We start from the raw sequence: 55,458 nt of genomic DNA, 5'->3' as shown, positions 1-55,458 counted from the left end.
ACGACAAGGCCGAGCACGGCTACCCCAAGGAGCTCGACCTGCTGGCCGCGCTGCTCGATGGCATGAACGCTGGCTCGCCGGACGCCATTGGCGCCACCTCGGCGAGCAAGCGCGGCGCGGCGAAATCCCTGGAAGAGGGCGTGAAGAACGGCGGCAACCTGTCGGCGCTGCTCGGCGTGATGGAGCTGTGCTGGGGCGACGTCGGCCTGCTGCTGGCGATGCCGCGCCAGGGCCTGGGCAACGCGGCCATCGCCGCGGTGGCCAATGACGAGCAGCTGCAGCGTTTCAGCGGTACCTGGGCGGCCATGGCCATTACGGAACCGGGCACCGGCTCCGACTCGGCGGCCATCCGCACGACGGCGCGCAAGGACGGCGATCACTATGTGCTCAATGGCGAGAAGATCTTCGTCACCTCCGGTGAGCGTGCTGATTCGGTGGTGGTCTGGGCCACCCTCGACAAAGCCTTGGGCCGGGCGGCGATCAAGTCCTTTGTGGTCGAGCATGGCACCCCGGGGATGAGCGTCACCCGCCTGGAAAAGAAACTCGGTATCAAGGCTTCCGACACCGCCTCCATCAGCTTCAGCGACTGCCGGGTGCCGGCCGCCAACCTACTGGGCAACCCGGAAGTGGATGTACAAAAGGGCTTTGCCGGGGTGATGGAAACCTTCGACAACACCCGGCCGCTGGTGGCCGGTATGGCCATCGGTGTGGCCAAGGCTTCGCTCGACCGCACCCGCGAACTGCTCAAGGACAGCTTTCGTTTTGACTACGCCAAGCCCTTATTGGCCGTCAGCCATGCCGAAGCCACGCTGTATCGCCTGGAGGCCGAATGGGAAGCGGCGCGCCTGCTGACCCTGAAGGCCGCGTGGATGGCGGACAACAAACTGCCCAACTCCAAGGAAGCCTCCATCGCCAAAGCCAAGGCGGGCAGGGTGGCCAATGAAGTGACGCTCAAGTGTGTGGAGTTGGCGGGGGCGTTGGGTTATGGCGAGGATGAGCTGCTGGAGAAGTGGGCGCGGGATTCGAAGATTCTCGACATCTTCGAAGGTACCCAGCAGATCCAGTTGTTGATCGTGGCGCGGCGGCTGTTGGGTAAAAGTTCGAGCGAGTTGAAATAGATCACATGCATCGCGGCTAAAGCCGCTCCTACGGACCGCACGTCCTTGTAGGAGCGGCTTTAGCCGCGGTGCTTTTTGGTCTAGCTACACGCCACTTTTGCCTGGGGCTTTTTTGCCTCCAGTCCCTGCTGGGCCACCCAGTCTTTCCAGCGAATCCGTTCTTCCTTCACCAGCCACCCTTCCTGCGGCGCAAAGCTTTCCGCCAGCCAGATGCCACGGGTGCTCGCCGGCACCAGCGCGCCTTGCTTGAGGGTCAGCAGGTCGGCGCAGGGTTTGCCCTGGTGCAGCGGAATCAGGTACAGGTCCGGCCGGCGTCGATCCAGGCGCGCGACCAATTTGTCTTCTTCGAGCTTTTCATCGACATGAAACAGGCTGAGCTGGCGCGTGTCTTTGGGCAGTTCCAGGCGCAGGTCGTAGACCAGCTGCAAAGACGACGTGGGCACATGCACATAGGCCCGTGGCCGTTCGATCAGGGTTAGGTTGCCGCAGCGGATCGGCCGCGCCGCGCCGGACAGCGGGCTGAGGCTGAAACTCGCCGATTGCCGGTAGCGCAGGGCATTCTGGTAGGGAGTCGGCAGCCAGGTGTCGCCAAAGCGCCCGCCCAGCCAACCTTCCGGGGTTTCCAGCAGGCACTCTTCGGCCACTTCCTGAATGGCGGTCAGCAGCGGCAGGTTCAGTTCATGGGCCGGCACATAACCGGAGATCAGCTTGAGCACCACATCGCCGCGGTCGGCGCGGCGTTGGCGCACCAGCACCCAATAGTCGCGGCCTTGCCAGCTGAGGGTCAGGCGTACCGAGACGCCGAGGTTGGCCAATTCAACCTGGAAGGTTTCGCTTTCGCTAAGGGGCAGGGGCTGGCGACGGTCCAGCACCTGGCCAAAATTCAGTGGCGGGCCGATGCCTTCATAACTCAGGCCACTGGCGTTGGCTTCGACGTTGAGGGCAAGGGTCTTGAAGTCGCTGGGGGCTTTTCGAGTCAGTGTCTTTGGCATTTCGGCTCCTTCGTCGTGGGCTTCAGGTCTGAAGCCTCCATGGCTGGCGTAGGCCGTATTTATTCTGTTTTAGCCAGCGCGCAGCTCACGAATAACGTCGGCGGCGGTGGCGACATTGTGTGACAGGTGCAGCGGATTGATGGTTCCGACAATAGCGCTGGCCACCGCCGGGTGAGCGAAGGCCAACTCGAAGCTGGCACGTACCGGGTCGACGCCCGGTTCCAGGCACACGTGACCGCTGGCCAGGGCCTTCTTCAGCAGAATGCCTTTGCCGTGTTGCCAAGCGTAGTCGAGCACCGGGCGTTCGCCCTGTTCATTGAGGTTGTAGGTGACCATGGCGCAGTCGCCGTGCTCCAGGGCCAGCAGGCCGCCTTCCACGGTCTTGCCGGAAAAACCGTAAGCGCCGATCTTGCCTTCGGCCTTGAGGGCCGCGAGGGTCTGATACACCTCGTGCTGTTGCAGGACATGCAGGTCGTTGCCGTCGGAATGCACCAGCATCAGGTCGATCTGCTCGGTCTCCAGGCGCTTGAGGCTGCGCTCCACCGACAGGCGGGTGTGGGCGGCGGAGAAGTCGTGGTGCGACAGACCGTCGGTGAACTCCTCGCCCACCTTGCTGACGATCACCCACTGGTCACGCTGGCCGCGCAGCAGCGGGCCCAGGCGTTCTTCGCTGCGGCCGTAGGCCGGCGCGGTATCGATCAGGTTGATGCCCAGCTCCTGGGCCAGGTCCAGCAGCAGACGCGCGTCGGTGTCATCGGGAATTTGAAAGCCGTTGGGGTATTTCACGCCTTGGTCGCGGCCCAGTTTTACCGTGCCCAGGCCCAGGGGCGACACCAACAGCCCGGTGCTGCCTAACGGGCGGTGCAGGTCGTGCAGGGTTTTCTGACTCATGGCAGCAGGGTGTCCCAGGCGGTGGGCGCCACTTGCGGGCGCGGCAGTTCCGGTAGCGGCGCGTGCTGTCCAGGCTGCACGTTATCGCGCTGCAAAGCAGCCAATACGCGGTCTGCCAGATCGGGCGCGAGGGCCAGCTTGGTTGGCCAGCCGATCAGCAGGCGCTTGTGCTCGGCCAGGAAGGCGTTGTCCGGGCGTACCAGGCCGCTCTGCGCCGGTTCGGCACGATCAACCCGCAGGGTGGCCCAATGCGCCTGGCTGAAATCCACCCAGGGCAGCAGGTTGCTCAGCTCTTTCTGCGCCGCGGCGATCTGCGCCTGGCCGTCGCGGGCCACGCCGTCGGCTTCGGCCAGGTCGCCGCCCAGGTACCAGAGCCACTGGCCATCGGCGGTCGGGTGGCTGGTGACGGTGACGCGTGGCTTCGGTCCGCCGCCCAGGCAGTGGGCATACAACGGCTTCAGGGTCGGGCCCTTGACCATCACCATGTGCAGCGGCCGGCGTTGCATCAGTGGCTGGCTCTGGCCCAGGGCGGTCAGCAGGGCGGCATTGCCGGCGCCGGCGCTGAGCACCACGCGCTGGGCGCGAATCTCGCGGCCATCCACCACCAGGCCAGCCAGCTCGCCATCTTCGAGCAACGGCGTGATGGCTTCGCCGCTGAGCAGGCTGTCACCGGCCAGCTCGGCCAGGCGCTGGATCAGGCTCGGTACATCGAGCACCAGCTCATTGAGGCGGTAGACCTTGCCTTTGAATTTGGGGTCTTGCAGCGCCGGCGGCAGGTCGCTGCCTTTGACCTGATCGACGCGGGTGCGCACCGCCTTGCTGGCAAAGAAGCTGGTGAGGTTGCCGGCCAGGGTGCCGGGCGACCATAGATAGTGGGCTTGGGACAGCACCCTGGCGCCACGCAGGTCCAGCTCGCCGCTGCCCTCCAGCGCTTCGCGCCAGCGCCGGGGCATATCGGCGATGGCTTCCGAAGCACCGGTTAGAGCGCCATGCAGAGCGTACTTGGCGCCGCCATGGATGATCCCCTGCGACTTCACACTCTGGCCGCCGCCGAGGCTGGCGCTTTCCACCAGCACCGTGGCAAAGCCTTGCTGGCGCAGGCGCGCGTTCAGCCACAGGCCGGCGATACCGCCGCCGACGATCAGAATGTCAGTGTTAAGGGCTTGGGACATGGAGCAGGCTGCCTCACAGGAAAAACCGGCGGGCAGTATAACGCTCGATGTTCTAGGTGGGGATTTGCGTTGGGGCCGGCCCTCTCCCCCCGCCCTCTCCCGATTGCGGGAAAGGGCGGGGGGAGAGGGCTGCCGGCGACATCAATGACCGGTAGTACTCGAAAACAACTGAATCACCACCACCCCCGCCACAATCATCGCCATCCCCAGCATGGCGGGTAGGTCGAGCTTCTGGCTGTAAATGATCCCCGCCGCAATGCTCACCAGCACAATCCCCAACCCGGCCCACACGGCGTAGGCCACGCCGACCGGAATGGTGCGCACCACCAGGGTCAGCATCCAGAAGGAAATGGCGTAGCCGACGATCACCAGGGCCAGCGGCAGCGGCTTGTTGAGGCCGTCGATGGCTTTCATCGAGGTGGTGGCAATCACTTCCGAGGCAATGGCGATGCCTAAATACAGGTAACCGGACATGGCAGGGCTCCTTCGTTCGATTCTGTGTGTCGATGGCGGAGGATTCTAAGCGCTGGCGCGATGGGATAAAGTCATTACCTATCTGGATTGGAGATAGGGCGGCAGCCATGCAATGGAATTTCGAGCAGTTGCGCTTGTTCGTCAGCGTGGCGGAAAGCCAGTCGTTTTCTGCGGTGGCGCGGCGTTTGAACCGCGCGCAGTCAGCGGTGAGCACGGCAATTGCCATGTTGGAGACGGATCTGGGCATGTTGCTGTTCGACCGCAGCAGCGGCCGCCAGCCGCGCCTGACCGAAGCGGGGCTGGTGCTGTTGGAAGACGCACGGGAAATCCTGCGTCAGTGCGAGCGCCTGGAGGGCCGGGCCATGGGGCTGGTACGAGGCGAGGAAGCCTGTCTGCGTCTGGCCCAGGACGAAGCCATGCCGTATCAGCCGGTGCTCGACAGCCTGGAAGCGTTGGCGCGGCAGTTCCCGCGTCTGGAGGTGCAGCTGTCCAGCGGCGCCCAGGGCGATGTGGCGCGCAAGCTGCTGGAGCGGCGTGCCGACCTCGGCCTGCTGTTTCACCATGAAGACATGCCGCGCGCTCTGGAACGTCAGCGCCTGGGCACTATCGAGATGGTCACCGTCTGCGCCGCCGGCCATGCGCTGGCCAAGGCGCAATACGTTGACCGCCACGCCCTGGCCCAGCACCGCCAGTTGCTGATGACCCCGCAGGACAGCCAGTACCCCGGCGGCGAGCAGATCAGCCCGGCGGTGTGGCGCACCGACAGCTTCTATTCGATGGCCGAATTGGTGATGCGGAACCTCGGTTGGGCCTGGCTTCCGCGCCACGTGGCGCAGTACCCGACCTACCTCAATCAACTGGTGGAACTGCGCAGCGACTGGGCGCCGCCGCCGTTGGTGGTGGAGCTGGTGTGCCGGCGCGACGAAGCCCTGGGGCCGGCGGCGGTATGGCTGGCCGACTGTTTTGCCGAGCACCTGCAGGCAATCGGTTGAGCGCCGCTGCCAAGTCAGTAAACTGCCCGGCATGAATCGAGCCCTGTATACCCTGCTGTTTCACCTCGGCCTGCCGCTGATTGCGCTGCGCCTGTTCCTTCGTGGTCGCAAGGCACCGGCCTACCGGCAGCGTATCGGCGAGCGTTTTGCCTTCGGGCTGCCCGCGCTGCAACCAGGCGGCATATGGGTGCATGCAGTGTCGGTGGGCGAAAGCATCGCTGCGGCGCCGATGATTCGCGCGCTGCGGGCGCGTTATCCACAGCTGCCGATCACCGTCACCTGCATGACGCCCACCGGTTCCGAGCGTATTCAGGCGCTGTTTGCCGGGGACGCGTTGATCCAGCACTGCTACCTGCCCTATGACCTGCCCTGGGCGGCTGCACGTTTCCTTGATCGCGTGCGGCCCAAGCTGGCGGTGATCATGGAAACCGAGCTGTGGCCCAACCATATCCATCAATGCGCCAAACGCGGCATTCCGGTGGCGCTGGCCAATGGTCGGTTGTCCGAGCGTTCCGCCCGGGGTTATGGCCGCTTCGCCAAATTGACCGCGCCAATGCTGGCGGAAATGAGCCTGCTGGCGGTGCAGACCGACGCCGAAGCCGAGCGTTTCCGCCGCCTGGGTGCGCGTGCTGAATGTGTCACGGTGACCGGCTCGATCAAGTTCGACCTGACCATCGACCCCGAGCTGTTGCAACGCGCCGAAACCCTGCGCACCGAGTGGCAAGCCGTCGCGCGGCCGGTGTGGATCGCTGCCAGCACCCATGCCGGTGAGGACGAAATCATCCTCGCCGCCCACCAGCAACTATTGGCTCGCCATCCCGAGGCTTTGCTGATCCTGGTGCCGCGCCATCCCGAGCGTTTCAATAGCGTGTTCGAGCTGTGCGGCAAAGTAGGCCTGAACACCGTGCGCCGCTCTACCGCGGCGCCGGTCAACGACACCACGCAAGTGCTGCTCGGCGACACCATGGGCGAGCTGCTGTTTCTCTATGCCCTGGCCGATATCGCCCTGGTCGGCGGCAGCCTGGTGGCCAATGGCGGGCATAACCTGCTGGAGCCGGCGGCGCTGGGTAAGCCGGTATTGAGTGGCCCGCACCTGTTCAACTTCCTCGATATCGCCGCGCAGTTGCGCGAGGCGGGGGCGTTGCGCGAAGTGGGCGATGCGCAGCAGGTGGCGAATGTGGTGAGCGAGCTGTGGCGCAAGCCCGAAGAGGCTGAGCAGATGCGTGCAGCGGGGCAGGCGGTGATGCAGCGCAACCAAGGTGCGTTGGCACGGTTGCTCGCAGGGTTGGGTAAGTTGCTCAACTGAGCTGATGGCCCAGCTATCGCAATCGCGGCTGAAGCCGCTCCTACTGACCGCACTTTCCTGTAGGAGCCGGTACGGCGCTCCGATTAGCCGCGATGCTTTTGCGCGAGAAAAGACATAAAAAAACCGCTCAATTGAGCGGTTTTTTTATGGGGCTTAGAAGCGAAACACTTCCGTCTGTTGCCGTACCGGCGCCGCCTTCGGAATCTGCGGTGGCTCGGGGGTCTTGGCCGGTGCTGGCGCTGCCGCCGGCTTGCGGGTTTCTTCGGCTATCGGTTGTTCTGACAACGGCTTGATCGCCGTGGCCAACTGTTCGGCCAGGCGCCGCAGGATCACGCTCTGCGCGCGGACCTGGTCGGCCGAGCCGCCTTGATGCGGCTCTTCGATATGAATCAGGCGGCTGTCACGCAGTTGCCCACGGCGGTCGAGCAGGCGCCATTGGGCATCGAGCACGGCCGGTTGTTGCGGGCCGGAATCCATGCGGCTGATGGTCAGTTCCACTTGCACGTCCGGGATAAAACCGGCGGCGCCAGGGGCCATGACCAAGCGTTGGGTGTCCAGGCGCGAGGCCAGTTGGCGCAGCAGCACCTGGTCGATATCTGCGCCCAGGGTGCCGGCCCAGCGGGCTTCGGTGGCGGGGGTCAGGCTGCCATCCTGCTGGCGTTGCAGCAGGGTTTGCTGTTGCAGGTAGTCGGCGATCGACACCGGGCCCAGCAGCACGGCCACGCCTTTGTTGGCGACCGGCATTTTCGGGTTGCCGCTGTCGAGCTGGTACAGGGTTACTGGCTGCTGAGCAACGCAACCGACCATGCTCAATAGGCTGGTCAGCAACAGCAGCGAGGGAATTCGCAACGAAATCATCTATCTCATCCAGGCAGCGGCGTGCAGCCGCTTGCAGTAAATCACTGGGTCAGGCCGGCTATCATCCGACAAAGCTGCCGATGACTCCAGCCTCGCGAGCGTTACGGCGTGCGTCGAAGCCACACGGCAGAGCGTCCGCAGCGGGCGACACGGTCGGATCTGGCCGCGAACGGCGCGCATCAAGCGGTAGTGCGCGCCGTTCGTGCGGTTTAGCCTTCGACCAGCAAACCATCCACGCGTTGGAAACCACGCGGCAGTTTGTTGCCACGCCGACCGCGTTCGCCTTTGTAGTGCTCCAGGTCATCCGCTTTCAGCGACAGGGTGCGTTTGCCGGCTTGCAGCACCAGGGTCGCGCCGGCTGGCAACACCGCCAGGCCAGTGACGAACTCTTCGCGGCTGGCCACCCGGTCACCCGGCACGCCGATGATCTTGTTGCCTTTACCTTTGCCCAGTTGCGGCAAGTCGCTGACCTTGAACAGCAGCAGACGACCTTCGGTGGTCACGGCCGCCAGCCAATCTTCTTCGCGGTTGGCCACGGCTTGCGGGAGCAATACCTTGGCACCGTTCGGCAGGCTGAGCAGGGCCTTGCCGGCTTTGTTCTTGGCTTGCAGGTCTTCACCTTTGACCACGAAACCGTAACCGGCGTCCGAGGCGATCACGAACAGCGCGTCATCGTCGGGCAGCAGTACGCACTCGAAGGTGGCGCCTGGCGGTGGGGTCAGGCGGCCGGTCAGCGGCTCGCCCTGGCCACGGGCCGAGGGCAGCGAGTGCGCCGCCAGCGAGTAGCTGCGCCCGGTGGAGTCAATAAACACGGCGTACTGGTTGGAGCGCCCCGGTGCCGAGGCTTTGAACTCGTCGCCGGCTTTGTAGGAAAGGCCGGTGGCGTCGATGTCGTGGCCCTTGGCGCAGCGCACCCAGCCTTTTTCCGAGACCACCACCGTGACCGGTTCGGTCGGCATCAGCTCGGTTTCCGACAGTGCCTTGGCTTCCGCACGCGCGACGATTGGCGAGCGACGGTCGTCGCCATAGGTTTCGGCGTCGGCGATCAGCTCGGTACGCACCAGCTTGCGCAGTTTGCTTTCGCTGCCCAGCAGGGCTTGCAGCTTGGCTTGTTCCTTGGCGAGCTCTTCCTGCTCACCACGGATTTTCATTTCTTCCAGGCGGGCCAACTGACGCAGGCGGGTGTCGAGAATGTAATCGGCCTGGGTATCGGTGAGGGCAAAACGCTCCATCAGCACCGACTTGGGGTGGTCCTCGGTGCGGATGATATGGATCACTTCATCCAGGTTGAGGAAGGCGATCAGCAAACCGTCCAACAGGTGCAGGCGGCGCTCGACCTTGTCCAGGCGGAACTGCAGGCGGCGGCGCACGGTGCCGATGCGGAACACCAGCCATTCGCTGAGCAGCTGGCGCAGGTTCTTCACCTGCGGTTTGCCGTCCAGGCCAATGATGTTGATGTTCACCCGGTAGCTGGATTCCAGCTCCGTGGTGGCGAACAGGTGGGCCATCAGCTCATCGGCGTCCACGCGGTTGGAGCGCGGAATAATCACGATGCGGCATGGGTGTTCATGGTCCGACTCATCACGCAGGTCGGCGACCATGGGCAGCTTTTTCGCCTGCATCTGGCCGGCGATCTGTTCCAGCACTTTGGCACCGGAAACCTGGTGGGGCAGGGCGGTAACGACGATATCGCCATCTTCCACGCGGTACACAGCGCGCATGCGCACCGAGCCTTTGCCGGTTTCGTAGATTTTCAGCAGGTCGGCGCGCGGGGTGATGACTTCGGCTTCGGTCGGGTAGTCCGGGCCGAGTACGTGTTCACACAGCTCTTCGACCGTGGCTTTCGGCTCGTCCAGCAGGCGCACGCAGGCGCTGGCAACTTCGCGCAGGTTGTGCGGCGGCACGTCGGTGGCCATGCCCACGGCGATGCCGGTGGTGCCGTTGAGCAGCAGGTTGGGCAGGCGCGCCGGCAAAACGGCAGGCTCATCCAGGGTGCCGTCGAAGTTCGGCACCCAGTCCGCGGTGCCTTGGCCCAGTTCGGTCAGCAGCACTTCCGAGTAACGCGACAGGCGCGCTTCGGTGTACCGCATGGCGGCGAAGGATTTCGGATCATCCGGCGCCCCCCAGTTACCCTGGCCGTCGACCAGGGTGTAGCGGTAGCTGAACGGCTGGGCCATCAGCACCATGGCTTCGTAGCAGGCCGAGTCGCCGTGGGGGTGGAACTTACCCAGCACGTCACCGACGGTACGCGCCGATTTCTTGTGCTTGGAATCGGCGTCCAGGCCCAGCTCGCTCATGGCGTAGATGATGCGCCGCTGTACCGGCTTGAGGCCGTCACCAATGTGCGGCAAGGCGCGGTCCATGATTACGTACATGGAGTAGTTGAGGTAGGCCTGCTCGGTGAAGTCGGCCAGGGAGCGTCGCTCCACGCCGTCCAGGCTCAGGTCTAGAGAGTCGCTCATGCGTGCCTCATTGTGTGGTCGTCTGGCGCAGCACCAAGGTGCCGTCGCGCTGGGTGAATTCCAGTTGTTTGAGTGCGCTCATGCCAAGCAGCACTTCCTCGCCCTGCATGCCGGGCGTGACGATGCCACGCACGTTATGCAGAACGATCTCGCCCACTTGCAGGCTGTCGATACGGGTACGGTAACCGGTGCTCATGCCGTTGGCGGTGCTCAGGGTGACCGGTGCGCCGCGCTCCAATTTCAGCGTGTCAGCGAGGCCGGCCGGCACGGCGACATCGGTGGCGCCGGTGTCGAGCATGAATAGCACGGTGTTGCCGTTGATGGCGCCGGTGGAGACGAAGTGGCCCTGACCGTTGCCGGCCAGACGCACTTCGATAAAGCCCTGACCGTGGGAGGACGTCGGCACCTGGTTGGGGTTGTGCTTTTTATCTTCCCACTGGCCGAAGAAATGCGTGGCCAGGGCCAGACCGGCGCCCCAGAACAGCACCCACATCACGCGCCCGGCGCGTTTACCGACGGTCTGCTGGCTCACGGTTTGGCGCTCCAGCCGGCCGCTGGTGCGGCAAAGCGCCAGACGATAGGGCGGTCTTCGCCATCGCCGCGGGCCTTGTTACCGTTGTCGACGCCGATCCACGCGCCTTTTTCGTCGATGGTCAGGGCTTCAGCCATGCCCCAGGGCTCGTCGTACTTGCGCGCGTCGGTCAGCGCTTCGTTGGCGAACGACCAGCAATGCTCGGCTTCGCCGGTATCGGCGGCACGGCGACAGATGCGGTGGGCCAGGCGTTCGAGGGTGTACAGGTGGTTCTTGTACAGCGCCACATCGCTGAAATCCTTGGGCATGGGCTTGGTGCCCATCTGTGGCGGAGGCAGTTCATCGCCGCCCTCGCTCATCAGCACGCAGCCACCGGCGCATTTCCAGCTGCCGTTGATTTTGTGCAGCACCAGTAAACCACGGCGTTCACGTTCGGCGGCCAGCCACAGGCGTTCGCCCTTGGCGTCGATGGCCAGGCCTTCGAACAACGCATTGAAGTGCAGCAACATGCCGCGAGCGCGGGCCTGGTTGACCAGACTGACCGGCAGGTTAAGCCACTCGCCGCTGCCAGCCGGCGGAATCATCAGCACCGCCGACGTGGCTTCGCTGACCAGGTAGCGGTTGCCCTTGGCGTCGCAGGTGAGGCCTTCGAAATCGAGGTCACCGCCACGGGTAATGCCGGACAGCCAGTTGCGTACCCGCACGCCCCAGGGCAGCGGGCTTTGTGGCGGTGGCGGGGCCTGGAATACTTCGACGTCGGCATTCAGCACCGCGCCATTGGCGGTGAGGCGGTAAATACGGTCGTCATCGCGGTCCGACACCGTCCACAGCGCATCGCCGCACCAAGCCAGGCCGGACAAGTTACCGGTGGGCATGCCTTCCACCGCCTGTTCGCTGAGCAGTTTCAGCTCCTCGAACGGCGGCTGTGGCACCGGCGCTTGCTCGGGTTCGGCGGCGTCCATGGCGGCCACCGGTTGCGGCTTGCTCGGAGTCACCGTGCTCGAGGCCGCCGCTCCCGGAGCGGTCGGCGCAGAGTGGGCGAAGGCTGGAGCAGCTATCAGCAGCAGGGCCGCGAACAGCTGGCGCATCAAGTCAGAACCTCGGCCAGGTCCCCTTTGGATTCCAGCCAGGTTTTACGATCGCCCGCGCGTTTCTTCGCCAGCAGCATGTCCATCAGCTCCTGGGTCATCTCGAAGTCTTCGAGGGTGAGTTGCACCAGGCGGCGGGTGTTGGGGTCCATGGTGGTTTCGCGCAGCTGCGGCGGGTTCATTTCACCCAGACCTTTAAAGCGCGTGACCTGCGGCTTGCCGCGTTTTTTCTCGGCCACCAGACGGTCGAGAATGCCGTCGCGTTCGCCTTCATCGAGGGCGTAGTAAATCTCTTTGCCCAGGTCGATGCGGTACAGCGGCGGCATGGCCACATACACGTGACCGGCATCCACCAGTGCGCGGAAGTGGCGTACAAACAGCGCGCACAGCAGGGTGGCAATGTGCAGACCGTCGGAGTCGGCGTCGGCGAGGATGCAGACCTTGCCGTAACGCAGCTGGCTGAGGTCGGCGGCGCCGGGGTCGACGCCAATGGCCACGGCAATGTTGTGCACTTCCTGGCTGGCCAGCACTTCGCCGCCATCGACTTCCCAGGTGTTCAGAATCTTGCCACGCAGCGGCAGGATGGCTTGGAACTCTTTGTCCCGTGCTTGCTTGGCGGAGCCGCCGGCGGAGTCACCTTCGACCAGGAACAGCTCGGAGCGCATCGGGTCCTGGCCGGCACAGTCGGCCAACTTGCCCGGCAGGGCCGGGCCCTGGGTGATGCGTTTGCGTTCAACTTTCTTACCGGCTTTGAGGCGGCGACCGGCGTTGCTGATGGCCAGTTCGGCCAGTTGCAGGCCCAGCTCCGGATGTTGGTTCAGCCACAGGCTAAAGGCGTCTTTGACCACGCCAGAAACGAAGGCCGAGGCTTCACGCGAGGACAGACGTTCTTTGGTCTGCCCGGAGAATTGTGGCTCCTGCATCTTCATCGACAGCACGAAGGCGATGCGTTCCCACACGTCTTCCGGCGCCAGCTTCACACCGCGCGGCAGCAGGCTACGGAATTCACAGAACTCGCGCATGGCATCCAGCAGGCCCTGACGCAGGCCGTTGACGTGGGTGCCGCCTTGCGCGGTGGGGATCAGGTTGACGTAGCTTTCCTGCACGCTTTCGCCGCCCTCGGGCAACCACAGCAGCGCCCAGTCCACGGCTTCTTTATTACCGGCCAGGCTGCCGCAGAACGGTTCATTCGGCAGACGCTCGACCTCGGCTACCGAGTCGGCGAGATACGAGCGCAGGCCGTCTTCGTAGTACCACTCGACTTTCTCGCCGCTGGCTTTGTCTTCAAAACTTACCGACAGGCCCGGGCACAGAACGGCCTTGGCCTTGAGCACGTGCTTGAGACGGCTGACAGAGAATTTGTGTGAGTCGAAATACTTGGCGTCAGGCCAGAAGTGCACGCTGGTGCCGGTGTTGCGCTTGCCGACGGTGCCGATTACTTCCAGGTCGCTGGCTTTGTAGCCGTCGGCGAAGGTCATGCGGTATTCGTTGCCGTCACGTTTGACCCGCACTTCCACGCTGGTGGACAGGGCGTTGACGACCGAAATACCCACACCGTGCAAACCGCCGGAGAACTGGTAGTTCTTGTTCGAGAACTTGCCGCCCGCGTGCAGCTTGGTAAGGATCAGCTCAACGCCCGGCACGCCTTCTTCGGGGTGGATATCCACCGGCATGCCACGGCCGTCGTCGCAGACTTCCAGGGAGTTGTCTTCGTGCAGGATCACCTGCACCGCTTTGGCGTGGCCGGCCAGGGCTTCGTCGACGCTGTTGTCGATGACTTCCTGGGCCAGGTGGTTGGGACGGCTGGTGTCGGTGTACATGCCCGGGCGCTTGCGCACCGGATCGAGGCCGGAGAGGACTTCGATGGCGTCTGCGTTGTAAGAGCTAGAACCTTGCTGGGCCATGGGGTCTCGTTCGTCAGTCGTTAAATGTCGGAAAAATCGAAATCGCGCCAGGTGCTTGAAGCAAACCCGGCAAATGCCAGCAGGGCCGGCAGGCGCTCGGCAAAACCCTGGAAGCCGTGGTCACCACCGGCCTGGATACGCAGCGCGCAGCCCCGGTAGAAGGTCTGGGCATGGCGATAATCAAGGGTTTCGTCGGCGGTCTGCAACCATACCTGATAGCGCGCGGGGTCGGCCGGGGCCGGCACTTCCAACTCGCTCAGGGCGGTGACGTGGTCTGTGGTCAGTTCCCAGGTTTCGCCGGTGTAATGGTTGGTCTGGGTGCCCAGGTGGCCGGCAAACAGCCGGTGTGGGTTGACCGCCGGGTTGATCACCAGCGCCTTCAGGCCATGGCGCTCGGCCAGGTGGGTGGCATAGTAGCCGCCAAGGGAGCTGCCGACCAGCACCGGGCTGCCGAGCTCAATGATCGCCGCTTCCAGCTGGGCAATGGCCTGGCGCGGGTGGTGGTGCAGGGCGGGCATGCGCACCTGCTCGGCCCAGCCCAGGCGTTGCATGACAGCGCTCAACTGGCTGGCTTTTTGCGACGCCGGCGAGCTGTTGAGGCCGTGTATATAAAGTAGGGTGGGGGTATCGGTCGGCACGCAGGCGACTCCAAAATCCGTAGCAGCGCACTCTACCAAAGCCGTTGAGGCCTTTGGGGGTTAGTAGCCTTTGATGCTGTAATCGACCACGAAGTGAATGCCGGTCACGCGCGACACGCCGGTCTCCAGGCGTCCATCGTCATGCAGGCGCAACCAGCGGTAGCCGGGGGCGGTGTCGTCGACCTGGAATTCTTCACTGCCGGGGGCGAACTGCACGCAGGTGGAAGGCGAGGCCAGCAGGCGCACACCGTTGCGCAACTGGTCGAATTCCTGATGGATATGGCCCCAGAGCACCGCGCGAACCTGTGGGAAACGGTCGAGCACGGCGAACAGTTGATCCGGGTTGCGCAGGCCGATCGGTTCCATCCAGCGGCAACCGATGGACACCGGGTGGTGGTGGAAACACACCAGGTGGTGACGCTCCGGCGCTTCGCTGAGGGCATTCACCAGCAGGTTCAACTGCGCTTCTTCGAGGTAACCGGGCACGGCGCCGGGAATCGATGAGTCGAGTACGGTGATGCGCCAGTTGCCCAGGTCCAGCACCGGTGCCAACAGCTCGGTACCCGCGCAGGCTTGCTGCATCACTGGCACTTCATCGTGGTTGCCGGGGAACCAGCGTGCGGCGCCTGGCAGCACGGCGGTCATGTCACGGAAGCGATTGTAGGATTCCAGCGTGCCGTCTTGCGAGAGGTCGCCAGTGGCGAGCATCAGGTCGATCTGCGGCTGCTCGCGCTGCACCCGCTCGATGACCTTTTCCAGGCTGTCGCGGGTGTCCATGCCCAGCAGCTTGCCGTCCGCTTCTGCAAACAAATGGCTGTCGGACAGCTGCACCAGCAGCACCGACGAATCAGCAGAGGGAATGGACGAGCTCGGCAAGGCCGTCTCCTTGAGCGGTTTGGTGAGAATTATGGTTGTTTAGGTCGCTGCCGGTAAAGGCGCGATATGGGCATGGGTCACAGTTAGGGGGCGCGATTGGCGATTTTCCTAACGTACAGGCTCCAGTTCGTGGCCGCAGGCTAAACAGTGGCTCAGCCATTCGCCGAGGAAAAGATTTAGCTGCGTCTTCTCGTCCGGCTGATGCATGGCGGCATTCGGGTACGGATAAATACTGCGAAAGCGCCGGGCATTTTCCGCGCTGACCACCTCGGCCATGCGTGCATCGTGGTACACCCGCACTTCCAGCTGCGGTACCGGCAACCAGGGCAGGCTGTGTTCCTGGCGCACCTTCAAGGTGGTGGTGTACGGGCAGGCTTCGACTACATCCAGGGCCAGCACACCGAGCAACCGTTCGCCCTGGCTCAGGGCCACACGCCGCGAGCCACGCTCATCGCGCATGGCCGGCAGCAGCCGCATCAGCCGTGCATAGTTGGCCTCGCAGGCTGCTTGCAGCTCGATCAGGTCGACGCGGTAACGCTCGCGCAGCAGGGTTACGCCCACAGTCCCCTCACTTCGGCACGGTTGAGTGCCAGCCATTGAATGGCAATGATGCTTGCCGCGTTGCAGATGCGCCCGTCGCGAACCGCCGCCAGGGCGTCTTCGAAAGGCAGCACGTGGACGCGAATGTCTTCGCCTTCTTCTTCCAGGCCATGTACGCCGCCGGCGCCGGTGCTGTCACAGCGGCCGACATAGAGATACACCTGCTCGTCCGAGCCTCCGGGGGAGGGGAAGTAGCTGGGCAATGGCCACAGGGCGCCGAGTTGCAGATTGGCTTCTTCCACCGCTTCACGGCGGGCGACTTCTTCGGGTTGTTCGTCCTTGTCGATCAGCCCGGCCACCAGTTCCAGCAGCCAAGGGTTGATGCCTTTGGTCATGGCGCCGACGCGAAATTGTTCAATCAGCACCACGTTGTCGTGCTTGGGGTCGTAAGGCAACACACACACCGCATCGTGGCGCACGAACAGTTCGCGGCGGATCTCCGGGCCCATCTCGCCCGAGAACTGGCGGTGGCGCAGGTGCAGGCGGTCAACTTTGTAGAAACCCTTGAAGCAGTTTTCCCGCTCAATGATCTGTACATCGTCCGGGCCTGGGGTGAAGGTCTTGGTCATCGGTTACCCATTCGTTGCTGAAACGTCGATTGCTGTCATCCTAGCTTGCCTCGGCCAGCGCCGCAGCCACTTTCAAGAATGCCGACGGGCTGCGAGGATAGCCGCCCGGAGAAATCCCAGAAAGCCCGAACTCATGCTTGCAACGGCAGTCGAAGGCCGACACGCGCTGTATTGGCGCCGTTACAAAATCTGCTCGCCAAGGAATGCCATGTCTGTGTTGAAAGCCTGTACACCACTCGCTCTGACCCTGTTGTTGGGTGGCTGCGCCAGCCTGTTCCAACCCGATTTCAGCGACAAACTCGAGGTCAAACGTACCGCCTGGGAACACACCCAGCCCGGTTGCCAGGGCAGCGACTGCCCGTTGGTCAATATCGACACCGTGAGCTTCGCCGACGAGCCACAACTGACCGCACTGATCGATCAGCGCCTGCGACAGATGACCGTCAACAGCCCGGACGCCAGCTTGCCCGCGACCCTGCAAAGCTATGAAAAAAGCTTTTTGCAAAGCGCAGAGCCCGGCTGGTCGAGTTACTTGCAGGCCAAGGTACGTGAGCAGCATGACGGCCTGGTGATCATCGAGTTGTCGAGCTACCTGTTCACCGGCGGCACCCACGGCATGCCGGGCCGCCAACTGATCAACTACGACCGCAAACTGCACAAAGTGCTGACCCTGCAGGACATGCTGGTGCCTGGCCAGGAAGCGGCCTTCTGGCAGGCGGCCGAGTTGGCGCACAAGGGCTGGATCATGGCCAACAAACTCGACGAGGACCCCGAGTTCACCACTACCTGGCCGTTCCAGCGCACCGACAACATCGGCCTGACCTTTGGCGCCGTGACATTGATGTACGACGTGTACAGCATCGCGCCTTACTCGTCGGGGCATCCGGAGTTGAAGATCCCGTATCCGCGGCTGAACGGCATCATCAAACCTCAATACTTCCCAGGCCGCGGTTGATCTTTAAAAGCTCGCGGCTGAAGCCCCTCCCACACTGATCGAGTTTTTTGTGGGAGGGGCTTCAGCCGCGATGTTGTTGATCTTGGCTTAGGCCTGAGCAGCAATAGACTTGGCGCCAAGGCTCCCCAACCCAAACTGCAACACCCCCGCCAGAATCAACGCCGGCAAGGTCGCGCCCAGTTCCGGGTAGAAGTTGGCCAGCAGGTGATAGGTCACCACACCGCCTGCCCACGCGGCCAATGCCGACCAGCGCAGGGCATGGTGCATCACCACGCTGGCGCGCTTACGCAGGATGAAGTGGTCCACCAGCACCACGCCGAACAGCGGGGCGAACACCGAGCCGATCAGCAGCAGGAAGTTCTGGTACTGCGCCAGCGGCGCGACGCAGGCGATCAGCGTGCAAACTGCGCCGATGGCCAAGGCCAGGTGTTCTACTTTCAGCTTCAGCAGGGTGCCGCTGGAAACCGCTGCCGAGTGAATGTCGGCAAAGGCGTTTTCCGATTCATCCAGCAGAATCAGCAGCAGCGGAATCCCCAGGCCGGCGCCGGCCAGGGCCAGCAGCAAGGCATTCACTTCGCCACTTGGCGCGAATGCCAGGGTGTAGGCCACGCCCAAGCCCATCAGCCACAGGTTGCCAATAAAGAAGCCCAGTGCGGTGCCGGTGAATACGCTGCCAGCGCGTTTGCCGAAGCGCGAGTAGTCGGCAATCAGCGGCAGCCAGGACAGCGGCATGGCGATGGCGATATCAAAACCCAGAGCGAACGGCAGAGAACCGTCGCCGCGTTGCGTCCAGAGCGTGGCCAGATCGGCCTTGGCGAACAGGTTCCAGGTCAGCCACACGCAGGCCGCGAGCAGCAACCAGATACCCCACTTGCGCAGGATCTGACGCACGAAGGTCAGCGGTCCGGTGACCGCCAGCAAGGTGGCGAGGGCGCCGAACAGCAGGGTCCACAGCAGTGGCTGGGTCCACAGGCTTTCTTCACCAAAGGCGCGGGCGGCCAGCAGGCTGGCGGCGTCACGCATGACGATGATTTCGAACGCGCCCCACCCGATCAGCTGCAGCAGGTTGAGCACCGCCGGCAGGCTGGCGCCGTAGTTGCCGAGGCTGAGTTTGATCGCGGCCATTGAGGCCAGACCGGTGTCGCTGCCAATCACGCCGACAGCGGCCAGCAGCAACACGCCAACGGCGGTGCCCAGGGCAATGGCCAGCAGGCCGAACGCCAGGCCCAAGCCGGGAGCGAGCAGGGCGCCGGTCTGCAGCACCATCAGGCCGATGCCTAAGGAAAACCACAGGGAAAACAGATCACGCGCGCCGAACACGCGCTTGCTGGCGGGGACGGCGAGATCGGGGGAATAGGTGCTGGGAGTGTTCACGGCTTTGTTGTTCTCGGGATAGCGTTGGTGAAGGGAGAGGAGGTTGCCTCGCGGGCCAGCCCCCTCTCCCTAGCCCTCTCCCCGCTGGGGCGAGGGGACTGATTTTTGTGTAGTCGAAAATTGGCGCTCCATCGCCGTTCCGCCCCCTCTCCCCGAGGGGGAGAGGGTTGGGGGAGAGGGCATTCCCTCTGTGCCGCGTTAAACCTTCTTATACAGCTGACTACCTTCCTGCTTGAACCGCTCGGCCTGCTCGCGCAGCCCTTGCTGCACGTCGACGTCCACCGCCTCAATTCGCTGGTTGGCGGCGTACTCGCGCACTTCCTGGGTGATTTTCATCGAGCAGAATTTCGGTCCGCACATGGAGCAGAAGTGCGCCACTTTGGCCGAGTCCTTGGGCAGGGTTTCGTCGTGGTAGGCGCGGGCGGTGTCCGGGTCCAGGCCCAGGTTGAACTGGTCTTCCCAGCGGAACTCGAAGCGCGCTTTGGACAGGGCGTTGTCGCGGATCTGTGCGCCGGGGTGGCCTTTGGCGAGGTCGGCGGCGTGGGCGGCGATCTTGTAGGTGATGATCCCGGTCTTGACGTCATCCTTGTTCGGCAAACCCAGGTGTTCCTTGGGCGTGACGTAGCAAAGCATGGCGCAGCCGAACCAGCCGATCATTGCCGCACCGATGCCCGAGGTGATGTGGTCGTAGCCCGGGGCGATGTCGGTGGTCAGCGGGCCGAGGGTGTAGAACGGCGCCTCGTCGCAGCACTCCAGCTGCTTGTCCATGTTCTCTTTGATCAACTGCATCGGCACATGGCCGGGGCCTTCGATCATGCATTGCACGTCGTGCTTCCAGGCGATCTTGGTCAGCTCGCCAAGGGTTTCCAACTCACCGAACTGGGCGGCGTCGTTGGCGTCGGCAATCGAGCCGGGGCGCAGGCCGTCACCCAGCGAGAAGGACACGTCGTAGGCCTTCATGATTTCGCAGATGTCGTCAAAGTGGGTGTAGAGGAAGTTCTCTTTATGGTGCGCCAGGCACCACTTGGCCATGATCGAGCCACCACGGGAGACGATGCCGGTGACCCGTTTGGCCGTCAGCGGCACATAGCGCAGCAGCACGCCGGCGTGGATGGTGAAGTAGTCCACGCCTTGCTCGGCCTGCTCGATCAGGGTGTCGCGGAACAGCTCCCAGGTCAGGTCTTCGGCGGCCCCGCCGACTTTTTCCAGGGCCTGGTAGATCGGTACGGTGCCGATCGGTACCGGCGAGTTGCGGATGATCCACTCGCGGGTTTCGTGAATGTGTTTGCCGGTGGACAGGTCCATCACCGTGTCCGAACCCCAGCGGATGCCCCAGGTCAGCTTGGCCACTTCTTCTTCAATGGACGAGCCCAGCGCACTGTTGCCGATGTTGCCGTTGATCTTCACCAGGAAGTTGCGGCCGATGATCATCGGCTCCAGCTCCACGTGGTTGATGTTGGCCGGGATGATGGCGCGGCCACGGGCGATTTCTTCGCGGACGAACTCGGCGGTGATCTCTTTCGGGATGCTGGCGCCGAAGCTGTGGCCCGGGTGCTGCTGGTCGAGCAGGCCGGCGGCGCGATGTTCCTGGAGCTTCATGTTCTCGCGGATGGCGACGAACTCCATCTCCGGGGTAATGATGCCCTGGCGCGCGTAGTGCATCTGGCTGACGTTGGCGCCGGCTTTGGCGCGGCGCGGGTTGCGCACGTGGGCAAAACGCATGGCGGTGAGTTCGGGGTTGCTCAGGCGCTCCTGGCCGAAGTGCGAGCTGAGGCCCGGCAGGCGCTCGGTGTCGCCACGGGCGTCGATCCACGGCGAACGGATATCGGCCAGGCCGTTGCGCACGTCAATTTGTACGGTGGGGTCGGTGTAGGGGCCGGAGGTGTCGTACACCAGCACCGGGGCGTTGATCTCGCCACCAAAGTCGGTCGGGGTGACGTCGAGGCTGATCTCGCGCATCGGCACGCGGATGTCGGGGCGTGAGCCCTGTACATAAATCTTCTGCGAGCGGGTGAAGGGTTGTACCGATTGCTGATCGACCTGAGCGCTTTCGCTCAAATTTTTTAGTTGTTGTTTGGTGCTCATCAAGGCTCTCCAACGTCATCCTGAACGGGATTGTCGGAGTGAACCTGATACGGACGGGGGGCTTTGGCGCACCTGGGGTGGTGCTAGAGGGCTCGGCCGGGCAAGGTGGACGAGCAATCTTGTTCCCTACGCAGGCTTTAACCTGATCAGGTTCAACGGGATCCGGATTAACCGATCTCAGCCTTTCACTCAAGGCACCCCGACAAGAACCCGGCCACTCTAAACAAGGGACGTCGGAAAACCAACCCCCAGGTCAAAAAAGCCCGACCCGCGCGTCGAAATATGACGGCAAGCGTAGCGGCGCCAAGGGATTGTTGCGCGCAAGCAACATAGCTTGTCGCAAACTACACTCACGCCGCTGTCAGGGCGCTTGACCCCTACCACTGCGCCCCCTTAGCCTTGCCCATCACCGCCCCACTGCCGCAGGTTCAGGGGCCACACAATTAGGATGATTAGCATGCTGCGCAGACTTTCCCTGGCACTTGCCGTGGCTTCAGCCTCAAGCGGCGCTGCCTGGGCAGCGGAAGCTCCTCTGTCGACCAAGACCGATCTGGTGAGCGTTTATCAGGAAGCGGTCAACAACAACGCCGACCTGGCCGCCGCCCGCGCCGATTACCAGGCCCGCAAGGAAATCGTTCCGCAAGCCCGCGCCGGGCTGCTGCCGAATATCTCCGGTGGCGCCAACATGAGCGACAGCGAAACCAAAGTACGCACCGATATGGGCGACCCGAAGCTCAATCGCAGCGGCATTCTCTACCAGGCCACCTTGAGCCAGCCGGTGTTCCGCGCCGACCGTTGGTTCCAGCTCAAGGCCGCCGAAGCCACCAATGAACAAGCCGTGCTGGAACTCTCGGCCACCGAGCAGAACCTGATTCTGCAAAGTGCCGAAGCCTACTTCGCGGTGCTGCGTGCGCAAGACAACCTGGCTTCGACCAAAGCCGAAGAAGCCGCCTTCCAGCGTCAACTGGACCAGGCCAATGAGCGTTTCGATGTCGGCCTCTCGGACAAGACCGATGTGCTTGAAGCGCAAGCCAGCTTCGACACCGCCCGCGCCAACCGCATCCTTGCCCAGCGCTCGGTGGACGACGCCTTCCAGGCCCTGATCACCCTGACCAACCGCGACTACAACTCGGTTGAAGGCATCAAACACACCCTGCCGGTGCTGGCGCCAACCCCGAACGATGCCAAGGCCTGGGTCGACACCGCCGCGCAGCAGAACCTCAATCTGCAAGCCAGCAACTTCGCCGTTGATGCCGCCGAAGAAACCCTGCGCCAACGCAAGGCCGGCCACGCGCCGACCGTCGATGCCGTGGCGCAATACCAGCGCGGCGACAACGACAACCTCGGTTATGTGAACAGCGGTACGCCGGGTACGCCGCGTTATAACGGCGACGTTGAACAGCGCTCCATTGGCCTGCAACTGAATATCCCGATTTTCAGCGGCGGCCTGACCAGCTCCCAGGTGCGTGAGTCGTACCAGCGCCTGAACCAGATCGAACAGCAGCGCGAAGGCCTGCGTCGCCAGGTGGTGGAAAACACCCGCAACCTGCACCGCGCGGTGAACACCGACGTGGAAACCGTGCAGGCGCGCAAGCAGTCGATCATCTCCAACCAGAGCGCCTTGGAAGCCACCGAAATCGGCTACCAGGTCGGTACACGTAACATCGTTGACGTGCTCGACGCCCAGCGTCAGCTGTACAGCTCGGTGCGTAACTACAACAACGCCCGTTACGACTACATCCTCGACAACCTGCGCTTGAAGCAGGCCGCCGGCACCCTGAGCCCGGCCGACCTGGAAACCCTGGCGCGTTTCCTCAAGCCTGACTACAACCCGGACAAGGACTTCCTGCCGCCAGATCTGGCCAAGTCGGCCGAGAAGAACCTGAGCGCCAAACCGGATTATTGATCGGACCGCCCAACAAAAAGCCCCGCACATAGCGGGGCTTTTTGTTGCACTACTGATCGGCTTCCGGGGCGTCGGCCATGCAGCGTTGCTCCTCGCTTTTGATGCTCACGTACTAGAGTACGCTGCGCTCAAAAGCTCCGGGGCGCCTTGCCTGACCTTAGCCCCGAAACCCTCGACCGAGTAACGGCCGCAAATTTCAAGAGCGCCGACCTCCCCAATCTCCTACGGCTTGATCGCTTTTCTGATCGTAATTCCAGCCACAGCCAATATTGTGCAAGGCAACCACACCCACCGTGCCTCCGAGGCCAACACCGCCAATCCACGCTCACTGAAGAAGCCGTTGATAAACGGCGAGACCGCAATCGGCCGCCAGGGCAGGAAGAAGCGTTGCTCGCTCCACGGCCACAGCCAGGCCACGCCCAGGCCGCCATTGGTGAGGGCGTCCAACACGCTATGGGATGCGGCTGCCAGGGCCAGCCAAATGCCGGCTTTGATTCGCCCACTGTTGAGCAATGGCGCGAAGAGGAGACCAAGCACGCCCATCAAGGCAGCGAAGGCTAGCGAGTGACTGGCGCCGCGGTGGCCAAAGCTGTCGGCATAGGCGATGCCGAATTTGAATGCCAGCACATCGGCATCCGGCAAGCAGGCGGCGAGCATCCCGGCGATCAACAGGCGCGGTGGAATCACCCGGCTGCCCAGCGCCAGGCCAATGGCCAGGACGGGCAGCGGATGGGTGATGAGCGTGGTCAAGAGCGGGCGGGTTGTTCGTGCATGCGCGCCAGTTGGCGTTCCAGCAGCGACGGGTAGGGTTCCAGCAGGCGTTCGACGCAGCAGGCGCCTTCCGGGCTGGCGATCGGGCGGATGCGTACGCGTTGGCGCAGCAGCGGGTCATCGCCAATGCTGCGTTCCACCAGCAGCAGGTTGCGGCTGTGTTGCGACAGGGCCAGGGCGTCCAACGCGGTGTCGCTGAGCAGCAGGTCGCCCTGGCTGAGGTCGCCGAGCTCTTCGCCAGCGGTGAGGCCCAGCTGCAGTTGCAGGGTGATGCCGCTGTCGGCGACTTCGATCTGCAGCTGATGGCCGAGAGCGCGCATCAGCTCACCACAACAGATGGCGTGGGTCAGGTAGTCCTCACCGCTGTCGTCGCTGTTGAACAGCATCAGGCTGCTGCCGTCCTTGAGGGTGTGCAGCACGCCGTTGTACAGGGCGGCGGCCTGATCCAGACAGTCGCGGTAGCGTTGCAACAGGTCCATCAGGCGGGCGCGCGGCAGGCGGCGTAGTTGCTCCTGGGCACCGAGCTGAATGGCCAGTACGGCGCTTTTCTCGGGTGGGTTCTGCTCAGGTTCGTAGTCGTCTTCTTCTACGTCGATGATGGGCTCTTGCAGGTCGGCGAAGGGATCGTCTTCGTCCAGCGGCGCCTGAATCGGCTTGACCCGCAGCGGCGACTGCACGCGGCGTGGCTGCTCGCGATAGTCGTCATCGTCGCTGTCGTAGCTGTCGTCACGCAGATCACGTACTTCGAATTCGGGCTCTTCTTCGCCTTCTTCAAGGTACGGGTCTTCGTCTTCGGCGAAGGCCTGCTCGTCTTCTTCGTACTCGTCTTCTTCGACGTACTCAGGTTCAGCCGGTGCCACCGGCTTGGGCTTTTCCGGCACCAGGCGCGATTGCAGCTGACGGGCCAGGTCGCCGATTTCATCGTTGCGGCCGGCGCCTGGGGCCGGATCATCCGGGTCGCGCAGCCACACCCGCAGTTGCATCAGCGGCGTGGAAATGTGCCGGCCCAGACGCAGGCTCAGGCTCAAGGTCAGCGCCAGCAAAATCAGGCTGAGCAGGCCCATGCTCTGCAGACTGATGGTCATCGGCTGCTGGAATTGCTGCATGTCCAGGCTGATACGCAGGTGGCCGGCGATCACTTCCTGGAAGGTAATGGGGGTGGAATACAGGCCTTCGGTTTCGCCGAGCATGCTTTGCGTCGGACGCGAGCCGGCTTCGGCGAGGATGCGGTTGTCCACGCTGTAAATGGCGGCGTGGGCCACCAGCGGGTTCTTCACCAGGTTATTGAGCAGCACGTTGAGGCTGAGGATGTCGTTGGACACCAGCAGCTCGGTGGCCGAAGCAGCGGTCTGGGTGGTCAGGCTCTGGCCCAGGGCATCCGCCTGTTGTTGCATGGCCTGCTTGAACTGCATGCCCATCACCAGGGCATAGATCACCAATGCGGCGGCCACCAGGAACAGGCTGTGGCTGGCAATGCGCAAGGCTAGCGGCACGCGGCGCTGACGCAGCGCGTGAAAGATCAACAGGAAGAAATTGTCGGGTTTTACGGGCGCGGGCCGGTTCACAGAGCGCGGCTCTTCTCGAATGGAATTGCCGCGCAGTATAACGAGGGCTCGGGGGTGGGCAAAGCGCGCGCGTGCCCGTATGGCGGTGAAAGTGGTTAGAATGTGCGCCTTTTCATCACCCCCGGCGCTGCGCTTGGGCCCGTCTGCATGACCGGCCGGCGATGCACCGCTGCTTTTGCCGTGCCCTGTGGAGGTCCGCCTTGCGCGAAATCGTTCTGATCAATATCACCGGCGAAGACCGCCCGGGCCTCACCGCCGCCATCACCGGCGTGCTGGCGCAGGGCGGCGTGAATATCCTCGACATCGGCCAGGCCGTTATCCACAACACCCTGTCGTTCGGCATTTTGGTGGAAATTCCCGGCACCGAGCAGGGCTCCGTGGTGCTCAAGGACGTGCTGTTTACCGCCTACAAGCTGGACCAGCAGGTACGCTTCACGCCTATTTCCGAAGCTGATTACCAGCATTGGGTGAGCGGCCAGGGCAAGTCCCGCCATATTGTCACCCTGCTGACCCGCCGGGTTACGGCCGAGCAATTGCAGCGCGTCAGTTCGATCACTGCCAAGTACGGCCTGAATATCGACCATATCGACCGCCTTTCCGGGCGCATGCCGCTGGACACTCCGGCTGACCAGAGCAAAGGCTGCATCGAGTTTTCCGTGCGTGGCGAACCGGCTGACCCGGTGGCCCTGCGCGCCGAGTTCCTCAGCGTGGCTCAGGAGCTGAACGTCGATATCGCCTTCCAGCAGGACTCGGTATTCCGCCGCAACCGCCGCCTGGCGGTGTTCGACATGGACTCGACGCTGATCGAGGCGGAAGTGATCGATGAACTGGCCAAGGTCGCTGGCGTCGGCGAGAAAGTCTCGGAAATCACCGAGCGCGCCATGCGCGGCGAACTGGATTTCCGTGCCAGCTTCAAAGAGCGTCTGGCGTTGCTCAAGGGCTTGCCGGAAAGCGAACTGGCCGCCATCGGCGCTTCACTGCGCCTGACCGAGGGCGCGGAAACGCTGTTCGTCGAACTCAAACGCCTGGGCTACAAGACCGCGATTCTATCCGGCGGCTTCAGCTACTTCGCCAAGCAGCTGCAGGCCAAGCTGGGTATCGACTATGTATTTGCCAACGAGCTGCAGATTGAAGACGGCAAGCTGACCGGCGTGGCCATCGAGCCGATTGTCGATGCGCAGCGCAAAGCGGACTTGCTGCGTCAGTTGGCCGAGCAAGAGGGCGTGAGCCTGGAGCAGACCATTGCGGTCGGTGACGGTGCCAATGACTTGCCGATGCTGGCGATTGCCGGTTTGGGCGTAGCTTTCCGGGCCAAACCGCTGGTGAAGCAGTCTGCCAAGCAGGCGATTTCCACGCTTGGCCTGGATGGTGTGCTGTACCTGCTTGGCTATCGCGATCGGGACGGTCAGGCGTAGGGCTGTTGGGCTTCGCCTTTGGCTCAACCCAACCTACGAAAGGCGCGTTGTAGGTTGGGTTGAGCGCAGCGAAGCCCAACAGCGCAACAAAAAACCGGGCGCATGGCCCGGTTTTTTTATTGGCTTGAAATCAAGCCTTGTCGCGTTCCAGCAGTGGCTTGAGGAAGTGCCCGGTGTGGGATTGCGGCATCTCGGCCACTTCTTCCGGCGTACCGGTGGCAATGATCTGCCCACCACGTGAACCGCCTTCTGGACCAAGGTCCACCAGCCAGTCAGCGGTCTTGATCACGTCCAGGTTGTGCTCGATGACGACCACGGTGTTGCCGTGGTCGCGCAGACGATGGAGCACGTCGAGCAGTTGCTGGATGTCGGCAAAGTGCAGGCCGGTGGTGGGTTCGTCGAGGATGTACAGGGTCTTGCCGGTGTCGCGCTTGGACAGCTCGCGCGACAGCTTGACCCGCTGCGCCTCACCGCCCGAGAGCGTGGTCGCCGACTGTCCCAGCTTGATATAGGACAGGCCGACATCCACCAGGGTTTGCAGCTTGCGCGACAGCGCCGGCACGGCATCGAAGAACGGACGCGCTTCTTCGATGGTCATTTCCAGCACTTCGTGGATGCTCTTGCCCTTGTATTTGATTTCCAGGGTTTCGCGGTTGTAGCGCTTGCTCTTGCACACGTCGCACGGCACGTAGATGTCCGGCAAAAAGTGCATTTCCACCTTGATCAGGCCATCGCCCTGGCACGCTTCGCAGCGCCCGCCCTTGACGTTGAAGGAGAAGCGCCCCGGCCCGTAGCCGCGTGAGCGGGCTTCCGGCACGCCGGCAAACAGCTCGCGGATCGGTGTGAACAGGCCGGTGTAGGTCGCCGGGTTGGAGCGCGGGGTGCGACCGATGGGACTTTGGTCGATATCCACCACTTTATCCAGGTGCTGCAGGCCGTCGATGCTGTCGTGGGCCGCCGCTTCCAGCGTGGTAGCACCGTTCAGTGCGGTGGCGCTGAGCGGGAACAGGGTGTTGTTGATCAGCGTCGACTTGCCCGAGCCGGACACCCCGGTGATGCAGGTCAGCAGGCCAATCGGAATCTCCAGGTCGACGTTGCGCAAGTTGTTGCCGCGCGCGCCCTTGAGTTTCAGCGAGAGCTTTTTGTCGCGCGGCGTGCGTTTGGCCGGGTACTGGATCTTGGTGCGTCCGGACAGGTACTTGCCGGTCAAGGAATCCGGGTGGGCCATGACTTCTTCGGCGGTGCCTTCGGCGACGATACGGCCGCCGTGCACGCCGGCGCCCGGGCCGATGTCGACCACGTAGTCGGCCATGCGGATGGCGTCTTCGTCGTGCTCGACCACGATCACCGTGTTACCGATGTCGCGCAGGTGGCGCAGGGTCGCCAGCAGGCGTTCGTTGTCGCGCTGATGCAGGCCAATCGACGGTTCGTCGAGGATGTACATGACGCCCACCAGGCCGGCGCCGATCTGACTGGCCAGGCGGATACGCTGGGCTTCGCCGCCGGACAGGGTGTCGGCGCTGCGGTCCAGGGTCAGGTAGTCGAGGCCGACGTTGACCAGAAACTGCAGGCGCTCGCGGATTTCCTTGAGGATCTTTTCCGCGATCTCGCCCTTGCGCCCGGTCAGGGCCAGGCTGCCGAAGTACTCGGTGGCATCGCCAATCGGCAGGCCGCTGACGGCCGGCAGATTGCGCTCGCCGACGAACACGTGGCGTGCTTCACGGCGCAGGCGGGTGCCACGGCAGTCCGGGCACGGCTGTGTGCTGAGGAACTTGGCCAGTTCTTCACGCACGGTGGTCGACTCGGTTTCCCGGTAGCGACGCTCCAGGTTCGGCACGATGCCTTCGAACGGGTGGGCGCGTTTGACGATGTCGCCGCGGTCGTTGAGGTAGCGGAAGTCGACGTTGGCCGTGCCGCTGCCGGTAAGGATGACTTTCTTGTGCTCGGCGCTGAGGCTGTCGAACGGCTCGTCCAGGCTGAAGCCGAAATGCGCGGCGAGTGAGCCGAGCATCTGGAAGTAATAGACGTTGCGCCGGTCCCAGCCGCGGATCGCGCCTTCGGCCAGGGTCAGCTCGCCATTGACCAGGCGTTTGGTGTCGAAGAACTGTTTAACACCCAGGCCGTCACAGGTCGGACAGGCGCCGGCGGGGTTGTTGAAGGAGAACAGCTTGGGTTCCAGCTCACTGATCGAATGGCCGCACACCGGGCAGGCGAAGCGCGCCGAAAACACCATTTCCTCGCCTTCTTCGTCATCCATCGGTGCCACGAAGGCCAGGCCGTCGGCCAGCTTCAGCGCGGTTTCGAAGGATTCGGCCAGGCGTTGCTGCAAATCGCCACGGGCCTTGAAGCGGTCGACCACGGCGTCGATAGAGTGCTTCTTCTGTTTATCCAGCTTGGGCAGCTCGTCCAGCTCATAGAGCTTGCCGTTGACCCGCACGCGCACGAAACCCTGGGCGCGCAGTTCGTCGAACACCGCCAGATGCTCGCCTTTGCGCTCGCGAATGATCGGCGCCAGCAGCATCAGCTTCTTGCCTTCGGGCAGGGCCAGCACCTGGTCGACCATCTGGCTGACGGTCTGCGCCTCCAGCGGCAGGTCGTGGTCCGGGCAACGCGGCGTACCCACGCGGGCGTAGAGCAGGCGCAGGTAGTCGTAGATTTCGGTGATGGTGCCGACGGTGGAGCGCGGGTTGTGCGAGGTCGATTTCTGTTCGATGGAAATCGCCGGCGACAGACCTTCGATGGTGTCGACGTCCGGCTTTTCCATCATCGACAGGAACTGTCGGGCGTAGGCCGACAGCGATTCGACGTAGCGGCGCTGACCTTCGGCGTACAGGGTGTCGAAAGCCAGGGAAGATTTCCCCGAACCGGAAAGGCCGGTGATAACGATCAATTTGTCCCGTGGCAGGGTCAGGTCGATGTTCTTCAGGTTGTGGGTTCGTGCCCCACGAATCAGGATCTTGTCCACTGCGGCCTCGCATGGCGGGCGAAAACCGCTGAGTATACGGGCCTTGTCAAGCCAGCGGCAAAGCGTCACGCCTGTGCGGCGCTGAATGGGGGCTGCTAGAATCGGCGCGCATTTTCTTGAGGTACTTCCATGCACGATCCGCACAGCGAACGCATGAGTGGCAGTGAAACCCGCGCAGCAAGTGGGTTGTCGCTGGTCTTCGCGTTCCGAATGCTTGGTATGTTCATGGTCCTGCCGGTGCTGGCCACCTATGGCATGGACCTGGCTGGCGCTACGCCGGCCCTGATCGGTCTGGCCATCGGCGCCTACGGGCTGACCCAGGCGGTGCTGCAGATTCCGTTCGGGGTCATCTCCGACCGCATCGGCCGACGCCCGGTTATCTATGTCGGCCTGATCATTTTTGCCGCTGGCAGTCTGCTTGCGGCCAACGCCGATTCGATCTGGGGCGTGATTGCCGGCCGGGTGCTGCAGGGCGCCGGGGCGATCTCGGCGGCGGTGATGGCGCTGCTCTCGGACCTCACCCGCGAACAACACCGGACCAAAGCCATGGCCATGATCGGCATGAGCATCGGCCTGTCGTTTGCCGTGGCCATGGTAGTGGGGCCGCTGTTGACGCGCGCCTTCGGTCTTTCCGGGTTGTTTATCGCCACGGCCGCCATGGCGCTGGTGGGCATTGCCCTGGTGGCGTGGTGGGTGCCGCGTTCGGCCGGACCCTTGCACCACCGCGAGTCGGGCGTGGCCAAGGAAGCCCTCGGCCGCACCTTGCGTAACCCGGACTTGTTGCGCCTGAACGTGGGCATCTTCGTACTGCACGCGGTATTGATGTCCAGTTTTGTCGCTTTGCCGCTGGCATTGGTCGAGCGTGGCGGGTTGCCGAAGGAGCAGCATTGGTGGGTGTACCTGACCGCGCTGCTGGTCGGTTTTTTCGCCATGATCCCGTTCATTATCTATGCCGAAAAAAAGCGCCAGATGAAACGCGTGCTGGCCGGTGCGGTGGCCGTGCTGCTGGGCTGCGAAGTGTTCTTCTGGCTGACGGACGGCACCCTGAACGAACTGGTGCTCGGCACCATCGTGTTTTTCACCGCGTTCAACCTGCTGGAGGCGTCGTTGCCGTCGTTGATCAGCAAGGTCTCGCCGGCGGGCGGCAAGGGTACGGCGATGGGGATTTATTCCACCAGCCAGTTTCTCGGCGCCGCGTTAGGCGGCATTCTCGGCGGCTGGTTGTTCCAGCACGGCGGCCTGAATACCGTCTTTCTGGGATGTGCTGTGCTCTGTGGGCTCTGGCTTATCATTGCTGTTACTATGCGCGAACCTCCGTATGTCACCAGCCTGCGCTTGCCTCTTTCGCCCGCTGCGGTGCGCGAAGCTGGCCTGGTAGAGCGCCTCTTGGCGGTGGCCGGAGTAACGGATGCAGTGGTGGTGGCCGACGAAGCCGCCATCTATATCAAATTGGATTCCGAACAATTGGATCGCTCAGCGCTCGACGCCTTGCTCGAAGCGCGTGCCGATACCTAGGAGAACGTTATGGCCCGTGGGGTTAACAAAGTCATTCTGGTCGGAACCTGCGGCCAGGACCCGGAAACACGCTACATGCCTAACGGCAATGCGGTCACCAACCTGAGCCTGGCTACCAGCGAGCAGTGGACCGACAAGCAGAGCGGGCAGAAAGTCGAAAAAACCGAATGGCACCGTGTGGCCCTGTTCGGCAAAGTCGCTGAGATCGCCGGCGAATACCTGCGCAAAGGTTCGCAGGTGTACATCGAAGGCAAGCTGCAAACCCGCGAGTGGGAAAAAGACGGCGTCAAACGCTACACCACCGAAATCGTCGTCGACATCAACGGCACCATGCAGTTGCTGGGTGGCCGTCCTGATAACGGCGGTGGCGATTCCGCTCCACGTCAACAGCGTCCAGCCCCTCAGCAGCGCGAGCAACAAGCGCCGCGTGAGTCGCGCCCGGCACCGCAACCTGCGGCCCAGCCAGCGCCGAACTACGACAGCTTCGACGACGATATCCCGTTCTGATCAGGCCTTCCTGACGTATGCATATGCGCCTGATGCTACTGGGCGGCGGCAATGCCCTTGGGCAGGCGCTGATCCGCCTGGGGGCCGAGGATGACATCGGCTTCCTCGCCCCGCGTCCGCCCGAGGGCGGCTGGGACGCCACCAGCCTGACTCTGCTGCTGGATGAAACCCGGCCCGATGTGGTGGTGAATCTCGCCTACTACTTCGACTGGTTTCAGGCCGAAGCGGTTAGCGCCGAGCGCTTCGCCCCGCAGGAACGTGCGGTCGAGCGCCTCGCCGAACTCTGCCAACACCACTCCATTCGCTTGGTACAGCCCTCCAGCTATCGCGTGTTCGATGGCTCGCGCGCTACTGCCTACAGCGAAAAGGAAGAGCAGGTGCCGTTGGGCCTTCGGGGTCAGGCGTTGTGGCGGATCGAACAGAGCGTGCGAGCGGCCTGCCCGCGGCATGTGTTGATTCGTTTTGGCTGGTTGCTCGATGCCAGCGCCGAAGGCTTGTTGGGGCGCTTCCTCAACCGTGCCGAGCACGACGCCGAGCTGTTTCTCGCCGATGACCGCCGGGGCAACCCGACGCCCATCGACGATGCCGCCCGGGTGTTGATCGCCGTGCTGAAACAACTGGATTGCCAGGCGCCGCTGTGGGGCACTTACCACTACGGCGGCTACGAGGCGACCACTTCACTGGCTCTCGGCCAGGCGGTGCTCACCGAAGCGCGGGCGTTCCGTCAGTTGGCGGTGCAGGAAGTCGGCGCTCAGGCCCACGCGGCCCGCCCCGATGTAGCCGACGAGCCGCAGCACGCGGTGCTGGCCTGTAAGAAAATTCTGCATACCTTCGGTATCAAACCGCGCGCCTGGCGTGCCGGTTTGCCAAGTCTTCTGGATCGTTACTACCGCCATGCCTGATCTCCCTATTCTGGTCACCGGGGGCGCCGGCTTTATTGGCTCCCATCTGGTCGACGCGTTGTTGGCAAAGGGTTATGCCGTGCGGGTGCTGGACGACCTGTCCATGGGCAAGCGCAGCAACCTGCCGCTGGATAACCCGCGCCTGCAGCTGCTGGTCGGCAGCGTCGCCGATGCGGCGCTGGTCGCGCAGGCGGTGGCCGGTTGCCAAGCCGTTGCACACCTTGCCGCGGTGGCCTCGGTTCCGGCCTCGGTGGCTGACCCGGTCGGCACCCACCAGAGCAATTTTGTTGGCACCCTGAATGTCTGCGAAGCGATGCGTGAACATGGTGTCAAACGCGTGCTGTTCGCTTCCAGTGCGTCGGTGTATGGCAACAACGGCGATGGCCAGGCCATTGATGAAGACACCCCGACCGCGCCGCTCACGCCCTATGCGTCGGACAAGTTGTCCAGCGAGCAGTACCTGGATTTCTACCGCCGCCAGCATGGCCTGGAGCCGGCGATCTTCCGTTTCTTCAATATTTTCGGTCCACGCCAGGACCCGTCGTCTCCCTATTCCGGGGTGATCAGCATCTTTATCCAGCGCGCCCAGCAGGGCTTGCCGATCACGGTGTTTGGCGACGGTGAGCAGACCCGCGACTTCTTCTATGTGGCGGACCTGATTGCCGTGCTGATGCAGGCGCTGGAAATGCCCAGCGTTGAAGAGGGCCCGGCCAACGTCGGCCTGGATCGCGCCACCAGCCTCAATCAGTTGCTGGAGTATATCGGTGACGTGGTGGGCAGCTTGCCACCGGTCAGTTATGGCCCTGCGCGTGATGGCGATATCCGTCATTCGCGGGCGAATAATCAGCGTTTGTTGAGCCGGTATCAGGTGGCTGAGCCGACGCCTATGGCCGTTGGCCTGGCCAAGTTGCTTGGCCGTTAGCTAGATCAAAAGCATCGAGGCTAACGCAGATAACACACAGCAAAAAGGCGCCCTCAGGCGCCTTTTTGCTGTGTGTCGTGCTTAGAACTTGTAGCCAAGACCTACCATGTAAACCCATGGGTCCACGTCCACATCAACCTTCACTTTGTCGCCAGCCAGGTAAGTAGTACCGGTGGTGTCGATGTCGATGTAACGCACCTGGGCGTTGAGCATGATGTTGTCAGTCAGCATGTAATCCATGCCCACTTGCCCTGCCAGACCCCAGGAATCCTTCATATCCAAGCCGCTGAAACCTTTGCTTTCGGCTTCGCTGCTGAGCTTGTCGTCGAAGAACCAGGTGTAGTTGATGCCGGCGCCGACATAGGGTTGGAACGCCGACTTGCTGTCCATTGGGTAGTACACCAGGCTCAGGGTCGGTGGCAGTTGTTTGATGCTGCCGAGTTTGCCATTGAGGCCGGAGAACGCGCCTGGCATGCCTTTGACACCGACGTCATGGCTGAAGGGCGTAGCGGCCAACAGTTCGATCCCGACGTTGTTGGTCACCATGTAGGCGAAGTTCAAACCCAGTTGGGTGTCGCTGTCCACGGTGGCCTTGCTGCCATCGACCTTGCCCAGTACCGAGTGGTCGATGTTGCCGCTGTTTTCGTGCGGGTCAACGGTGATCGCGCCGGCACGCAGAATGATATCGCCAGCCTGGTAGGCATGGGCCATAGGGGAGACCAGCGCAACCGCCAGCAGGGAGGCGGCGAAGAGGGCCTTGGACATGGTGTACTCCTTCAATCACTAACGGTTCGGATGGCGTCAGTGTAGTAAGGATCGGTAGCTGCCTATCTTGATCTACAGCAATAGATTGCGAGGTGAGCGGTTGCGCCTGGCGCAACCGCAGGGGATGGGATCAGTTTTCCGGGGTTTCGTAGGGGTAGATCTTGTTAGCGTCCATCGCATAACCGGCATCGGCGAGGTCGCTGGTGCTGTTTTTTACCTGCAACGGGCCTTCGACCCAGAACGGCTGGTACAGCGCATCCATCAACACGCCGAGCTCGCTTTTCACGTGCACGATCTGGTTCGACGGCGGTGGCGGCACGTGGATGCAGGCACCGAAGTAAGGCACCAGCAGAAACTCGGTCACGCGGCTGTCTTCACCCACTTCCAGCGGCACGATGTAGCCCGGCAGTTTTACTTCCTGGCCATCCAGCGCCTGCACCACGGGGGCGGCGGGGGACTGCTGCTTGGCTGCCGGTGCCGACTCCGCCGCCAGGGCGTTGGCTAGCTGCGACAGGTCATGCATTGGCGCCTGTGGCTGGGTGGCCACCGGCGCGTCCGGTGGCACCATTTCCGACCAGGTCAGTTCGCGCACGTCGGCGGCCCAAGCCAGACAAGGTGCCAACAACAGGGCAAGAGCAAACGCGCGCAACATGATCAGGGTCCTTAAGGTTTACAACGTAGGGGCTACACCCGGATGGACAAGCCATCGGCCAGCGACTGTCGATAGGCGCGCCAGGCCGGTATCGCGCCCATCAGCAGCGCGGCGGCCAGAATGCCGCCCAGCAGCGACCATTCATAAGCGCTCGGCAAGGCCAGCGGCAGAAAGATGCCGTAGTTGGCCTGCACGTAGCTCTGCGCGGCGGCGATGCCGACATACAGCAACAGGGTGCCGAGAACGACGCCGGAGCATGCCAGAGTGAAGGCCTCCAACACCAGCAGACTGGCGATATGCCAAGGGCGGGCGCCGACCGAACGCAGAATGGCCATCTCCCGGCGCCGCTCATTGAGGCTGGTGAGAATCGCCGTGAGCATGCCGATCAGCCCGGTAATCACCACAAACAGCGAGACCACGAACAGCGCCTGTTCCGCAGTGCCCATCAGGCTCCACAACTCTTGCAGGGCCACGCCCGGCAGAATCGCCAGCAGCGGCTCGCCACGGAACTCATTGATTTCACGTTGCATGCTGAAGGTGGCGATCTTGTTGTTGAGGCCCACCATAAAGGCCGTGATCGCCTGCGGGGTGAGGTCCATGTTGCGTGCCTGGTCGGCGGAAATACGCCCGGCGCCGCGGGCCGGCACGCCATTTTTCCAGTCGATGTGCAGCGCCTCCATGCCGCCCAGGCTGATATGCAGGGTGCGGTCCACCGGGGTGCCGGTGCGTTGCAGAATGCCGACCACGGTGAAGGGTTTGTCGTCATGTTTGACCAGGCTGATGCTGGCCACGCCATGGGCGAGAACGATCTTCTCGCCGAGTTTGTATTTCAGCGCATCGGCCACTTCGGCACCCAGCACTACTTCAAACGGGTCCGTGTCGAAGGCGCGGCCTTCGGCCAGTTGCAGGGCCTGACCGCGGCCATAGTGGTAATGCTCGAAGTAGGCGCCGGTGGTGCCCATCACCCGGTAGCCGCGGTGCGAGTCGCCCAGCGACATGGGGATCGCCCACTTCACCTGCTTGCTATTGGCGAAATGCTCGAAGCTGTCCCACCGGATGTTGTTGGTAGCGTTGCCGATGCGAAACACCGAGTAGAGCAGCAGGTTGATCGAGCCGGAGCGGGCGCCAACCACCAGGTCGGTGCCGCTGATGGTGCTGGCGAAACTGGCGCGGGCTTCAGTGCGTACCCGCTCCACTGCTAGCAATAAACAAACAGACAGTGCGATGGCGAACACCGTCAGCAGCGCGGTGAAACGACGGTTGGCCAGACTGGCCATGGCGAGGCGCAACAAGTACATCTCAAACCTCCGCTGCGGGCTTGGCCGCGCGATTGAGTTCTGCCAGGGACAGATGACGGTCGAACAGCGGGGCCAGGCTCTGGTCATGGCTGACAAACAGCAGGCTGGAACCGGCCTCGCGGCATTCGGCAAACAGCAGCTGCAAAAACGCTTCGCGGGCATCGGCATCCAGCGCCGAGGTCGGTTCGTCGGCGATCACCAGTTCCGGCTGGCCTATCAGCGCGCGGGCAGCGGCTACGCGCTGTTGCTGGCCAATCGATAAGGCGTCGGCGCGGCGTTCGAGCAGCTCATCTTTCAGCCCTAGATGCGCCAGCAGTGCACCAGCGGCCTGGTGCACGCTGCCATGGCGTTGCTTGGCGCGGCTGCTGCGCAGCTTGGAAAAGTGGCAGGGCAACTCGACGTTTTCCCGTACCGATAAAAACGGCAGCAGGTTGAACTGCTGGAAGATGTAGCCGGTGTGGTCGACACGAAAATGATCGCGGGCGCCGGCCGACAGGCTGGTCAACTCTTGCCCCAACAAAGCGATGCTGCCGCGGCTGGGCTTCTGCACGCCGCCGAGCAGACCGAGCAGGGTGGTCTTGCCGCTGCCACTCGGGCCTTTGAGAAACAGGGTCTCGCCCTGCGCCAGGTGAAACGCGGGAATATCCAGCAGTTCGGCGTGGCCAGGCCAGGCGAAACCAAGGTCACTGAGGGTCAGGAGTGGCGCTGTCATGAAGGGCACTTTGAAGTGGGGTGGGGCGAAATAGACGCCGCCCGAGAGGGTATCTGGATACCCGCTTGGGCGGCTACGGCTGGCTGTTAGAGCGCGGCCGAATCAAAAGTTCAGGCGTGGGCTTTTTTCCGTCAGTTCGGCGCCTTGTTGGCCAGTGGGGCCGATCAATTGCGCTTGCACCTGGTGCAGAGACGGGAAGCGTTTGAACAGCGGTGTGAGGTCGAGGCTGCTGAGTTTTGCTGGCTGCGCGCAGGTCAGCTGGTAGCTGGCGTGAATCTCGCTGTGGTGGTGTTCATGCTCATGTTCGCCGCCATCGGCAGCGGCGTGCTCGTCGTGGTCATGGTCGTGATCGTCGTCTTCATCGGCATCCGGTTTGTCGCCGAACAGCGGGCTGTGCAGCTCGGTTTTACTCACGCTGCACTTGGCGGCGGCCGGCAGGGCGAACAGGCTCAGGGGTTTTTCGAGGTCGGCGCGGGCGGAGGCGACAGTGGCTTGGTCGACGGCAGTTTTCGCAGCGTGCTCAAAGCCCACCAGGTTCATCGACGGGTTTTCCAGCTCCAACTCCAGCACGTTGCCATCCAGTGCAGCATTCAAACGGCCGACGCCATGCTCGTGGGTGCCGAGGCTGGCGTGCTCTTCGACGTGATCGTGATCATCAGGGCTTTCCGCCGCCTGGGCGATGGCCAGTGGCAACAGGGCAAACGGCAGAGCGAGGAGCAAGCGGCGCATGAAAGATGACTCCGGGTGGGGCGGATGAAATGAGATGTTATGTTATAACTCTAATTAGCCCTTGCCTAGCCCGCTTGGCGATCTAGTTGGCGCATGGGAGCATGGCGGCACTTTTGCTTGAGGTGGCTTTTATGGTGCGTATCAAAGGCACGATCGGCGCATGGCCAGTCGATCTGAGCATCGAACTGGATGCCGAGGATTGGGCGCAATTGGCTGCGCAGCTACCGGTAACGGCGGCAGAACCGGCCAAACCGGCCGCGCCGCTGGCAGCGCACTCGCCGGACGATAAACAGTGGTTGCTGGTGCAGGAGTTGCTGCGCAGCGCTGGCAAGATCGAAGGACCGACTTTACTCGGCGAGTTGCAAGCGCTCACCGGCAACGCCAGCGCCGCCAAGCGCCTGCTGGTGCGCCTGCGCCATTCGACCCTGGTGGAAGTGGAAGCCGGCGCCGATGCGCCGGTGTATCGCTGGGTCGGCTAGCCGGCTTTGCCTGCCGCTTCGGCGCGGTGCTGATAAAAACCGAGGATGGTTTCGGCGGTATCGCCAATCATGAAGCGCGCCACTGGCACCGCGTACCAGTTGAACGCCGTGGTGGCGCGGAACGTTACGCGCACATCCAGGCGCGTGCCGCCGGCGTTTGGCGTGAGCGTGTAAGAGGTGTCCTTGAGGTCGAAATATTCGCCGCCAATGCGCACATGGTCGTCCATTGAGCCGGCGGGGAACGAGTCAGGGCGGAAGTGGTAGGTCCAGGCAATGTAGCGCTGGTCCTGCCAGTCGGTGATCTGCTCGTCGAAGCTGATGCCGCGTTGCCAGATCAACTTGCGCATGCCGCCCACCCGCGGCTCCAGCGTTCGCGCTTCGATCGGATAGGGCACGCCGATGCGGTAAGCCAGGCCGCTGGCCAGCTCCTGCGGGTGAATATCGGTGGGAAAGTTGATCAGTTGCCACACTCGGTCAACCGGCGCGGCAATCTGTACGCTGCGCTCCACGGTGGCAAAGCCATTGTGCGGTACATACAGGGTTTCCACGGCGGCCAGTACCAAGGGCAGCGCGGCGATGCTGTAGAGCGTCCGCCCGGAGCTCTCGACCATCCGGCAAAACAGGCCCATCAGCAGACCGCCGAGCGAGCCCATCAGCAGAAACAGCGGCAAGGCCATGGCGATGCAGATCGAGCCTTCGATAAGCGCCAGTGCCGTACCACCGACAAACAGCGACACGGCCAGCCAGGGCGCAAAGATAAAGAACATCACGCTGCGATCTTTGCTGCGTTCGGCGAAATACACGCTGATCGCCCCCACCGCAAATGGCACCCCCAGGGCAAAGGCCGCCGACATCACAGTCGGCCCTTTGAAGGCGCCGAACAGGCTGGGGCCGGAGAACAGCAGGCGCAGCAGAAAGCCGTAACCGGCGCCGAGCATAAACGGCAGCCAGTTGGAAAATGGCAGGGTTGGGTCTGGGGAATTCTGGGCGTTCAACGCAGCATCCTTGTGCGGAGTGGGCCCTGCCCGGAATGGGCAAGGCGCAGCGGGCTCAGCGAATCAATAAAGCGCCTGGTACAGCTTGCGGCGGAACAGGGTCACTAGCGGGTGCTCGTTGCCTAGCAGTTCGAACACCTGCAGCAGGGTTTTGTGCGGCAGGCCGTCGGCGTAGCTGCGGTTGCGGATAAACAGTTTCAGCAAGGCCTCCAGCGCGGGTTCGTACTGCTGACGGGCCAGTTGCTGGATCGCCAGTTGGTAGATCGCTTCGTCGTCTTCGGCGTTTTGTCCCAGGCGCGCTTTCAGCGCAGCGGCGTCCGGAAGGTCGGCGGCCTGGCGCAGGAAGGTGATCTGCGCGCGGGCGGCGGCCAGGTCTTGTTTATGGCTGTCGCCTTTCACCGCGTCGAGAACGGTTTGCGCTTCGCCCAACTCACCACGTTCGGCCAGGCAGCGGGCGTACAGAATCAGGGCGGCGGGTTTCTCGCTGTCGGCGGCGAGAATTTCTCGCAGCAGGTTTTCTGCATCGCCAATCCGCCCTTCGGCAAACAGCGCCACGGCGGTTTCCAGCGGGTCAGCAGCCAACGGCGGCGGGGTAGGGACGTGGGGTTCGAGGATCGCGCGAATCGCCGATTCCGGTTGTGCACCCTGGAAGCCATCCACCGGCTGGCCGTCCTTGAACAGCACCACGGTGGGCAGGCTGCGAATGCCGAAGCGGGCGACAACATCCGGCTCTAAGTCGCAGTTGAGCTTGGCCAGCAGCAGCTCGCCGCGATAGCCCTCGGCAATCTGCGCGAGCATCGGCATCAGGGCTTTGCACGGCGCGCACCACTCGGCCCAGAAATCTACCAGCACGGGTTTGTGGAAGGAGTTCTGGATCACCAGCTGGTCGAAGTTGGCCGTGCTGACGTCGAAGATATAGGGCGTGTCCTGGCTCATGCTTGGTCTCGAAACGCGTAAATGGGACGGCCGGGTTATCCCCGGCGCAGGCTCGCACTATAGGTGGGGACGGTAGGTGCTGAAAACCAGTGTCGTATGCGGCGCCCTGCACTCGCTCTGCGCGGCAAGGTGTTTAACGAAGTCTTCACATCCGCGTGGCTAGACTGCACGCACCTGCGCAGATGCCGCTTTTACCCGGGTTTCAGGCGCCTTGAATCGGACCTCTGCATGCCTGTCAGCAAATCCTTCTTCACTGCCATTGCCCACGCCGATTCGTTGCCGCCGCGACGGGCGTTCAACTTTGTCGGGATGGGCAAGTCGGTGATTCTGCTGGCGCTGCTGCTCATCGTTGTGGCTGCATGGCATGTGCGCGCTCAGGGCCCGAGCCTGGATGGCGGTGATGGCATCTATGTCGCAGTGGCTGCGTGGCTGAGCTTTTCGCTGTATTGCAGCCTGCGGTGTGCCCGGGCGCTGGCTCTGGCCGCGGCGCTGCCGTTGCTGCTGGATCTGTTGGTGGTCATGGCGCTGCTGGCGTTGCTCGAGCACCCGCTGGACCTGGGTTGTGCCCTGGCGCTGGTGGTGGTGCTTGGCTATTCACTGCTTGGCAAAGTGCTGCTGTTGCGGCGCATCAGCAGCAACCTGCGCAATGCTCGCAGCGCTCGGCCCTTGTCGTTATCGGCGCTGGCCAATATCAGCATCCATCAGGCGCTGGCGGGTGCGCGCCAGGTGTTGCTGATGTTGGCCCTGGTGGTCCTTAGCCTGTACCTGCTCGCGGCGGGCAGCCTGCACACCCCGGCATTGGTTATGGCGTTGGGGCTGCTGGCAGGTACGGCATCGACGGTGTTCGTTACCAGTGCAACCTGGCTGACCCTGCAGCAGGGCCTTGAACGTACGGTGGTGCCCACCCGTTATCGCGCCGCCCTGACGGGCAAAGCGTTTCTGCTGACCGTGTTGATGCTGGCGGTGCTGGGAGTGGGCGGCTGGTTTTAAGCGCGAGCATGGGCCGCTAACGCGTGGCGTGATACAGACTGACGTAGCGAAATTCCGCCGGCTCGGCGAGATCCGGCCAGGTGCAGGCTTCGAGAATGTCCAGGCGCTGGTACAGGGGGTGATTGAAGTCGCGTACCCGTGAGTCGGCCACCAGCGCTTGCTGGCCACGGCTGAGAAAGTGATCGAGTAGTGGCAGGTTGGCGCGGTCGTAGAGCACGTCGGCGACCACGATCAGGTCGAAGCGGTCGGCTTCGGCGAAGAAGTCGTCCGAGTAGCTCAGCGTCACGCCGTTCAGCTCGGCGTTGGCGCGGCAGGCGGCCAGGGCCAGTGGGTCGAGGTCGCAGGCCACCACTTCGGCGGCACCGGCCTTGGCCGCGGCGATGGCCGCCACGCCGGAACCGGCACCGAAATCCAGCACCCGTTTACCGGCGACCCACTCGGGGTGTTCGGCGAACCAGCGCGCCAGCACCAGGCCGCTGGCCCAGCAGAAACACCAGTAGGGAGGCTCTTCGAGAATGCGCCGGGTCTCTTCCGGGCTGAAGGCGCGGTCCATGTTGTTGGCGTCGATCAGCCACAGTTTGAGGTCGGTGCCGGGCAGGGTTTCGGCAACCAGTTGGGCGTCGCCCAGCAGTTCGCCGAGCGCCGCTTGCAGGGCCTTCATGGCGCGGTGTCGAAACGCAGGTTGCCGACCAGTTGGGTGGCGGCCGAGGTGATGCGCAGCGGGTTCAGGCGCAGGATCAACTGCGCGGACTGCGTCACCCGGCCATGCAGCTCGACGCGTGCATTGGCGGGGAACGAGTCTGGGTTGAACGGTAGGTGGAAGGGCAGCAATTGCCCGGTGCCTTGCAGCGTGATGTTGCCCAGCAGCTGTTGGGGGCGGTCACGCTCATCGATCACCAGCAAGGCCAGTTCGACATTGGCGCCGGCCGGCACATTCACCAGGTTGCCAGTCAACTCGCGCAGGTTGGCGGGCAGCGGTGCGGGCGCAGGCTCGGCGGTCACGGCGGGTTTGCTTGGCGTAACCGGGGTGGCCGGGGCAGGCGATTCGCTGGCGCAGGCAGCCAGCAGAGCAAGGGCAAAAAGCACAGCGAGTGGGCGAAACATAGGGAAGTCCGTCACGAGTCCAGCGAATTTAAGGCGGGCGCTTGTATACCGCAAAGTAGCTGGGTTGTCTTGCCAGTGGGATGCGCTACCATGGCCCCTCCTTCATTTTGTTGCCATTTATTTTATGCACTGTCCCTTCTGCGGCGCCAACGACACCAAGGTTATCGATTCGCGATTGGTCGCCGAGGGCGAGCAGGTTCGCCGCCGCCGGGAGTGCCTGGCCTGCGAAGAGCGCTTCACCACCTTCGAAACCGCCGAGCTGGTGATGCCCCGCCTGATCAAGCAGGACGGCAGCCGCCAGCCCTTCGATGAAGAAAAACTGCGTGCCGGCATGCAGCGTGCTCTGGAAAAGCGTCCGGTGAGCATTGAACGCCTGGAAGCCGCCATCGCCCATATCAAGCACAAGATGCGCGCCACCGGTGAGCGCGAGATCAAATCGCGGGTGCTCGGCGAACTGGTGATGACCGAGCTGCAGAAGCTCGATGAAGTCGCCTATATCCGCTTTGCTTCGGTGTACCGCCGCTTCCAGGACCTCAACGAATTCCGCGAGGAAATCGACCGCCTGTCCCGCGAACCGGCGCAAGACTGAGCATGCCTAGCCTCGAGCAAGCCGCCGCTGACCCGCAATTCATGGCCCGTGCGCTGGAGCTGGCGCGCAAAGGCATCTATTCCACCCACCCCAATCCCCGCGTTGGTTGCGTGATCGTTGCCGACGGCAAGATTGTCGGCGAAGGCTGGCATGCCCGCGCCGGTGAGCCGCACGCCGAAGTCCACGCGTTGCGCCAGGCCGGCGCCAAAGCGCGCGGCGCCACCGCCTACGTCACCCTCGAACCCTGCAGTCACCACGGCCGTACGCCGCCGTGCGCCGATGCGCTGGTGAATGCTGGCGTGGCGCGTGTGGTGGCGGCAATGCAAGACCCCAACCCGCAAGTCGCTGGCCGTGGCCTGCTGCGCTTGATGCAAGCCGGCATCACCGTCCAGAGCGGCGTGCTGGAAGCCGAGGCGCGGGCGCTGAATGCCGGGTTTATCAAACGTATGGAACAGGGCCTGCCCTTCGTTCGGGTAAAGCTGGCGATGAGTCTGGATGGCCGCACTGCCATGGCCAGCGGCGAAAGCCAATGGATCACTGGCCCGGATGCGCGCGCGGCAGTACAGCGTTTACGTGCCCAAGCCAGCGTGGTGCTCACCGGTGCCGACACCGTGCTGGCCGACGCCGCACGCCTGACCGTGCGCCCCGACGAGCTGGGCTTGAACGCCGAACTCACCGCCCTGGCCATGACCCGCCCGCCACTGCGCGTGCTGGTCGACGGCCGCTTGCGGGTGCCGCTCAGTGCGCCGTTCTACCAAGCTGGTGCGGCGCTGGTCGCCACCTGCGCGGCCGCCTCGGCGCGTGATCGTTTCCTCGAAGAAGGCCACACGCTGCTGGCGATTCCTGGCAGCAACGGCCATGTCGACCTGCGCAAGCTGCTCGCCGAGCTGGCCAGCCAGGGCGTCAACGAAGTGCTGGTGGAGGCAGGGCCGCGTCTGGCCGGAGCCTTTGCTCGCTTGGGCCTGGTGGATGAGTACCAGCTGTTTGTCGCCGCCAAGTTCCTCGGCTCCAGCGCCCGGCCGTTGCTGGACATGCCGCTGGCGCGGATGGCCGAGGCAACGCCGTTGAAAATCACCGAGATGCGCGCAGTTGGCGATGACTGGCGGATCATTGCCGTCCCCGACAAAAGCAGCTGAAATCGGCCATACAGCCCGCTGAATACGCCTACATAGATGCATTTGAAGTTGTAGTTGTGGTAAAAACGCAGCCCAGCCATGCAGATGGCTGAACGTTCTCAGGGCGGGGTGCGATTCCCCACCGGCGGTAATGGCGCGCAATGCGCTTAGCCCGCGAGCGCTTGTTGTAGCCGGAAACGGCGGCGGCAAGGTCAGCAGACTCGGTGTGATTCCGAGGCCGACGGTCATAGTCCGGATAAAGAGAGAACGGGATTGCCTGCCAGGGCCCACGCTTGCGTGCGCTCGCTCGACACATCCCCTTCGATCCAACACGCCCTGTTTTTTATTAAACAGGAGTTCGATCCATGTTCTACCGCATCAATTACGCGGCACCTTCCGTTCAGGAGGCCGCATGTTCACCGGAATAATTGAAGCCCTCGGCACCATTCGCGCCTTAAGCCCCAAGGGTGGCGACGTACGTGTGTACGTGGAAACCGGCAAGCTCGACCTCGGCGATGTAAAGCTCGGCGACAGCATCGCGGTTAACGGCGTGTGCCTGACCGCAGTGGAGTTGCCCGGCGATGGTTTCTGGGCTGACGTCAGCCGCGAAACCCTGGCCTGCAGCGCCTTCATCGACCTGAAAGCCGGTAGCAAGGTCAACCTCGAAAAAGCCCTGACGCCTAGCAGCCGCCTCGGTGGCCACCTGGTCAGCGGCCATGTCGATGGCGTTGGTGAAGTGGTTGCCCGCGAGGACAACGCCCGCGCCGTGCAATTTCGCATCCGCGCCCCGCGCGAACTGGCCAAGTACATCGCGCTCAAGGGCTCGATCACCGTCGACGGCACCAGCCTGACGGTCAACGGCGTCAACGGCGCCGAGTTCGAGCTGACCATCGTGCCGCACACCCTGGGTGAAACCATCATGGCCGACTACCGGCCGGGCCGGCAGGTCAACCTTGAAGTCGATCTGCTGGCGCGTTACCTCGAGCGTCTGCTGCTCGGCGACAAAGCCGCCGAGCCGAACGCGTCGGGTATCACTGAAAGTTTCCTCGCCGAACACGGCTACCGCTAATTACGTAAGGCATGACCCATGGCTCTTAACAGCATCGAAGAATTGGTTGCCGATATCCGCGCCGGCAAAATGGTCATCCTCATGGATGACGAAGACCGCGAGAACGAAGGCGACCTGATCATCGCCTCCGAGTGCATCACCGCTGAACACATCAACTTCATGGCCAAGCACGCCCGCGGGCTGATCTGCATGCCCATGAGCCGCGAGCGCTGCGAAACCCTCAAGCTGCCCCTGATGGCGCCGCGTAACGGCTCCGGCTTTGGCACCAAGTTCACCGTGTCCATCGAAGCCGCTACCGGTGTGACCACCGGTATTTCCGCCGCTGACCGCGCCCGCACGGTGCAAGCCGCAGCCGCTAAAGATGCGGTGGCCGACGACATCGTCAGCCCCGGCCACATCTTCCCGCTGATGGCTCAACCGGGTGGCGTGCTGGCCCGTGCCGGCCACACCGAAGCCGCCTGCGACCTGGCGCGCCTGGGCGGTTTCGAGCCGAGTGGGGTGATCTGCGAAATCATGAACGACGACGGCACCATGTCGCGTCGCGCCGAGCTGGAAGTGTTTGCCGAAACCCACGGCATCAAGATCGGCACCATTGCCGACCTGATCCACTACCGCCTGATGCACGAGCACACGGTCGAGCGCATTGCCGAGCAGCCGCTGGACACCGAGGTGGGGCATTTCAACCTGGTGACCTACCGTGATTCGGTGGAAGGCGACGTGCACATGGCGCTGACCCTGGGCACTATTTGCGCCGAAGAACCCACGCTGGTGCGCGTGCACAACATGGAGCCATTGCGCGACCTGTTGATGGTCAAGCAAGCCGGGCGTTGGAGCCTGCGTGCAGCGATGACCAAGGTGGCCGAGGCGGGCAGTGGTGTGGTGTTGCTCCTGGGCCATCAGCTCTCCGGCCAGGACTTGCTCGCGCACCTGCAGCAGAAGCCGAGCGGTGATCCAAAAGCGGCTGCCACCAACACTTACAGCACCGTCGGTGCCGGTTCGCAGATTCTTCGCGACCTGGGCGTGCGCAAAATGCGCCTGCTGAGTGCGCCGATGAAGTTCAACGCGATATCCGGGTTTGATCTAGAGGTTGTAGAATACTTGCCCTCCGAATGATCCCCAGGTCTGCCGTGTTAGTGGCGGCGGGCTGAATTCGAACGTTTTACGCCGCGTTGCGCGCAGAAGTCGCAGCGCGGTCTTTACTCTAATTTGCTCTTTCAAGACGAGAACGCCATGACCCTGAAGACCATCGAAGGTACTTTCATTGCCCCCAAAGGCCGCTACGCCCTGGTGGTTGGCCGCTTCAACAGCTTCGTGGTCGAAAGCCTGGTGAGCGGTGCTGTAGACGCCCTGGTGCGTCACGGCGTTAGCGAAAGCGACATCACCATCATCCGTGCCCCAGGCGCTTTCGAAATTCCATTGGTTGCCCAGAAAGTTGCCCAGCGCAGCGAGTACGCCGCCATCATCGCCCTCGGCGCAGTGATTCGTGGCGGCACCCCGCACTTCGAATACGTCGCTGGCGAATGCACCAAGGGCCTGGCCCAGGTGTCCATGGAATTCGGCGTACCGGTTTCCTTCGGCGTGCTGACCGTTGATTCCATCGAACAAGCCATCGAACGTTCCGGCACCAAAGCCGGTAACAAAGGTGCCGAAGCGGCCCTTTCCGCCCTGGAAATGGTCAGCCTGCTGGCGCAGTTGGAGGCCAAGTGATTAACGACGAAGACGACACCTTCAACCCCCCGGCAGAGAAAGGCCCGAACGCGCCCACCGGCAAGATCGCGGCCCGTCGCCAGGCCCGTAGCCTGGCCATGCAGGCGCTGTATCAATGGCACCTGGCCGGTCAGTCGGTGAATGAAATCGAAGCGCAGTTTCGCGTCGACAACGATTTCAGCAGCGTTGATGGCGCTTACTTCCGTGAGATTCTGCACGGCGTACCTGCCAACAAGACTGAGATCGACGCGGCGTTCGCGCCGTGCCTGGACCGTGCTCAGGAAGAGCTCGACCCGGTTGAACTGGCGATCCTGCGCCTGTCCACCTTCGAAATGCTCAAGCGCGTCGATGTGCCGTACCGCGTGGTGATCAACGAAGGTATCGAGCTGGCCAAAGTGTTCGGCGCTACCGACGGGCACAAGTTCGTCAACGGTGTGTTGGACAAGTTGGCGCCGCGCCTGCGCGCTGCCGAAGTCAACGCCAATAAGCGTTGACCGGAGCCGTGGGTGAGTTCGAACTGATCCGCCGCTACTTCGCCGCTGCGCCCTGTGCGCAGCCTGGCGAAGGCGTGGTGCAGGGCATCGGCGACGATTGTGCCCTGCTGGCATTGGCCGCTGGCGAACAGCTGGCGGTTTCCACCGACACGCTCGTGATCGGTGTGCACTTTCCCCATACCTGTGATGCCTTTCTGCTCGGCCAGCGTGCCTTGGCAGTGTCCACCAGTGACCTGGCGGCCATGGGCGCGAGCCCTATCGGTTTCACCTTGGCGCTGACCTTGCCGCAAGCCGATGCCGATTGGCTGCAAGCGTTTGCCGCTGGCCTTAACCAGATGGCCCAGGCCTGCGCTATGCGCCTTATCGGCGGCGACACCACCCGCGGCCCGCTGAGCCTGACCCTCACTGTGTTTGGCCGGGTACCGGCCGGCCAGGCGTTGACCCGCGCCGGTGCTCAGGTTGGCGACTTGCTGTGTGTTGGCGGCGCGCTGGGCGATGCGGCGGCGGCCTTGCCGCTAGTGCTGGAACAGCGCACGGCCGAGCCCGCCATCGCCGAGCCGCTGCTGGCGCGCTACTGGTCGCCGCAGCCGCAACTGGCCTTCGGTCAGGCACTGCGCGGCAAGGCAACGGCGGCGCTGGATATCTCCGATGGCCTGCTGGCTGACTGCGCGCATATTGCCCTGGCTTCAAACGTGGCCTTGCACATCGAGCGCGAGCGGTTGCCGTTGTCGGCAGCCGTGAGTAGTTGGCTGGATCAGGAAAAAGCCTGGGACTGTGCATTAAGCGGTGGCGACGATTACGTGTTGGCCTTTACCCTGCCGCAGCAGCACCTGGCGCAGTTGCAACAAGACGGCTGGCCGGTGACGGTCATCGGTCGAGTGAGCGCTGGAAAAGGGGTGCACTTATTCGATTCTGCCGGTCATAGCCTTGCGCCTTCTGCGCGCGGCTATCAACACTTTGGGGGCACGGGTGACATCACCAAGCAAGAAAACGGTACCTGACGCTCCGCCCTCTGTCTGGCGCAATCCCTGGCATTTTCTCGCCTTCGGTTTCGGTTCCGGCACCCTGCCCAAGGCACCGGGCACCTGGGGTTCGCTGGTGGCCCTGCCGTTTATTCCGCTGTGGCAGATGCTGCCCGACTGGGGCTACTGGCTGATGCTGGGGATCACCATGCTGTTCGGCTTCTGGCTGTGCGGCAAGGTGGCAGACGATTTGCGAGTGCATGACCACGAAGGCATCGTCTGGGACGAAATGGTCGGCATGTGGATCACCCTGTGGCTGGTGCCCGAAGGCTGGCAATGGTTGCTGCTAGGCTTTGTGGTGTTTCGGATTTTCGACATTCTCAAGCCCTGGCCGATCCGCTGGATCGACCGGCACGTGCACGGCGGCGTCGGCATCATGCTCGACGACCTGCTGGCCGGGGTGTTTGCCTGGCTGACCATGCAGTTGCTGGTCTGGGGTTGGGCGCACTACGGGTTGAGTTGATGGTGGGTGGCATTGGAGTGCACAGCGGCGCCTGAGGGAATGGCCTATGCGTGGCGTGTGGTTAGCGGTGCTTATCGGCATGCAGGTGGTTTGCGCGCAACTGGCGCAAGCCGCCCAGCCGACACAAATACGCCTGGCCAGTGAAGTCTGGGCCGGGCACACCAATGCCGATGGCAGTGGCCTGGCCTGGGACATCCTGCGCGCCGTATTCGAGCCGGTCGGTGTCAGCCTGAAGATTCACAGCGTGCCCTACACCCGCTCCGTAGGCTTGGTGCAGCGCGGCGGCGCGGATGCCTGGGTGGGTTCCTACCTCAACGAGATCCAGGACGGCGTGTTCTATCCGCACTGGAATTACGACGCCGATCACATCAGCGCCCTGGGCCTGCGTGACGCCCCTGAAGCCACGCTGCAGACTATCGGGCGCTATCGCCTGGCCTGGGTGCGTGGTTACGCTTACGACAAATATCTGCCGAATTTGACCCACTACCAGGAAGTCTATCGGCGTGACGGTATCCTCTCGATGCTGGACATGAAACACATCGACTTCTACCTGGACGCCCGCACCGAAGTGCAGGACGTGCTCAATGAAGCCGAGGACAAGGCCCGTTATCGGGTCATCGAGTTGACCAAGCTGCCGCTGTTCCTGGGCTTTGCCGATACCCCAGATGGCCATGCGCTGGCGACGCTGTTTGATGCGCGCATGGAGCTGTTGGTGAAAGACGGCAGCCTGCGCCCATTGTTTGAGCGCTGGCAGCAACCCTATCCTTTCGATTGAACCCCCACGCAACGAGCATGATGCGATGACGAACAACAGGATGTACGCGCTGGCAGCCGGCTTGGTAAGCCTGCTGTCGCTAGGCCTGGCCAACGCCGCCGAGCAGGTGATGGTGGTCGGGCTGTTTCCCGGTGCGGCGGTGATCAACGTCGACGGTGACCGCAAGCTGGTGAAAGTGGGCAAGACCGGCCCCGGCGGTGTGGTGGTGGTCAGCGCCGACAGCCATGGCGCGGTGCTACGGGTAGATGGCGTGGAGCGCACCTACGCGCTGGAGCGCGAGTACAGCCACGGTTTTGCCGTGCCGACCAAAACCCAAGTGAGCATCGCCAAGGGCATTGGTGGTCATTACTGGATCGCCGGTTCGGCCAACGGCCAGCCGATCCAGTTCCTGGTCGACACCGGCGCCACTACCATCGCCATGAACGACTCCCAGGCGCGCCAGTTGGGCATCGATTACCGCGTGGTTGGCAAGCCCACCGTGGTCAGCACCGCCAGCGGCACGGTGACGGCCTGGAAGGTGACCTTGGATAAAGTGAAGGTCGGCAGCATCCAGGTGCTCGGCGTCGAAGCCATGGTGCTGGACGGCCCGTCGCCCACCGAAGCCCTGCTGGGCATGAGCTTTCTCAGCCGCGTCAGCTGGCGTGAAGAGCAAGGCATGTTGATTCTGGAATCCAAGCTGTAGGCCTATGAATTTTTCCCTACGTCGTCGCACCTTCCTCCTGGCCGCTGCCGCGTTGCCGTTGTTGCCCGCCTGGGCGGCGCAGGCGGCAGATCCGTTGGCGCGCCTGAAACAACTCGAAGGCAGCTTTGCCGGCCGCCTAGGTGTGGTCGCCCTGAACACCGGCAACGGTGAGGTACTGAGCTACCGCGGCGAAGAACGTTTTCCGCTGTGCAGCACCTTCAAGGCGATGCTTGCTGCTGCCATTTTGCAGCGCAGCAGCCTGACCCCAGGTTTGCTGCAGGAGCGCATCCGCTACCAGAAAAGTGACCTGGTCAGTTATTCACCGATCAGCGAGCAGCATCTGCAGGACGGCATGACCGTCGCCGAGCTGTGCGCCGCCACCGTGCAATACAGTGACAACGGCGCCGCCAACCTGCTGATGAAATTGCTCGACGGCCCAGAGGGCGTCACCACCTTTGCCCGTTCGATCGGCGACCATCACTTCCGCCTGGAGCGCTGGGAAACCGAATTGAACACCGCCATCCCCGGCGACCTGCGTGACACCACCACGCCCCTGGCCATGGTTCACAGCCTGCACAAGCTGGTGCTCGGCGAGGCGCTGCCGGCGCCACAACGCCAACAGCTGCAGGACTGGCTGCGTGGCAATACCACCGGCGGCACACGCATTCGCGCAGGGGTTCCCGCTACCTGGCAGGTGGGGGATAAAACCGGTACTGGCGACTACGGCACCAGCAATGATGTGGCCGTGCTCTGGCCGCCGGGCAAAGCCCCGGTGGTGCTGGCGCTGTATCTGACGCAGGACGCCAAGGACGCCAGCCCGCGCAACGAAACCCTGGTGGCGGCCACACGCATCGTCGTCGACTGGTTGGGTTAACAGTTATATCCATCTACCGCTTTGATCTTTATGGCCAGCAATTCAGGCTGACCAGCGCGCAAAGCCTGCTGTTACAATGCCGCCCCCGTGCGAATAATCCGCCTTTTTTATTAGGAGCATCCGGTGTCTGTCGTCTTCGTCGCCGCCTCCCAACTGCCCACTCCATTTGCCGTTTTCACCATGCATGGCTTTCTCGAAGAAGCCACCGGCCGTGAACACGTGGCCCTGACCCTCGGTGATGTAGCCGATGGTGCTCCGGTGCTGGGTCGCCTGCATTCCGAATGCCTCACCGGTGATGCCCTGTTCAGCCTGCGCTGCGACTGTGGTTTCCAACTGGAAGCAGCGCTCGCCGCCATCGCCAAAGAAGGCCGTGGCGTGCTTCTGTACCTGCGCCAGGAAGGCCGTGGCATCGGCTTGATGAACAAGATCCGCGCTTATGAGCTGCAAGACGGTGGCGCCGATACCGTAGAGGCCAACGAGCGCCTGGGTTTTGCGGCCGACCAGCGCGACTACTCGATCTGCCTGCCGATGCTCAATCACCTGGGCATTACCTCGCTCAAGCTGATGACCAACAACCCGCGCAAACTCAAAGCGCTGGCTGACATGGGCATTCCGGTGGCCGAGCGCATGCCGCTGCAGATCGAACACAACCCGCACAACAAGTACTACCTGGCCACCAAGTCCGGCAAACTCGGGCACCTGCTGGGCAACCAGCACCAGGGTGAGGCCGAGGAAAGCCTGTGACCCGAGCCGACGTGCGCAAGCGCCTGGGCTTGTTGTGGTGGCGGCAATTGGCGCTGACCCTGGCGCCGGTGTTTCTGGTTGACCTGCTGTTCGGCGCCGGCAAGACCGTATCTGTGCTGGCCATGCCGCTGTTCGTCGGCGGCCTGGCCTCGATGTTTATCAGCCTGCCGCTGTTTTCCGCCTACAAACGTGGCCTGATCGCCACCGAACAAGCCCTGGATACCCCGGAAGAACCCGCCGCCTGGTTGGACCTTGCCGCCCGCCGGCGTCAGGCCTTTCTCGGTGCCGGGCTGCCGGCCTGGATCGCTGCGATTGCGGTGTTCGCCGGTCTGGAAGCGATTCCGCTGATCCTCCTGGCGCTGTCCAGCATCGTCTTGCTGGCCCTCTACCGCATTCCTCGCCAACTCGGCTGATGCGCCGGCTGCTCGCCTGTCTGTTGTGCTTGCTGGCCTGGCCTGCGGCGGCGCAACTGCGGGTGGTGACGCTGGCCCCTTCCCTCAGTGAAATCATCCTGGAACTGGATGCCGCCGACCTGCTGGTGGGCGTGCTCGATGGTGGCGAGCGCCCGGCTGCGCTGGCGCAATTGCCATCGGTGGGGCGTTACGGGCAGCTGGAAATGGAGCGTCTGCTGGCGCTGAAACCCGACCTGCTGTTGCTCTGGCCTGACAGCATCAGCGCGGCGCAGCGTCAGCAGCTGATCGGTTTTGGTATTCCCCTGTACGAGGCCGAACCCCATAGCCTGCTGCAATTGGCCGAGCAGTTCCGGGCGATTGGCGAGCGGGTAGGGCGGGCTGAACAAGGGCGGCAACGCGCCGAACAGTTCCGCCAGCGCATGAGCGCCTTACAGCGACGCTATCACCGCGAGACGCCGTTACCGGTGTTCTACCAGATCTGGCATGCGCCGCTGTACACCGTCGGCGGCGGGCAGATCATCAGTGACGCGCTAACCGTATGTGGCGCGCAGAACGTGTTCGCCGACCTGCAACTGCCAGCGCCGCAAGTGAGCGTCGAGGCGGTGTTGCAGCGTGATCCGCATGTGATCGTTGCCGGTGACCAGGCACAACTGAAACCCTGGCAGGCCTGGCCGCAGCTCAAGGCTGTCAGCCGTCAGCAACTGGTGGTGTTGCCTGACAAAGGACTGGAGCGGCCGAGTTTGCAAATGCTGGATGCCACCGAGCGGCTTTGTCAGGCGCTACAACCTATGCACTGATGGCGATTGCAAGAGTTCGCGGCTGAAGCCCCTCCCACAGGAGATCGCATTTCCCTGTGGGAGGGGCTTCAGCCGCGATGCTTTTTCCGTTCTCTCTGCTAAATCGCCGGCGTCCAGACAAACCCAACGCTCGCCGTGCGACCCGCTTCGCGGTAGTCGTAGTACTCACCGTCATGGCTGTACATCGCACGGCTGTAGTCCTGGTTCAGCAGGTTATCCACCTTGAACTGCACCTCCAGTTCGCTGCTGGCTTGCCAACTGCTGCGCAGACCGACCAGGCCATAGCCCGGCAGCTCGCGGGTGTTGCCAACGTCGTCGTAGCTGCTGCTGAACGCCTGCCAGCTGACGCCCACGCCGAGTTTGCCGAAGTGGCGGTCGATATCCAGGTTAAGGGTGCGCTTGGCGCGGCGCTGCAGGGCGTGGCCGGTTTCGCGGTCGCGGGCGTCCAGCCAGCTGGCGTTGGCTGAGGCTTGCCAACCGAAGACCTCACGTTCCAGGGTCAACTCGATGCCTTGCAGGCGCGCCTTGTTCAGGTTGACCGCGCAATACAGGTAGGTCGCCGGGTCGCAGAGCACAGTGCTGATCAGGTCGCGCACCTCGTTGCGGTACGCCGCCAGGCTCCAGCGGGTGCCCCAGTCTTCGCCGCGCAGTTGCAGCTCGTAGGTCTTCGAGTGCTCGGGGCTGAGGTTGGGGTTACCGATGTAGCCGTTGCCGTCGTCGGGCCAGTACAGCTCGTTGTAGGTCGGCGCGCGAAAGCCTTCGCTGTAAGAAGCGATCAGTGAGGTGGTCGCGCCCAGCGGCACGGTGAGCGCGCCGTTCCAGGTGTTCTCGCTGCCGAACTGCTGGTTGTCGTCATGGCGCAGGCCCAGCTCGGTGGCGAACCATTCGCCCTGGAAGCGATGTTGAACAAACGCCGCCTGGTTCCAGCGGGTTTGCTGGTCGTACTCGGTGCTGCTGTGCAGTTTGTCCTCGTACCAGTCCAGGCCTGCCAGCAACGTGTTCTGTTCACCCAATTGCAAGGTGTTCACCCAACTGAATGCGTCACGGTAGGTGTTGAACACGCTGACTTCGTCGCTGAGCTTGTCTTTGCTCTTCTGCCGGCTTTCGCTGTGGCCGACTTCCCAGCGGCTGCTCCACAGGTCATTGAACTGCGCATCGATAAAGGCACTGCCGCTGGCGAGGCTGAAGTCGGTGTAGGGCTGCTGTGGATAACTCAGGAAAGTGCTCATGTCGAAGCGCCCGAACGGGTTGTCGTACTCGCTGCGACCGCGCTGGTCGAGCAGGCTGACGCCGCCTTCGAGGCGCTCGCTGAACTGGTGGCTGAGGTTCAAGCTCAAGGCTTTGTTGCGGTAGGCGTCGTGGTCGCTGTCGGAGTCGTAAGACGGCCCGGTGCGGTCGATGCCGGCGGTTTCGTCGAGGCTGCCATTGAGGCTGAAACGGGTCTGCTCATCGCCGCCACTGAGGCCCAGGCTGCGCTGGAAACTCTGGTCGCTGCCGGCACTCATGGCCAGACGCGGTTGCAGGCCGCTGCTGCCGCGGCGGGTGAAAATCTGCACCACTCCGCCAATCGCATCGCTGCCATACAGGGCTGAGCGTGAGCCGCGTACCACCTCGATCCGCTCGATCTGCTCCAGGCTCAGAAACTGCAGGCTGGCGCCGCCATCGGAGGCCGAGCCGATGCGCTGGCCGTCCACCAGAATCAGGCTCTGGGTGTTGCTGCTGCCGCGAATGAACAGCGAGGTGTTGCTGCCGCGGCCGCCGTTCTGCACCAGTTGCACGCCCGGCACGCGGGTCAGCAGTTCGGTGATGGAACTCGGTTGCAGGCGTTCGATATCGGCGCGGGTGAACACCGTGGCCGCCGCGGTGGCCTGGTTCAACGGCTCGGCGTTGCGCCCGGAGGTGATCACCATCTCCTCGAGCTTGAGCGCGTCGTCGTTGCTTTGCGCCTGCGCCAGCAAGGGCAACAGCAGTGCCGGCAGGGCAAGGTGGATGTACTTCATGGGGTGGATCCTCAAAAGATTATTTTTGAGGAGGGCATAGGCAAACGGGACGCGCGAAGCGGCCAGCGCTTGATGGTGCTGCCCTCCGCAACACCGGTCGATTCCGCACAGGCCGGTCTCCGGGCTTTCGACTGAAAGAGGCACTCTTTCCTGCCGCGATCACCTTCCCAGGAAACTCCCAGTGGTGTGTCGATCGGGCATGCAGCCAGGCTGCGGTCGATTACCGTTGCGGGGGCAGCGCCGGCATGGCTCGTGAGCGCACCGGCTTCCCGTTTAACGCCGGGCTCAATGAGCGCGGCGCACCTGCGTGGATAAACGCTGCGCACCCTAACGGCGGCAGCGGGGTGGGTCAAGACGGGAATAGCGGCGTAGGGCGAATAACCGCAGGCGGATATTCGCCCTACGTGGTGGGCTCTGCCTGGCCGAGGCGGCTGGCGGCTTTGTGCAGGTCCAACACCAAACGCTCCAGTGCCCGCGCGGCAAGCTGGGTCTGGTTGGCGGCCTGGGCGCTTTGCCCGGCACCGCTGCTGATGGTCTGCGCTTGCAGGTTGGCGGCCAGGGCCTGGTCGCGTTGCGATTGCATGGCCCGGCTGATCTGGCCGATCTGCGTCTGCATGCCCGCCACTTCGCTGTGAATGCGCTGCAACGCCTGGTTGGCCAGGGCTGCCTGTTCGACGCTGGTGCTGGCGCTCTGCTGACA

55 protein-coding genes and 3 riboswitches (2 of these 58 cut by a window edge) are annotated in these 55,458 nt (G+C 63.2%); of the genes, 26 read left to right on the top strand and 29 right to left on the bottom strand.

Annotation, left to right across the window (positions count from 1 at the left end):
- Positions 1-1,118, top strand: the 3' portion of a protein-coding gene (locus tag C8K61_RS11320; RefSeq protein WP_108096363.1) for an acyl-CoA dehydrogenase family protein. 91 nt of this gene lie to the left of the window's left edge; the window shows 1,118 of its 1,209 coding nt (coding positions 92-1,209); its start codon lies off the left edge, out of view; its stop codon occupies positions 1,116-1,118.
- 80 nt (positions 1,119-1,198) lie between these two features.
- Here the strand turns inward: C8K61_RS11320 and C8K61_RS11315 are convergent, their stop codons facing one another.
- The 4 genes from C8K61_RS11315 to C8K61_RS11300 all read right to left on the bottom strand — a co-directional run bounded on the left by C8K61_RS11315 (position 1,199) and on the right by C8K61_RS11300 (position 4,647).
- Complete coding sequence (locus C8K61_RS11315; RefSeq protein WP_108096362.1) at positions 1,199-2,110, bottom strand: metal ABC transporter ATPase; 912 nt, start codon at positions 2,108-2,110, stop codon at positions 1,199-1,201.
- Positions 2,111-2,179: 69 nt separating this feature from the next.
- Positions 2,180-3,001: an aldo/keto reductase gene (locus C8K61_RS11310; RefSeq protein WP_108096361.1), complete on the bottom strand. Its 822-nt coding sequence runs from the start codon at positions 2,999-3,001 to the stop codon at positions 2,180-2,182.
- A complete protein-coding gene (locus C8K61_RS11305) occupies positions 2,998-4,173 on the bottom strand; it encodes an FAD-binding oxidoreductase (protein ID WP_108096360.1) in 1,176 nt (391 codons plus the stop codon). Before C8K61_RS11305 ends, C8K61_RS11310 begins: the two co-directional genes overlap by 4 nt.
- A 141-nt stretch (positions 4,174-4,314) precedes the next feature.
- Complete coding sequence (locus C8K61_RS11300) at positions 4,315-4,647, bottom strand: multidrug efflux SMR transporter (RefSeq protein WP_108096359.1); 333 nt, start codon at positions 4,645-4,647, stop codon at positions 4,315-4,317.
- A gap of 107 nt (positions 4,648-4,754) precedes the next feature.
- On the opposite strand from C8K61_RS11300, the gene C8K61_RS11295 reads away from it, so the two are divergent.
- A complete protein-coding gene (locus C8K61_RS11295) occupies positions 4,755-5,639 on the top strand; it encodes a LysR family transcriptional regulator (protein ID WP_108096358.1) in 885 nt (294 codons plus the stop codon).
- A 31-nt stretch (positions 5,640-5,670) separates the two neighbouring features.
- Positions 5,671-6,945 carry a lipid IV(A) 3-deoxy-D-manno-octulosonic acid transferase gene (waaA, locus tag C8K61_RS11290; protein WP_108096357.1) on the top strand — a complete coding sequence of 425 codons (1,275 nt, stop codon included), beginning with the start codon at positions 5,671-5,673 and terminating at the stop codon, positions 6,943-6,945.
- A 153-nt stretch (positions 6,946-7,098) separates the two neighbouring features.
- Here waaA and C8K61_RS11285 read toward each other — a convergent pair whose 3' ends face one another.
- The 9 genes from C8K61_RS11285 to C8K61_RS11245 all read right to left on the bottom strand — a co-directional run bounded on the left by C8K61_RS11285 (position 7,099) and on the right by C8K61_RS11245 (position 16,472).
- The gene (locus C8K61_RS11285; protein ID WP_108096356.1) at positions 7,099-7,803 is read right to left on the bottom strand and encodes a membrane integrity-associated transporter subunit PqiC; all 705 of its coding nucleotides are present in this window, start codon (positions 7,801-7,803) and stop codon (positions 7,099-7,101) included.
- A gap of 209 nt (positions 7,804-8,012) precedes the next feature.
- Positions 8,013-10,265 (bottom strand): DNA topoisomerase IV subunit A, encoded by a 2,253-nt coding sequence (gene parC / locus C8K61_RS11280; RefSeq protein ID WP_108096355.1) that lies wholly within the window; start codon positions 10,263-10,265, stop codon positions 8,013-8,015.
- 7 nt (positions 10,266-10,272) lie between these two features.
- Positions 10,273-10,797: a TIGR02281 family clan AA aspartic protease gene (locus tag C8K61_RS11275; protein WP_108096354.1), complete on the bottom strand. Its 525-nt coding sequence runs from the start codon at positions 10,795-10,797 to the stop codon at positions 10,273-10,275.
- The gene (locus C8K61_RS11270) at positions 10,794-11,759 is read right to left on the bottom strand and encodes an esterase-like activity of phytase family protein (RefSeq protein WP_108096556.1); all 966 of its coding nucleotides are present in this window, start codon (positions 11,757-11,759) and stop codon (positions 10,794-10,796) included. The genes C8K61_RS11275 and C8K61_RS11270 overlap by 4 nt, the downstream gene beginning before the upstream one ends.
- 125 nt (positions 11,760-11,884) lie before the next feature.
- The gene (gene parE / locus C8K61_RS11265) at positions 11,885-13,789 is read right to left on the bottom strand and encodes a DNA topoisomerase IV subunit B (protein ID WP_108096353.1); all 1,905 of its coding nucleotides are present in this window, start codon (positions 13,787-13,789) and stop codon (positions 11,885-11,887) included.
- 20 nt (positions 13,790-13,809) lie between these two features.
- Complete coding sequence (locus C8K61_RS11260; RefSeq protein ID WP_108096352.1) at positions 13,810-14,427, bottom strand: YqiA/YcfP family alpha/beta fold hydrolase; 618 nt, start codon at positions 14,425-14,427, stop codon at positions 13,810-13,812.
- A gap of 60 nt (positions 14,428-14,487) precedes the next feature.
- Positions 14,488-15,303 carry a 3',5'-cyclic-AMP phosphodiesterase gene (cpdA, locus tag C8K61_RS11255; protein ID WP_108096351.1) on the bottom strand — a complete coding sequence of 272 codons (816 nt, stop codon included), beginning with the start codon at positions 15,301-15,303 and terminating at the stop codon, positions 14,488-14,490.
- 108 nt (positions 15,304-15,411) lie between these two features.
- The gene (locus C8K61_RS11250) at positions 15,412-15,864 is read right to left on the bottom strand and encodes a DUF1249 domain-containing protein (protein WP_108096350.1); all 453 of its coding nucleotides are present in this window, start codon (positions 15,862-15,864) and stop codon (positions 15,412-15,414) included.
- Entirely contained in the window at positions 15,855-16,472 is a 618-nt protein-coding gene (locus C8K61_RS11245) for an NUDIX domain-containing protein (protein WP_108096349.1), read from the bottom strand. Before C8K61_RS11245 ends, C8K61_RS11250 begins: the two co-directional genes overlap by 10 nt.
- A gap of 208 nt (positions 16,473-16,680) precedes the next feature.
- Between C8K61_RS11245 and C8K61_RS11240 the strand changes: the two genes are divergently transcribed.
- Positions 16,681-17,427: an RsiV family protein gene (locus C8K61_RS11240; RefSeq protein ID WP_108096348.1), complete on the top strand. Its 747-nt coding sequence runs from the start codon at positions 16,681-16,683 to the stop codon at positions 17,425-17,427.
- Positions 17,428-17,514: 87 nt separating this feature from the next.
- Here C8K61_RS11240 and cytX read toward each other — a convergent pair whose 3' ends face one another.
- A complete protein-coding gene (gene cytX / locus C8K61_RS11235; protein ID WP_108096347.1) occupies positions 17,515-18,801 on the bottom strand; it encodes a putative hydroxymethylpyrimidine transporter CytX in 1,287 nt (428 codons plus the stop codon).
- 198 nt (positions 18,802-18,999) lie between these two features.
- Positions 19,000-20,886: a phosphomethylpyrimidine synthase ThiC gene (thiC, locus tag C8K61_RS11230; RefSeq protein WP_108096346.1), complete on the bottom strand. Its 1,887-nt coding sequence runs from the start codon at positions 20,884-20,886 to the stop codon at positions 19,000-19,002.
- Positions 20,887-20,992: 106 nt separating this feature from the next.
- Positions 20,993-21,098: riboswitch (TPP riboswitch) on the bottom strand.
- A gap of 245 nt (positions 21,099-21,343) precedes the next feature.
- Here thiC and C8K61_RS11225 point away from each other — a divergent pair.
- Complete coding sequence (locus tag C8K61_RS11225; protein ID WP_108096345.1) at positions 21,344-22,792, top strand: TolC family outer membrane protein; 1,449 nt, start codon at positions 21,344-21,346, stop codon at positions 22,790-22,792.
- Positions 22,793-23,014: 222 nt separating this feature from the next.
- On the opposite strand, the gene C8K61_RS11220 is transcribed toward C8K61_RS11225, so the two are convergent.
- Together C8K61_RS11220 and C8K61_RS11215 are read right to left on the bottom strand one after the other, a co-directional pair.
- Positions 23,015-23,542: a metal-dependent hydrolase gene (locus C8K61_RS11220; protein ID WP_108096344.1), complete on the bottom strand. Its 528-nt coding sequence runs from the start codon at positions 23,540-23,542 to the stop codon at positions 23,015-23,017.
- Positions 23,539-25,128, bottom strand: a complete 1,590-nt coding sequence (locus C8K61_RS11215; protein ID WP_108096343.1) for an AhpA/YtjB family protein — start codon at positions 25,126-25,128, stop codon at positions 23,539-23,541. Before C8K61_RS11215 ends, C8K61_RS11220 begins: the two co-directional genes overlap by 4 nt.
- A 200-nt stretch (positions 25,129-25,328) precedes the next feature.
- On the opposite strand from C8K61_RS11215, the gene serB reads away from it, so the two are divergent.
- The gene (gene serB / locus C8K61_RS11210) at positions 25,329-26,543 is read left to right on the top strand and encodes a phosphoserine phosphatase SerB (protein ID WP_108096342.1); all 1,215 of its coding nucleotides are present in this window, start codon (positions 25,329-25,331) and stop codon (positions 26,541-26,543) included.
- A gap of 130 nt (positions 26,544-26,673) precedes the next feature.
- Here the strand turns inward: serB and uvrA are convergent, their stop codons facing one another.
- Positions 26,674-29,508, bottom strand: a complete 2,835-nt coding sequence (gene uvrA / locus C8K61_RS11205) for an excinuclease ABC subunit UvrA (protein ID WP_178086447.1) — start codon at positions 29,506-29,508, stop codon at positions 26,674-26,676.
- A gap of 129 nt (positions 29,509-29,637) precedes the next feature.
- Between uvrA and C8K61_RS11200 the strand changes: the two genes are divergently transcribed.
- Genes C8K61_RS11200 through C8K61_RS11185 form a run of 4 tightly spaced genes read left to right on the top strand, consistent with a single transcriptional unit; the run spans position 29,638 to position 33,354 of the window.
- Positions 29,638-31,023 (top strand): MFS transporter, encoded by a 1,386-nt coding sequence (locus C8K61_RS11200; RefSeq protein ID WP_108096555.1) that lies wholly within the window; start codon positions 29,638-29,640, stop codon positions 31,021-31,023.
- Positions 31,024-31,032: 9 nt separating this feature from the next.
- Positions 31,033-31,530: a single-stranded DNA-binding protein gene (locus C8K61_RS11195; RefSeq protein ID WP_108096341.1), complete on the top strand. Its 498-nt coding sequence runs from the start codon at positions 31,033-31,035 to the stop codon at positions 31,528-31,530.
- Between the two features lie 17 nt (positions 31,531-31,547).
- A complete protein-coding gene (locus C8K61_RS11190) occupies positions 31,548-32,432 on the top strand; it encodes a sugar nucleotide-binding protein (RefSeq protein WP_108096340.1) in 885 nt (294 codons plus the stop codon).
- The gene (locus C8K61_RS11185; RefSeq protein WP_108096339.1) at positions 32,425-33,354 is read left to right on the top strand and encodes an NAD-dependent epimerase/dehydratase family protein; all 930 of its coding nucleotides are present in this window, start codon (positions 32,425-32,427) and stop codon (positions 33,352-33,354) included. The genes C8K61_RS11190 and C8K61_RS11185 overlap by 8 nt, the downstream gene beginning before the upstream one ends.
- 81 nt (positions 33,355-33,435) lie before the next feature.
- Here C8K61_RS11185 and C8K61_RS11180 read toward each other — a convergent pair whose 3' ends face one another.
- The 5 genes from C8K61_RS11180 to C8K61_RS11160 form a co-directional block, all read right to left on the bottom strand.
- Positions 33,436-34,119: an OmpW family protein gene (locus C8K61_RS11180; RefSeq protein ID WP_108096338.1), complete on the bottom strand. Its 684-nt coding sequence runs from the start codon at positions 34,117-34,119 to the stop codon at positions 33,436-33,438.
- 130 nt (positions 34,120-34,249) lie between these two features.
- Positions 34,250-34,771 (bottom strand): DUF3299 domain-containing protein, encoded by a 522-nt coding sequence (locus C8K61_RS11175; RefSeq protein WP_108096337.1) that lies wholly within the window; start codon positions 34,769-34,771, stop codon positions 34,250-34,252.
- Between the two features lie 32 nt (positions 34,772-34,803).
- Positions 34,804-36,069, bottom strand: a complete 1,266-nt coding sequence (locus tag C8K61_RS11170; RefSeq protein WP_108096336.1) for an ABC transporter permease — start codon at positions 36,067-36,069, stop codon at positions 34,804-34,806.
- Between the two features lies 1 nt (position 36,070).
- The gene (locus tag C8K61_RS11165) at positions 36,071-36,781 is read right to left on the bottom strand and encodes an ABC transporter ATP-binding protein (protein ID WP_108096335.1); all 711 of its coding nucleotides are present in this window, start codon (positions 36,779-36,781) and stop codon (positions 36,071-36,073) included.
- A gap of 102 nt (positions 36,782-36,883) precedes the next feature.
- Positions 36,884-37,510, bottom strand: a complete 627-nt coding sequence (locus C8K61_RS11160) for a DUF2796 domain-containing protein (protein WP_108096334.1) — start codon at positions 37,508-37,510, stop codon at positions 36,884-36,886.
- Positions 37,511-37,641: 131 nt separating this feature from the next.
- Here C8K61_RS11160 and C8K61_RS11155 point away from each other — a divergent pair, with 131 nt between their 5' ends.
- Positions 37,642-37,989 carry a hypothetical protein gene (locus tag C8K61_RS11155; RefSeq protein ID WP_108096333.1) on the top strand — a complete coding sequence of 116 codons (348 nt, stop codon included), beginning with the start codon at positions 37,642-37,644 and terminating at the stop codon, positions 37,987-37,989.
- On the opposite strand, the gene C8K61_RS11150 is transcribed toward C8K61_RS11155, so the two are convergent.
- Both C8K61_RS11150 and trxA read right to left on the bottom strand, forming a co-directional pair.
- Positions 37,986-38,984 carry an SRPBCC domain-containing protein gene (locus tag C8K61_RS11150; RefSeq protein WP_218277810.1) on the bottom strand — a complete coding sequence of 333 codons (999 nt, stop codon included), beginning with the start codon at positions 38,982-38,984 and terminating at the stop codon, positions 37,986-37,988. The two genes, C8K61_RS11155 and C8K61_RS11150, sit on opposite strands and share 4 nt — an antisense overlap.
- A 63-nt stretch (positions 38,985-39,047) precedes the next feature.
- On the bottom strand, positions 39,048-39,920 hold the full coding sequence (trxA, locus tag C8K61_RS11145; protein ID WP_108096332.1) for a thioredoxin: 873 nt from the start codon (positions 39,918-39,920) through the stop codon (positions 39,048-39,050).
- 228 nt (positions 39,921-40,148) lie between these two features.
- On the opposite strand from trxA, the gene C8K61_RS11140 reads away from it, so the two are divergent.
- Positions 40,149-40,910: a hypothetical protein gene (locus tag C8K61_RS11140; protein ID WP_158272505.1), complete on the top strand. Its 762-nt coding sequence runs from the start codon at positions 40,149-40,151 to the stop codon at positions 40,908-40,910.
- Between the two features lie 16 nt (positions 40,911-40,926).
- Here the strand turns inward: C8K61_RS11140 and C8K61_RS11135 are convergent, their stop codons facing one another.
- The gene (locus C8K61_RS11135) at positions 40,927-41,571 is read right to left on the bottom strand and encodes a methyltransferase (protein ID WP_108096330.1); all 645 of its coding nucleotides are present in this window, start codon (positions 41,569-41,571) and stop codon (positions 40,927-40,929) included.
- Positions 41,568-42,014, bottom strand: a complete 447-nt coding sequence (locus C8K61_RS11130; RefSeq protein ID WP_108096329.1) for a YbaY family lipoprotein — start codon at positions 42,012-42,014, stop codon at positions 41,568-41,570. Before C8K61_RS11130 ends, C8K61_RS11135 begins: the two co-directional genes overlap by 4 nt.
- A 124-nt stretch (positions 42,015-42,138) precedes the next feature.
- Between C8K61_RS11130 and nrdR the strand changes: the two genes are divergently transcribed.
- The 14 genes from nrdR (at position 42,139) to C8K61_RS11060 (ending at position 52,758) form a co-directional block, all read left to right on the top strand.
- Positions 42,139-42,603, top strand: coding sequence for a transcriptional regulator NrdR (nrdR, locus tag C8K61_RS11125; protein WP_162998791.1), 465 nt, complete (start codon positions 42,139-42,141; stop codon positions 42,601-42,603).
- Between the two features lie 2 nt (positions 42,604-42,605).
- Entirely contained in the window at positions 42,606-43,739 is a 1,134-nt protein-coding gene (ribD, locus tag C8K61_RS11120; protein WP_108096327.1) for a bifunctional diaminohydroxyphosphoribosylaminopyrimidine deaminase/5-amino-6-(5-phosphoribosylamino)uracil reductase RibD, read from the top strand.
- A gap of 90 nt (positions 43,740-43,829) precedes the next feature.
- Positions 43,830-43,991, top strand: a riboswitch (FMN riboswitch).
- Between the two features lie 139 nt (positions 43,992-44,130).
- Positions 44,131-44,787: a riboflavin synthase gene (locus tag C8K61_RS11115; RefSeq protein WP_108096326.1), complete on the top strand. Its 657-nt coding sequence runs from the start codon at positions 44,131-44,133 to the stop codon at positions 44,785-44,787.
- Between the two features lie 18 nt (positions 44,788-44,805).
- Positions 44,806-45,900, top strand: coding sequence for a bifunctional 3,4-dihydroxy-2-butanone-4-phosphate synthase/GTP cyclohydrolase II (ribBA, locus tag C8K61_RS11110; RefSeq protein ID WP_108096325.1), 1,095 nt, complete (start codon positions 44,806-44,808; stop codon positions 45,898-45,900).
- 117 nt (positions 45,901-46,017) lie between these two features.
- Positions 46,018-46,494 (top strand): 6,7-dimethyl-8-ribityllumazine synthase, encoded by a 477-nt coding sequence (gene ribE, locus C8K61_RS11105; RefSeq protein ID WP_108096324.1) that lies wholly within the window; start codon positions 46,018-46,020, stop codon positions 46,492-46,494.
- Positions 46,491-46,988, top strand: a complete 498-nt coding sequence (nusB, locus tag C8K61_RS11100; protein WP_108096323.1) for a transcription antitermination factor NusB — start codon at positions 46,491-46,493, stop codon at positions 46,986-46,988. Before ribE ends, nusB begins: the two co-directional genes overlap by 4 nt.
- Before the next feature lie 8 nt (positions 46,989-46,996).
- Positions 46,997-47,989 (top strand): thiamine-phosphate kinase, encoded by a 993-nt coding sequence (gene thiL / locus C8K61_RS11095; RefSeq protein ID WP_108096322.1) that lies wholly within the window; start codon positions 46,997-46,999, stop codon positions 47,987-47,989.
- Positions 47,958-48,473 carry a phosphatidylglycerophosphatase A gene (locus C8K61_RS11090; RefSeq protein ID WP_108096321.1) on the top strand — a complete coding sequence of 172 codons (516 nt, stop codon included), beginning with the start codon at positions 47,958-47,960 and terminating at the stop codon, positions 48,471-48,473. Before thiL ends, C8K61_RS11090 begins: the two co-directional genes overlap by 32 nt.
- A gap of 46 nt (positions 48,474-48,519) precedes the next feature.
- The gene (locus C8K61_RS11085; protein ID WP_108096320.1) at positions 48,520-49,248 is read left to right on the top strand and encodes an ABC transporter substrate-binding protein; all 729 of its coding nucleotides are present in this window, start codon (positions 48,520-48,522) and stop codon (positions 49,246-49,248) included.
- Positions 49,249-49,288: 40 nt separating this feature from the next.
- A complete protein-coding gene (locus tag C8K61_RS11080) occupies positions 49,289-49,930 on the top strand; it encodes a TIGR02281 family clan AA aspartic protease (RefSeq protein ID WP_108096319.1) in 642 nt (213 codons plus the stop codon).
- A gap of 4 nt (positions 49,931-49,934) precedes the next feature.
- Positions 49,935-50,804, top strand: a complete 870-nt coding sequence (gene bla / locus C8K61_RS11075; protein ID WP_108096318.1) for a class A beta-lactamase — start codon at positions 49,935-49,937, stop codon at positions 50,802-50,804.
- Positions 50,805-50,927: 123 nt separating this feature from the next.
- Positions 50,928-51,548, top strand: coding sequence for a GTP cyclohydrolase II (gene ribA, locus C8K61_RS11070; RefSeq protein ID WP_108096317.1), 621 nt, complete (start codon positions 50,928-50,930; stop codon positions 51,546-51,548).
- Positions 51,545-51,961, top strand: coding sequence for an MFS transporter (locus C8K61_RS11065; protein WP_108096316.1), 417 nt, complete (start codon positions 51,545-51,547; stop codon positions 51,959-51,961). Before ribA ends, C8K61_RS11065 begins: the two co-directional genes overlap by 4 nt.
- Positions 51,961-52,758, top strand: coding sequence for a cobalamin-binding protein (locus C8K61_RS11060; RefSeq protein WP_108096315.1), 798 nt, complete (start codon positions 51,961-51,963; stop codon positions 52,756-52,758). The genes C8K61_RS11065 and C8K61_RS11060 overlap by 1 nt, the downstream gene beginning before the upstream one ends.
- A 98-nt stretch (positions 52,759-52,856) precedes the next feature.
- Here C8K61_RS11060 and C8K61_RS11055 read toward each other — a convergent pair whose 3' ends face one another.
- Both C8K61_RS11055 and C8K61_RS27215 read right to left on the bottom strand, forming a co-directional pair.
- Positions 52,857-54,758, bottom strand: a complete 1,902-nt coding sequence (locus C8K61_RS11055) for a TonB-dependent receptor domain-containing protein (protein ID WP_108096314.1) — start codon at positions 54,756-54,758, stop codon at positions 52,857-52,859.
- Positions 54,759-54,850: 92 nt separating this feature from the next.
- Positions 54,851-55,080, bottom strand: a riboswitch (cobalamin riboswitch).
- 78 nt (positions 55,081-55,158) lie between these two features.
- Positions 55,159-55,458 carry the final stretch of a methyl-accepting chemotaxis protein gene (locus C8K61_RS27215; RefSeq protein WP_371919989.1) on the bottom strand. 399 nt of this gene lie beyond the right edge of the window, so the window shows 300 of its 699 coding nt (coding positions 400-699); the start codon falls outside the window, past its right edge — the gene reads right to left on this strand; its stop codon occupies positions 55,159-55,161.

Source organism: Pseudomonas sp. GV071, from assembly GCF_003050835.1.
In the GTDB taxonomy this organism is placed as follows: Bacteria; Pseudomonadota; Gammaproteobacteria; order Pseudomonadales; family Pseudomonadaceae; genus Aquipseudomonas.
Note: the sequence above shows the minus strand (reverse complement) of the source record. Positions and strands in the feature narration are given on the sequence as shown.

What these genes read in the sequence shown, in the direction of transcription:
- C8K61_RS11315 (WP_108096362.1), bottom strand. Translation starts at nt 2,110, where the DNA reads ATGCCAAAGACACTGACTCGAAAAGCCCCCAGCGACTTCAAGACCCTT.
- C8K61_RS11300 (WP_108096359.1), bottom strand. Translation starts at nt 4,647, where the DNA reads ATGTCCGGTTACCTGTATTTAGGCATCGCCATTGCCTCGGAAGTGATT.
- C8K61_RS11285 (WP_108096356.1), bottom strand. Translation starts at nt 7,803, where the DNA reads ATGATTTCGTTGCGAATTCCCTCGCTGCTGTTGCTGACCAGCCTATTG.
- C8K61_RS11060 (WP_108096315.1), top strand. Translation starts at nt 51,961, where the DNA reads ATGCGCCGGCTGCTCGCCTGTCTGTTGTGCTTGCTGGCCTGGCCTGCG.
- C8K61_RS11185 (WP_108096339.1), top strand. Translation starts at nt 32,425, where the DNA reads ATGCCTGATCTCCCTATTCTGGTCACCGGGGGCGCCGGCTTTATTGGC.
- waaA (WP_108096357.1), top strand. Translation starts at nt 5,671, where the DNA reads ATGAATCGAGCCCTGTATACCCTGCTGTTTCACCTCGGCCTGCCGCTG.
- parE (WP_108096353.1), bottom strand. Translation starts at nt 13,789, where the DNA reads ATGGCCCAGCAAGGTTCTAGCTCTTACAACGCAGACGCCATCGAAGTC.
- C8K61_RS11245 (WP_108096349.1), bottom strand. Translation starts at nt 16,472, where the DNA reads ATGACCAAGACCTTCACCCCAGGCCCGGACGATGTACAGATCATTGAG.
- trxA (WP_108096332.1), bottom strand. Translation starts at nt 39,920, where the DNA reads ATGAGCCAGGACACGCCCTATATCTTCGACGTCAGCACGGCCAACTTC.
- C8K61_RS11190 (WP_108096340.1), top strand. Translation starts at nt 31,548, where the DNA reads ATGCATATGCGCCTGATGCTACTGGGCGGCGGCAATGCCCTTGGGCAG.
- C8K61_RS11155 (WP_108096333.1), top strand. Translation starts at nt 37,642, where the DNA reads ATGGTGCGTATCAAAGGCACGATCGGCGCATGGCCAGTCGATCTGAGC.
- C8K61_RS11175 (WP_108096337.1), bottom strand. Translation starts at nt 34,771, where the DNA reads ATGTTGCGCGCGTTTGCTCTTGCCCTGTTGTTGGCACCTTGTCTGGCT.
- C8K61_RS11080 (WP_108096319.1), top strand. Translation starts at nt 49,289, where the DNA reads ATGTACGCGCTGGCAGCCGGCTTGGTAAGCCTGCTGTCGCTAGGCCTG.
- C8K61_RS11200 (WP_108096555.1), top strand. Translation starts at nt 29,638, where the DNA reads ATGCACGATCCGCACAGCGAACGCATGAGTGGCAGTGAAACCCGCGCA.
- C8K61_RS11270 (WP_108096556.1), bottom strand. Translation starts at nt 11,759, where the DNA reads ATGGACGCCGCCGAACCCGAGCAAGCGCCGGTGCCACAGCCGCCGTTC.
- C8K61_RS11180 (WP_108096338.1), bottom strand. Translation starts at nt 34,119, where the DNA reads ATGTCCAAGGCCCTCTTCGCCGCCTCCCTGCTGGCGGTTGCGCTGGTC.
- C8K61_RS11140 (WP_158272505.1), top strand. Translation starts at nt 40,149, where the DNA reads ATGCCTGTCAGCAAATCCTTCTTCACTGCCATTGCCCACGCCGATTCG.
- C8K61_RS11115 (WP_108096326.1), top strand. Translation starts at nt 44,131, where the DNA reads ATGTTCACCGGAATAATTGAAGCCCTCGGCACCATTCGCGCCTTAAGC.
- parC (WP_108096355.1), bottom strand. Translation starts at nt 10,265, where the DNA reads ATGAGCGACTCTCTAGACCTGAGCCTGGACGGCGTGGAGCGACGCTCC.
- ribD (WP_108096327.1), top strand. Translation starts at nt 42,606, where the DNA reads ATGCCTAGCCTCGAGCAAGCCGCCGCTGACCCGCAATTCATGGCCCGT.
- nrdR (WP_162998791.1), top strand. Translation starts at nt 42,139, where the DNA reads ATGCACTGTCCCTTCTGCGGCGCCAACGACACCAAGGTTATCGATTCG.
- C8K61_RS11305 (WP_108096360.1), bottom strand. Translation starts at nt 4,173, where the DNA reads ATGTCCCAAGCCCTTAACACTGACATTCTGATCGTCGGCGGCGGTATC.
- C8K61_RS11240 (WP_108096348.1), top strand. Translation starts at nt 16,681, where the DNA reads ATGTCTGTGTTGAAAGCCTGTACACCACTCGCTCTGACCCTGTTGTTG.
- ribBA (WP_108096325.1), top strand. Translation starts at nt 44,806, where the DNA reads ATGGCTCTTAACAGCATCGAAGAATTGGTTGCCGATATCCGCGCCGGC.
- bla (WP_108096318.1), top strand. Translation starts at nt 49,935, where the DNA reads ATGAATTTTTCCCTACGTCGTCGCACCTTCCTCCTGGCCGCTGCCGCG.
- C8K61_RS11085 (WP_108096320.1), top strand. Translation starts at nt 48,520, where the DNA reads ATGCGTGGCGTGTGGTTAGCGGTGCTTATCGGCATGCAGGTGGTTTGC.
- ribE (WP_108096324.1), top strand. Translation starts at nt 46,018, where the DNA reads ATGACCCTGAAGACCATCGAAGGTACTTTCATTGCCCCCAAAGGCCGC.
- thiC (WP_108096346.1), bottom strand. Translation starts at nt 20,886, where the DNA reads ATGAGCACCAAACAACAACTAAAAAATTTGAGCGAAAGCGCTCAGGTC.
- C8K61_RS11295 (WP_108096358.1), top strand. Translation starts at nt 4,755, where the DNA reads ATGCAATGGAATTTCGAGCAGTTGCGCTTGTTCGTCAGCGTGGCGGAA.
- C8K61_RS11055 (WP_108096314.1), bottom strand. Translation starts at nt 54,758, where the DNA reads ATGAAGTACATCCACCTTGCCCTGCCGGCACTGCTGTTGCCCTTGCTG.
- C8K61_RS11225 (WP_108096345.1), top strand. Translation starts at nt 21,344, where the DNA reads ATGCTGCGCAGACTTTCCCTGGCACTTGCCGTGGCTTCAGCCTCAAGC.
- C8K61_RS11160 (WP_108096334.1), bottom strand. Translation starts at nt 37,510, where the DNA reads ATGCGCCGCTTGCTCCTCGCTCTGCCGTTTGCCCTGTTGCCACTGGCC.
- C8K61_RS11310 (WP_108096361.1), bottom strand. Translation starts at nt 3,001, where the DNA reads ATGAGTCAGAAAACCCTGCACGACCTGCACCGCCCGTTAGGCAGCACC.
- C8K61_RS11135 (WP_108096330.1), bottom strand. Translation starts at nt 41,571, where the DNA reads ATGAAGGCCCTGCAAGCGGCGCTCGGCGAACTGCTGGGCGACGCCCAA.
- C8K61_RS11195 (WP_108096341.1), top strand. Translation starts at nt 31,033, where the DNA reads ATGGCCCGTGGGGTTAACAAAGTCATTCTGGTCGGAACCTGCGGCCAG.
- C8K61_RS11130 (WP_108096329.1), bottom strand. Translation starts at nt 42,014, where the DNA reads ATGTTTCGCCCACTCGCTGTGCTTTTTGCCCTTGCTCTGCTGGCTGCC.
- C8K61_RS11170 (WP_108096336.1), bottom strand. Translation starts at nt 36,069, where the DNA reads ATGTACTTGTTGCGCCTCGCCATGGCCAGTCTGGCCAACCGTCGTTTC.
- C8K61_RS11165 (WP_108096335.1), bottom strand. Translation starts at nt 36,781, where the DNA reads ATGACAGCGCCACTCCTGACCCTCAGTGACCTTGGTTTCGCCTGGCCT.